Origin of the sequence: uncultured Thiodictyon sp. (assembly GCA_903837595.1) — a bacterium.
Lineage (GTDB): Bacteria > Pseudomonadota > Gammaproteobacteria > Chromatiales > Chromatiaceae > Thiodictyon.
Map to the genome: position 1 here is coordinate 1 of CAILVI010000556.1, position 56972 is coordinate 56972.

General features: G+C 66.0%; 54 protein-coding genes (1 of these 54 running past the window's edge). 34 read left to right on the forward strand and 20 right to left on the reverse strand.

The window, feature by feature from the left end; translation table 11 throughout:
* Positions 1-200 precede the first annotated feature (200 nt).
* The 13 genes from QZY44_RS33570 (at position 201) to QZY44_RS33630 (ending at position 11105) form a co-directional block, all read left to right on the forward strand.
* The gene (locus QZY44_RS33570) at positions 201-1307 is read left to right on the forward strand and encodes a DEAD/DEAH box helicase family protein (RefSeq protein WP_295458083.1); all 1107 of its coding nucleotides are present in this window, start codon (positions 201-203) and stop codon (positions 1305-1307) included.
* Entirely contained in the window at positions 1304-2278 is a 975-nt protein-coding gene (locus QZY44_RS33575) for a type I restriction-modification enzyme R subunit C-terminal domain-containing protein (RefSeq protein ID WP_295458085.1), read from the forward strand. The genes QZY44_RS33570 and QZY44_RS33575 overlap by 4 nt, the downstream gene beginning before the upstream one ends.
* Positions 2278-3066 carry a restriction endonuclease subunit S gene (locus QZY44_RS33580; RefSeq protein WP_295458088.1) on the forward strand — a complete coding sequence of 263 codons (789 nt, stop codon included), beginning with the start codon at positions 2278-2280 and terminating at the stop codon, positions 3064-3066. The genes QZY44_RS33575 and QZY44_RS33580 overlap by 1 nt, the downstream gene beginning before the upstream one ends.
* A gap of 66 nt (positions 3067-3132) precedes the next feature.
* A complete protein-coding gene (locus QZY44_RS33585) occupies positions 3133-3831 on the forward strand; it encodes a restriction endonuclease subunit S (protein WP_295458091.1) in 699 nt (232 codons plus the stop codon).
* Between the two features lie 865 nt (positions 3832-4696).
* On the forward strand, positions 4697-5266 hold the full coding sequence (locus QZY44_RS33590; protein ID WP_295458095.1) for an N-6 DNA methylase: 570 nt from the start codon (positions 4697-4699) through the stop codon (positions 5264-5266).
* Positions 5267-5460: 194 nt separating this feature from the next.
* Positions 5461-6066, forward strand: a complete 606-nt coding sequence (gene hisB, locus QZY44_RS33595) for an imidazoleglycerol-phosphate dehydratase HisB (protein ID WP_295458099.1) — start codon at positions 5461-5463, stop codon at positions 6064-6066.
* A 111-nt stretch (positions 6067-6177) separates the two neighbouring features.
* Complete coding sequence (gene hisA, locus QZY44_RS33600; RefSeq protein ID WP_295458102.1) at positions 6178-6930, forward strand: 1-(5-phosphoribosyl)-5-[(5-phosphoribosylamino)methylideneamino]imidazole-4-carboxamide isomerase; 753 nt, start codon at positions 6178-6180, stop codon at positions 6928-6930.
* Positions 6931-6949: 19 nt separating this feature from the next.
* Positions 6950-7357: a phosphoribosyl-AMP cyclohydrolase gene (hisI, locus tag QZY44_RS33605; RefSeq protein WP_295458105.1), complete on the forward strand. Its 408-nt coding sequence runs from the start codon at positions 6950-6952 to the stop codon at positions 7355-7357.
* 193 nt (positions 7358-7550) lie between these two features.
* Positions 7551-7877, forward strand: a complete 327-nt coding sequence (locus QZY44_RS33610) for a phosphoribosyl-ATP diphosphatase (RefSeq protein WP_295458107.1) — start codon at positions 7551-7553, stop codon at positions 7875-7877.
* Positions 7878-8037: 160 nt separating this feature from the next.
* Positions 8038-8337, forward strand: coding sequence for a twin-arginine translocase TatA/TatE family subunit (gene tatA / locus QZY44_RS33615; protein ID WP_295458110.1), 300 nt, complete (start codon positions 8038-8040; stop codon positions 8335-8337).
* 61 nt (positions 8338-8398) lie between these two features.
* The gene (gene tatB, locus QZY44_RS33620; protein ID WP_295458113.1) at positions 8399-8725 is read left to right on the forward strand and encodes a Sec-independent protein translocase protein TatB; all 327 of its coding nucleotides are present in this window, start codon (positions 8399-8401) and stop codon (positions 8723-8725) included.
* Between the two features lie 161 nt (positions 8726-8886).
* A complete protein-coding gene (tatC, locus tag QZY44_RS33625) occupies positions 8887-9984 on the forward strand; it encodes a twin-arginine translocase subunit TatC (protein ID WP_295458115.1) in 1098 nt (365 codons plus the stop codon).
* Positions 9985-10124: 140 nt separating this feature from the next.
* Positions 10125-11105: a LysR family transcriptional regulator gene (locus QZY44_RS33630; protein WP_295458119.1), complete on the forward strand. Its 981-nt coding sequence runs from the start codon at positions 10125-10127 to the stop codon at positions 11103-11105.
* 226 nt (positions 11106-11331) lie between these two features.
* Here the strand turns inward: QZY44_RS33630 and QZY44_RS33635 are convergent, their stop codons facing one another.
* The gene (locus QZY44_RS33635) at positions 11332-11787 is read right to left on the reverse strand and encodes a cache domain-containing protein (protein ID WP_295458122.1); all 456 of its coding nucleotides are present in this window, start codon (positions 11785-11787) and stop codon (positions 11332-11334) included.
* Between the two features lie 451 nt (positions 11788-12238).
* On the opposite strand from QZY44_RS33635, the gene QZY44_RS33640 reads away from it, so the two are divergent.
* The 3 genes from QZY44_RS33640 to QZY44_RS33650 all read left to right on the forward strand — a co-directional run bounded on the left by QZY44_RS33640 (position 12239) and on the right by QZY44_RS33650 (position 15156).
* Complete coding sequence (locus QZY44_RS33640; RefSeq protein WP_295458125.1) at positions 12239-13696, forward strand: hypothetical protein; 1458 nt, start codon at positions 12239-12241, stop codon at positions 13694-13696.
* A 62-nt stretch (positions 13697-13758) separates the two neighbouring features.
* On the forward strand, positions 13759-14508 hold the full coding sequence (locus QZY44_RS33645; protein WP_295458127.1) for a c-type cytochrome: 750 nt from the start codon (positions 13759-13761) through the stop codon (positions 14506-14508).
* 99 nt (positions 14509-14607) lie between these two features.
* Positions 14608-15156 (forward strand): YceI family protein, encoded by a 549-nt coding sequence (locus QZY44_RS33650; RefSeq protein ID WP_295458131.1) that lies wholly within the window; start codon positions 14608-14610, stop codon positions 15154-15156.
* A gap of 305 nt (positions 15157-15461) precedes the next feature.
* On the opposite strand, the gene QZY44_RS33655 is transcribed toward QZY44_RS33650, so the two are convergent.
* Both QZY44_RS33655 and QZY44_RS33660 read right to left on the reverse strand, forming a co-directional pair.
* A complete protein-coding gene (locus QZY44_RS33655; RefSeq protein ID WP_295458133.1) occupies positions 15462-16112 on the reverse strand; it encodes a c-type cytochrome in 651 nt (216 codons plus the stop codon).
* 236 nt (positions 16113-16348) lie between these two features.
* A complete protein-coding gene (locus QZY44_RS33660) occupies positions 16349-18553 on the reverse strand; it encodes a M1 family aminopeptidase (protein WP_295458136.1) in 2205 nt (734 codons plus the stop codon).
* Positions 18554-18658: 105 nt separating this feature from the next.
* On the opposite strand from QZY44_RS33660, the gene QZY44_RS33665 reads away from it, so the two are divergent.
* The 12 genes from QZY44_RS33665 (at position 18659) to QZY44_RS33720 (ending at position 33703) form a co-directional block, all read left to right on the forward strand.
* Positions 18659-19846: a ChaN family lipoprotein gene (locus QZY44_RS33665; RefSeq protein ID WP_295458140.1), complete on the forward strand. Its 1188-nt coding sequence runs from the start codon at positions 18659-18661 to the stop codon at positions 19844-19846.
* Between the two features lie 162 nt (positions 19847-20008).
* Positions 20009-20098: a K(+)-transporting ATPase subunit F gene (kdpF, locus tag QZY44_RS33670; RefSeq protein WP_295458143.1), complete on the forward strand. Its 90-nt coding sequence runs from the start codon at positions 20009-20011 to the stop codon at positions 20096-20098.
* Complete coding sequence (kdpA, locus tag QZY44_RS33675; RefSeq protein WP_295458146.1) at positions 20098-21849, forward strand: potassium-transporting ATPase subunit KdpA; 1752 nt, start codon at positions 20098-20100, stop codon at positions 21847-21849. Before kdpF ends, kdpA begins: the two co-directional genes overlap by 1 nt.
* A complete protein-coding gene (kdpB, locus tag QZY44_RS33680) occupies positions 21846-23948 on the forward strand; it encodes a potassium-transporting ATPase subunit KdpB (protein WP_295458149.1) in 2103 nt (700 codons plus the stop codon). The genes kdpA and kdpB overlap by 4 nt, the downstream gene beginning before the upstream one ends.
* A 12-nt stretch (positions 23949-23960) precedes the next feature.
* Entirely contained in the window at positions 23961-24557 is a 597-nt protein-coding gene (gene kdpC / locus QZY44_RS33685; protein ID WP_295458152.1) for a potassium-transporting ATPase subunit KdpC, read from the forward strand.
* A 35-nt stretch (positions 24558-24592) separates the two neighbouring features.
* Positions 24593-25474 (forward strand): transglutaminase family protein, encoded by an 882-nt coding sequence (locus QZY44_RS33690; RefSeq protein ID WP_295458155.1) that lies wholly within the window; start codon positions 24593-24595, stop codon positions 25472-25474.
* Positions 25465-26808 (forward strand): SWIM zinc finger family protein, encoded by a 1344-nt coding sequence (locus QZY44_RS33695; RefSeq protein ID WP_295458158.1) that lies wholly within the window; start codon positions 25465-25467, stop codon positions 26806-26808. The genes QZY44_RS33690 and QZY44_RS33695 overlap by 10 nt, the downstream gene beginning before the upstream one ends.
* Positions 26808-28355, forward strand: a complete 1548-nt coding sequence (locus QZY44_RS33700; RefSeq protein WP_295458161.1) for a DUF5691 domain-containing protein — start codon at positions 26808-26810, stop codon at positions 28353-28355. The genes QZY44_RS33695 and QZY44_RS33700 overlap by 1 nt, the downstream gene beginning before the upstream one ends.
* Positions 28352-29431, forward strand: coding sequence for an AAA family ATPase (locus tag QZY44_RS33705; protein ID WP_295458164.1), 1080 nt, complete (start codon positions 28352-28354; stop codon positions 29429-29431). The genes QZY44_RS33700 and QZY44_RS33705 overlap by 4 nt, the downstream gene beginning before the upstream one ends.
* Positions 29432-29457: 26 nt before the next feature.
* A complete protein-coding gene (locus tag QZY44_RS33710; RefSeq protein ID WP_295458165.1) occupies positions 29458-31776 on the forward strand; it encodes a DUF5682 family protein in 2319 nt (772 codons plus the stop codon).
* Positions 31773-32963 carry a VWA domain-containing protein gene (locus QZY44_RS33715; RefSeq protein ID WP_295458167.1) on the forward strand — a complete coding sequence of 397 codons (1191 nt, stop codon included), beginning with the start codon at positions 31773-31775 and terminating at the stop codon, positions 32961-32963. The genes QZY44_RS33710 and QZY44_RS33715 overlap by 4 nt, the downstream gene beginning before the upstream one ends.
* Positions 32964-33502: 539 nt before the next feature.
* Positions 33503-33703 carry a hypothetical protein gene (locus QZY44_RS33720; RefSeq protein ID WP_295458170.1) on the forward strand — a complete coding sequence of 67 codons (201 nt, stop codon included), beginning with the start codon at positions 33503-33505 and terminating at the stop codon, positions 33701-33703.
* Between the two features lie 151 nt (positions 33704-33854).
* On the opposite strand, the gene QZY44_RS33725 is transcribed toward QZY44_RS33720, so the two are convergent.
* From QZY44_RS33725 to QZY44_RS33755, 7 genes are all read right to left on the reverse strand, one after another.
* A complete protein-coding gene (locus QZY44_RS33725; RefSeq protein ID WP_295458174.1) occupies positions 33855-34202 on the reverse strand; it encodes a DNA-binding protein in 348 nt (115 codons plus the stop codon).
* Between the two features lie 159 nt (positions 34203-34361).
* Positions 34362-35354, reverse strand: a complete 993-nt coding sequence (locus QZY44_RS33730) for a phospholipase D family protein (RefSeq protein WP_295458176.1) — start codon at positions 35352-35354, stop codon at positions 34362-34364.
* Between the two features lie 128 nt (positions 35355-35482).
* Entirely contained in the window at positions 35483-35905 is a 423-nt protein-coding gene (locus QZY44_RS33735; protein WP_295458178.1) for an HNH endonuclease, read from the reverse strand.
* Positions 35905-36309 (reverse strand): hypothetical protein, encoded by a 405-nt coding sequence (locus QZY44_RS33740; protein ID WP_295458180.1) that lies wholly within the window; start codon positions 36307-36309, stop codon positions 35905-35907. The genes QZY44_RS33735 and QZY44_RS33740 overlap by 1 nt, the downstream gene beginning before the upstream one ends.
* Positions 36310-36400: 91 nt before the next feature.
* Positions 36401-36814 carry a type II toxin-antitoxin system HicB family antitoxin gene (locus tag QZY44_RS33745; protein ID WP_295458183.1) on the reverse strand — a complete coding sequence of 138 codons (414 nt, stop codon included), beginning with the start codon at positions 36812-36814 and terminating at the stop codon, positions 36401-36403.
* A gap of 681 nt (positions 36815-37495) precedes the next feature.
* Complete coding sequence (locus tag QZY44_RS33750) at positions 37496-37822, reverse strand: type II toxin-antitoxin system PemK/MazF family toxin (protein WP_295458186.1); 327 nt, start codon at positions 37820-37822, stop codon at positions 37496-37498.
* Positions 37809-38039 (reverse strand): addiction module antitoxin, encoded by a 231-nt coding sequence (locus QZY44_RS33755; protein WP_295458187.1) that lies wholly within the window; start codon positions 38037-38039, stop codon positions 37809-37811. The genes QZY44_RS33750 and QZY44_RS33755 overlap by 14 nt, the downstream gene beginning before the upstream one ends.
* Before the next feature lie 342 nt (positions 38040-38381).
* Between QZY44_RS33755 and kdpD the strand changes: the two genes are divergently transcribed.
* Together kdpD and QZY44_RS33765 are read left to right on the forward strand one after the other, a co-directional pair.
* Entirely contained in the window at positions 38382-41123 is a 2742-nt protein-coding gene (gene kdpD, locus QZY44_RS33760) for a two-component system sensor histidine kinase KdpD (protein WP_295458191.1), read from the forward strand.
* Complete coding sequence (locus QZY44_RS33765; RefSeq protein ID WP_295458194.1) at positions 41116-41814, forward strand: response regulator; 699 nt, start codon at positions 41116-41118, stop codon at positions 41812-41814. Before kdpD ends, QZY44_RS33765 begins: the two co-directional genes overlap by 8 nt.
* 7 nt (positions 41815-41821) lie before the next feature.
* Here QZY44_RS33765 and QZY44_RS33770 read toward each other — a convergent pair whose 3' ends face one another.
* From QZY44_RS33770 to QZY44_RS33795, 6 genes are all read right to left on the reverse strand, one after another.
* Positions 41822-42262 (reverse strand): YcgN family cysteine cluster protein, encoded by a 441-nt coding sequence (locus QZY44_RS33770; RefSeq protein WP_295458197.1) that lies wholly within the window; start codon positions 42260-42262, stop codon positions 41822-41824.
* A gap of 91 nt (positions 42263-42353) precedes the next feature.
* Positions 42354-43316 carry a hypothetical protein gene (locus QZY44_RS33775; RefSeq protein ID WP_295458199.1) on the reverse strand — a complete coding sequence of 321 codons (963 nt, stop codon included), beginning with the start codon at positions 43314-43316 and terminating at the stop codon, positions 42354-42356.
* 146 nt (positions 43317-43462) lie between these two features.
* Entirely contained in the window at positions 43463-44083 is a 621-nt protein-coding gene (locus tag QZY44_RS33780; protein WP_295458202.1) for a hypothetical protein, read from the reverse strand.
* A gap of 810 nt (positions 44084-44893) precedes the next feature.
* Positions 44894-45181: a putative quinol monooxygenase gene (locus QZY44_RS33785; protein WP_295458204.1), complete on the reverse strand. Its 288-nt coding sequence runs from the start codon at positions 45179-45181 to the stop codon at positions 44894-44896.
* 18 nt (positions 45182-45199) lie between these two features.
* The gene (locus QZY44_RS33790) at positions 45200-45493 is read right to left on the reverse strand and encodes an N-6 DNA methylase (protein ID WP_295458319.1); all 294 of its coding nucleotides are present in this window, start codon (positions 45491-45493) and stop codon (positions 45200-45202) included.
* Entirely contained in the window at positions 45494-46066 is a 573-nt protein-coding gene (locus QZY44_RS33795; protein ID WP_295458207.1) for a type I restriction-modification system subunit M N-terminal domain-containing protein, read from the reverse strand.
* Positions 46067-46343: 277 nt separating this feature from the next.
* Here QZY44_RS33795 and QZY44_RS33800 point away from each other — a divergent pair, with 277 nt between their 5' ends.
* A complete protein-coding gene (locus tag QZY44_RS33800) occupies positions 46344-47462 on the forward strand; it encodes a diguanylate cyclase (RefSeq protein ID WP_295458209.1) in 1119 nt (372 codons plus the stop codon).
* 26 nt (positions 47463-47488) lie between these two features.
* Here the strand turns inward: QZY44_RS33800 and QZY44_RS33805 are convergent, their stop codons facing one another.
* Positions 47489-48595 (reverse strand): PAS domain S-box protein, encoded by a 1107-nt coding sequence (locus QZY44_RS33805; RefSeq protein ID WP_295458211.1) that lies wholly within the window; start codon positions 48593-48595, stop codon positions 47489-47491.
* Positions 48596-48801: 206 nt separating this feature from the next.
* Here QZY44_RS33805 and QZY44_RS33810 point away from each other — a divergent pair, with 206 nt between their 5' ends.
* The 3 genes from QZY44_RS33810 (at position 48802) to QZY44_RS33820 (ending at position 55347) form a co-directional block, all read left to right on the forward strand.
* Complete coding sequence (locus QZY44_RS33810; protein WP_295458213.1) at positions 48802-50574, forward strand: ATP-binding protein; 1773 nt, start codon at positions 48802-48804, stop codon at positions 50572-50574.
* A 72-nt stretch (positions 50575-50646) separates the two neighbouring features.
* Positions 50647-51786: a two-component system response regulator gene (locus tag QZY44_RS33815; RefSeq protein ID WP_295458216.1), complete on the forward strand. Its 1140-nt coding sequence runs from the start codon at positions 50647-50649 to the stop codon at positions 51784-51786.
* Between the two features lie 33 nt (positions 51787-51819).
* Complete coding sequence (locus QZY44_RS33820; RefSeq protein ID WP_295458218.1) at positions 51820-55347, forward strand: PAS domain-containing protein; 3528 nt, start codon at positions 51820-51822, stop codon at positions 55345-55347.
* 22 nt (positions 55348-55369) lie between these two features.
* Here QZY44_RS33820 and QZY44_RS33825 read toward each other — a convergent pair whose 3' ends face one another.
* From QZY44_RS33825 to QZY44_RS33835, 3 genes are all read right to left on the reverse strand, one after another.
* On the reverse strand, positions 55370-55807 hold the full coding sequence (locus QZY44_RS33825) for an HD domain-containing phosphohydrolase (protein ID WP_295458222.1): 438 nt from the start codon (positions 55805-55807) through the stop codon (positions 55370-55372).
* Between the two features lie 27 nt (positions 55808-55834).
* Complete coding sequence (locus QZY44_RS33830) at positions 55835-55996, reverse strand: hypothetical protein (RefSeq protein ID WP_295458224.1); 162 nt, start codon at positions 55994-55996, stop codon at positions 55835-55837.
* A gap of 388 nt (positions 55997-56384) precedes the next feature.
* Positions 56385-56972, reverse strand: the 3' portion of a protein-coding gene (locus QZY44_RS33835; protein ID WP_295458227.1) for a diguanylate cyclase. 891 nt of this gene lie beyond the right edge of the window; only the last 588 of its 1479 coding nucleotides appear in the window; the start codon falls outside the window, past its right edge; the stop codon is at positions 56385-56387.

A 56972-nucleotide genomic window follows, 5' to 3' on the forward strand; every position in this document is an offset into this window, starting at 1 on the left:
CCGGTAGGAGCGGCCCCCCGGCCGCGACGAAGTCACCCTCCGGGTGGGCAGTGACCAAAGCATGACCAGCTCCATCGGTCTGTCCCTGTCACCCCGAGATAGTACGATCACCCTGTCAGGAGCAGCGGCGCTGCGACTGCCCGCCGCGTCTGTTAGACTGGATTGCTCCTTCATGGGCGATGTGGCGAAAGGAGCAAGTGATGTCCCCTGAAGAGAAGGCGCGGCAGATCATCGAACAGCGCCTGGGCGAGGCCGGGTGGGTGATCCAGGATCTGAAGGCCATCAACCTGGGGGCGGCCCGCGGCTTGGCCGTGCGCGAGTATCCGACCGCGACCGGACCCGCGGACTATGTGCTGTTCATCGACCGCGAACCGGTCGGAATCCTCGAGGCCAAGCGTGCCGAGGCCGACGAACACCTGACGAGTGTCGAGGAACAGACGCTGCGCTATGCCGTGGCGGCGCTGAAGTGGCGCGGCGAGTCCCGCCCACTGCCGTTCCTGTTCGAGAGCACCGGGGCGATCACCCGCTTTACCGTGAAAGTCGCGCCGGGAGCGCGCTCCAATTCTCCCTCCCCTATTGGGGGAGGGCCGGGGAGGGGAACGGCCAAGGCGCCCGCCACTTTCATCGTTCGGGGTGGCGCGGGCGCCATGGCCGTTACCGACGCCCGCGACCCGGCCCTGCGTTCACGCGAGGTCTTTCACTTCTTCCGCCCCGAGCACCTGGCGCACTGGCTGACCGAACCCGATACGCTGCGCCGTCGCCTGGCGCACGCCTTGCCGCCCCTGCCCACGACTAACCTGCGTGAGTGCCAGATCGGTGCAGTCACCGGGCTTGAGTGCTCGCTGGCCCACAACCGTCCTCGCGCCTTGGCCCATATGGCGACCGGTTCCGGCAAGACCTTTGCCGCCATCACCGCCGTCTATCGCCTGCTCAAGTTCGCCGGTGCCGTGCGTCTGCTGTTCCTGGTGGATACGCGCAACCTGGGGAAGCAGGCCCATCAGGAGTTCATGGCCTATACCCCGCCGGACGATGCCCGCAAGTTCACCGAGCTCTACAACGTCCAGCGCCTCACCATCGAGACCTTCGATTTTATCATCATCAATGAATGTCACCGCTCCATCTATAACCTCTGGAAGCAGGTGCTCGACTATTTCGACGCCTTTCTCATCGGGCTCACTGCCACCCCGGACCAGCGCACCTTCGGCTTTTTCAACGAGAACATCGTCGCGGAGTACACCTATGAACCGTCGGTCGCCGACGGGGTGAATGTGGGCTACGGAGACCATGAAGAGCGCGGTGGAGTGTGAAACCGCTGGAGGTCCTGCTCTTCATGCGCGACGTGCGCTCGCGCGGCTATTATGAGCAAATGAAGGGGCGCGGGGTGCGCAGCCTGGATTGCAATGGACTCAAACGCGTCAGCAACAGCACCGACAGTGCCAAGACCCGCTTCGTCTTGATCCACGCGGTGGGCGTGGAGCGCTCCTGCAAGACCGACAGCCGGCCGCTGGAGCGCAAGCCCGGCATTGCGCTCAAAGACCTGTTGCAAGGGGTCGCGATCGGTCATCGCGATGATGATACCGTGCTCAGTCTGGCCAACCGCTTGGTCCGCCTGGCCAAGCAGTTGGACGACAAGGCCAAGGCGCGCGTCGAGAAGGTGTCCGGCGGCATTCGCCTGGCTGATCTTGGGAAGGGGTTGATCACGGCGCTGAATCCAGATCAGATTATCGAAGACGCACTGGCAACGGCTGAAGCACAGGGCATCACGCGCTCTGAAGAGACACTCACCGCCCCAGAGATCGCCGCTGCCCGTGCCGCCCGTGCCGCCCGTGCCGCGCGGGTCGCCGCGGCCTGTGCCCCTTTTGACAGTCCTGAGTTGCGCGAGGCCATCGACTCCGCCCGCCGTGAGCATGAGCAGTTGATCGATCACATCAATCTCGATCAGGTCACCTTCGCGGGCTACGGTGCTCAGGCCGAGAGCCAGGCGCAGAAGACCATCCAGCATTTCGGCGACTATATCGCCCAACACAAGGACGAGATCGCCGCCCTCTCCTTCTTCTATCAGCAACCCTATCAGCGCCGCCGGCTCACCTTTGACATGATCGAGGAACTGCATGAACACCTTGGCCGGCGGCCGCTGATGCTGACCACCGAACGGCTGTGGAGCGCCTATGCCCGGAATTATAGTCAAGGCATCCCGACGCGTAGGGCCGGGTTTGAAACCCGCCCCTACGGAGCGGCTGGACTGCATTCCGGGGAACGAGAAGCGGAGTCGGGCTAGTGAGTGAAGAGGGTGCATCGTGCGACGGTTGGGCCGTGTCGAGTCTCCAGATAATCGCCGCATCAGTCGGAGGGGGTACGCCGTCAAAGGCCAACGACGCCTACTGGGAGGACGGAACCATTCCATGGGTGTCGCCCAAGGACATGAAACAGTTTGTCGTGGTCGGCACCGAGGACCGGTTGACCGACGACGCGCTAGAATTGTTGTCGCTGGTGCCGACGCACAGCATTCTAGTCGTCGTGTGCTCCGGAATCTTATCAAGGACGCTGCCGGTGCCTCTGAACGCGATGCCCGTGACCATTAATCAAGACATGCGTGCCTTCGTCCCTGCACCCGGCATCAACGCGAAATTTTTCGCTTGGCAACTGGTGGCAAGGGAGCGCGAGATCCTGGGTAGGTGTTCAAAGCACGGAACGACTGTGGCGAGCATTGAGAGGCCTGCCCTTGCACGCTTTTCGCTGCAAGTTGCCCCGACCTTCGAGCAGGTGCGTATCGTCGAAAAGCTCGAAGAATTGTTCTCTGATCTGAACGCTGGTATAGCCGAGCTCAAGGCCGCGCAGAAAGAACTGGTGCGATACCGCCAGTCACTGCTCAAGGCGGCGGTTGACGGCACCCTGACTGCCGCATGGCGCGCGGTCCAGAGTCAACAGCCGGGCGAGCTGAAAGAGAGCGGTGCCCAGTTGCTCGAACGCATCCTCACCGAACGTCGTGCCCGCCGGGAGGTTAAGCAACTCGCGAAATTCACTGAACAAGGCAAGGCGTCGCCGAAGGGCTGGAACCAAAAGTAACGGGAGCCGAAGAAGCCGGAGGATGCCTATTTGCGGAACCTCCCGCAGTCCTGGGTTTGGGCCGCCGTGGAACAGCTCGGTGAGGTTCAAGTCGGCCGGCAGCGTTCGCCGAGTAAAATGAAGGGGGAATGTCCGGCGAAATATATACGTGCCGCGAACATTATTGAGGCGGGAATCGATTTTTCTGATGTTCTGGAAATGGATTTCACTGAAACCGAACGTGAGACCTTCCATTTGCGGTGCGGTGATGTCCTGCTCACTGAGGCGTCTGGGAGTGCGCAGCACGTCGGACGGCCGGTCATCTGGCCGAGCGTTGGTGGTTTATTTTGCTTTCAGAACACCGTCATTCGCTTTAGTCCGCGTGGCGTAACCTCGGAATTCGCGTTCTACGTTTTCTTGGCTGCTCAGAAATTGGGCCTTTTTCAACAACTCTCAGGGGGTGTCGGCGTCAATCATCTGAGTGCCGGAAAATTTTCGGGGTTCGCCGTTCCGCTGCCGCCAGTGGCAGAGCAGAAGGCTATCGTTGAGGCGTTGGAGTCCGGATTTGCTTTCTTGGACGGGCAATCTGCGGCCATTGCGCATTCGCTTAAACAATCCGCCGCCCAACGCCAAAACATCCTCGAGGCCGCCGTCTCCGGTCAACTGGTCCCGCAAGACCCCAATGATGAACCGGCGAGCGTGCTGCTGGAGCGCATTCGCGCCGAACGGGCCGCGGCGGGTGCCGGCAAAGCGAAGCGTGCGCGCAAGACGCAGCGGTTTCCATGAGGCGACAGGAGGTCGGGTGCAGCGGCTGGAGTGATGACCTAGTACCCGATTCCACCCTATTTCGCCTGTCGACCCCAACGGGGTCGAACATACCAGCCCAGGGCAACGCCCTGGGTGTGAGGTATATGAGGGGCCTAGCCCTGAAAGGGCGTGACAGACGGCTCTGCGTCGTTATGTCACGCCCTTTCAGGGCTAAGCTGAACACGATGCTATCCCAGGGCGTTGCCCTGGACTGATATGTCGCGCCCCTTCGGGGCTTGGGCTGGTCGCAAGACAAGGTGGAACGGCCTACCGGGCCACCGCCGAGATTGTCGCCACGCGGTGGCGACAATTGGGGCCTGAGTCTGGACGAGGGTTCTGGGCACAGAACCTCCGCTGCATGTTGCAGTTTGCTAAGGCCTTTCCGAACCAGGCGATTGGCGTATCGCTGGTGCGACATTTGAGCTGGAGGGGCTTGCGGGCTTGATCGTAACTCCCGGCGACGGGCTCGGGGCGCGCAGCGCCCAACACAGGCGTGACACCGCGCGAGCGGTGTCACGAGAGGCTGGATCGGCGCAGTTATGATCGACGCCGCGCGTCGTGGCACTGATCCGCCGCTCAGGGAATTGTCTCGACGCTGTCGAGACAATTGGCCAGAGGCTCGGTGTTCGGTCTGTCGCCGGGGGTGACGAAGAAAGTGCCACAGCCGGTAGCACAAAAGTGAGACGGACTTGCTGGCCCAGTGCTTCGGAGGCCTTACCTGGTCGCGCTGGGGTGAGTCAAGACCAATGAAAACGCACTGCCGACCAGTCTGAGGTCGAGGACCGGCAAGCCGCTGGAGGCCCAATAGCTGCGCCTGCTGCACCGGCTGGGCCAGGGGGAGGGGATGCTCGGCGCGATTTTCTTCAAGGCGCAGAACAAGATCCAGGACCCGGCTAAGCTCTCGCGGCTGGTGCAGCTGATCGACGCGGAGGACTGGATCAGCCTGGACGCCGACACCAAGGGTGATCTCTATGAGGGTCTGCTGCGGAGGAACGCGGAGGGTACCATGAGCGGTGCCGGCCGGTATTTCACGCTGCGGCCGCTGATCCAGGCGATGGTGGCGTGCTTGCGCCCGGAGCCGCTGCGGACCATTGCCGACCCGGCCTGTGGTACCGGCGGTTTCTTTCTGGGTGCCTATGCCCGGCTCACCCGTGGGGGGCAGACGCTGGACCGGCGGCAAAAGGAGTTCCTGCGGCGCGATGCTGCTGTTCGAGGGCAGCGCCGGCGAGCGTATCCGCCGCAAGCTGTTGGAGACTCAAGGACGGCGCGCTCGACAACCTGGACGACCTGCCGCCGCCGCAGGTCTTGCAGCAGGAGATCATCGAGCATCTGGAGGCCGCCTTGCTGGCGTTTCGCGACGTGGCCGCCGGGCTGGCCAAGTGATCACGAACGCTGGTGGATGCGGCGCGCATGAGCCATGTGCCCGGTCCCTGAGGCCGTGCGGCGCGCCTTATCCACCCTACGGCGGCGCCGGTTTCGTAGGGTGGATAAGCGTAGCGCATCCACCATCAGACTGCTGCTCGCCGGTAGGGCCGCGCCCGCGACCTGTGGTTAAATAGCCGGTCTGCGCGCCCGCCGCGATCGCCTCAGGCCGAGCCCAAGAAATCCATGACAGCCGACACCAACCGCCGCACCGCCCGGGTGGAGCGCAACACCCTGGAGACCCGCATCCGGGTCAGCCTGGACCTGGACGGGACCGGCCGGTCCAGCTTCCAGACGGGGCTGCCCTTCTTGGACCACATGCTGGACCAGGTGGCGCGTCACGGGCTGATCGACCTGGAGGTGGTGGCGGAGGGTGACCTGCACATCGACGCCCACCACACGGCGGAGGACCTGGGAATTACCCTGGGGCAGGCGCTGAGTCAGGCCCTGGGCGACAAGAAGGGCATCCGCCGTTACGGGCACGCCTATGTGCCGCTCGACGAGGCCCTGTCACGGGTGGTGATCGATCTGTCCGGGCGCCCGGGGCTGGAGTTCCACTGTGCCTTCACCCGCCCCCTGATCGGTGCCTTCGACGTCGACCTGTTCCGCGAGTTTTTCCAGGGCCTGGTCAACCATGCCGGGCTCACGCTGCACATCGACAACCTGCGCGGGGCCAACGCCCACCACCAGGCCGAGACCATCTTCAAGGCGTTCGGCCGGGCGCTTCGGATGGCGGTGGAGCCGGACGCGCGTATGGGCGGCATCCTGCCGTCCACCAAGGGCTCGCTGTAGGTTGGATATGGCGCGCGGCACGGTGCGGCGGCTTGCTCTGGTGCCCGCCCGCGCCTTATCCACCATCCCCATAGTCCCCTCCAATCACCTGTTTTACGAGGTACGCCTTCAGTGCTGCTGATTCCAGCCATCGATCTCAAGGACGGCCGCTGTGTGCGCCTGCGCCAGGGCCGCATGGAGGACGAGACCGTCTTCTCCGACGACCCGGTGGAGATGGCAGGGCGCTGGGTGGGGCAGGGCGCCCGCCGGCTGCACCTGGTGGATCTCAACGGCGCCTTCGCCGGTGAGCCGGTCAACGGCGCGGCCATCCGCGCCATCGCCGCCCGCTACCCGGACCTGCCGATCCAGGTCGGTGGCGGTATCCGCGACGAGGCGACCATCGCCGCTTACCTGGCGGCCGGGGTGAGCTTCTGCATCATCGGCACCCAGGCCGTGACCGAGCCCGCCTTCGTCGCGCGGGCCTGTCGCGCCTTCCCGGGTCACATCATCGTCGGGCTGGACGCCAAGGACGGTCAGGTCGCCATCAAAGGGTGGGCCGAGATCACCGAGCACCGTGTGGATGAACTGTCCAAGCGCTTCGAGGGCGACGGGGTCTCGGCCATCGTCTACACCGACATCGGGCGCGACGGCATGATGACCGGCCCCAATATCCCCGCCACCCGCGCGCTCGCCGCCGCGGTGGCGATCCCCATCATCGCCTCGGGCGGTATCACCAATCTGGACGACATCCGCGCCCTGGCCCAGGCCGCCCGGGTCGAGCACGCACCGGGCATCACCGGCGCCATCACCGGGCGTGCCATCTACGAGGGCACACTCGACTTCGCCGCCGGGCAGCGCCTGGCCGATCAACTGGCCGCCAACTAATCCATCAGGACCGACAACCATGACCGACACCACGAGCGACAACTGGCTCGACAGCATCAAGTGGGACGCGGACGGCCTGGTGCCGGCCATCGCGCAGGAGACCGGCACCGGTACCATCCTGATGATGGCCTGGATGAACCGCGAATCCCTCGCCCTGACGCGCGCCACCGGCCATGCCGTCTACTGGTCGCGTTCGCGCCGCAAGCTCTGGCACAAGGGCGAGGAGTCCGGCCACCAGCAGGTGGTGCGCGCGTTGCGCATCGACTGCGACGCGGACGTGGTCCTGATGGAGGTGGAGCAGAAGGGCGGCATCGCCTGCCACACCGGCCGCCACAATTGCTTCTTTCGGGAACTGGACGCGGCCGGCCACTGGGTTGAGGTTGCCCCGGTGCTCAAGGACCCGGACGCCATTTACCACAAGGTGTAGGGTCGGCCTCGATCGTTATTCAGGACACTCCGCGACGCGTTGCCGCAAGGACAGGTCTAGCCGGAGCGATGAGCAAGGCCGGCTCCATCATCGCGTTTGGCTAATCCTGGCCAGGACGGATTCGGGAGGCCAGCACGAGGCCGGACAGGTTAAACTGCCAAATCACGCCACTTGCCATTTGCCGCTGAATCACATGACCGATATCCTCGAACGCCTGGCCGACGTACTGGAGGCCCGCAAGCAGTCGGACCCTAGCTCTTCTTATGTCGCCGGGCTCTATGCCAAGGGGCTGGACTCAATCCTGAAGAAGATCGGGGAGGAGGCCACCGAGACGGTCATGGCGGGCAAGGACGGTGAGGCGGACAAGATCGTCTATGAGGTGGCTGACCTGTGGTTCCACAGCCTGGTGCTGCTGGCCCACCAGGGGCTGCGGCCGGCGCGGGTGCTTGCCGAACTGGACCGGCGCTTCGGTCTCTCCGGTCTGACCGAGAAGGCCGCGCGGGGCGGTGAGGATGAGTGATCCGGTGAGCGACACGCCGCCGGCGGCCGCGTCGGGCAATACCGGCAGGCAGCCAATTTAGAGTATCATCGCGGACCTTCGGCGGGACGGGCGCGACGCCCGGGACCGTTGGCCAATCAACCTCACTTCAGACCGCCCGCGAGCGGCAGCGGAGAAACCCATGGGCCTTGGTGGTTTGCACGTCTGGCACCTGTTGATCCTTCTGGTCGTCGTCGTGTTGGTGTTCGGCACCAAGAAATTGAAGAACGTCGGCCAAGACTTGGGCGATGCAGTCAAGAATTTTCGCAGCGCCATGGCGTCCGGTGACAAGGACAAGGGCGATGAGCCAGCCGAGCCCCGGCAGGTGACGCCGCAGCCGGCGCGGCCGGTGGTCGATTCACGCGGCGCACCGGCCAGGCCCACGGCGGGTGCGGCGACCGGTGCCGCGCGTGACCGGCAGGCCGATTGGCCGAACTCCTGATCCGGTGCGGCCTGCGGACCTCATCGTCGACGTTCTGATCCGGCTGACCTAGGGGCACGCCATGTTTGATATCGGCTTCTGGGAAATGGTGATGTGCGCGGTCGTGGCCTTGGTCGTGATCGGACCCAAGGACTTGCCGCGGGTGGCACGGATTGCCGGACTCTGGGTTGGGCGGGCGCGGCGCAGCCTGGCGGTCGTTAAGGATGAGATCGACCGGGAGCTCAGGGCCCAGGAACTGAAGGACATCCTGGCCAAGCAGACGCTGAACAACCCGGTCGAGCGCATACTTGAAGAGCCCCTCCTGGAGTCGCCCCCGGAGTTTGTGCATCCCGCCTCGGGGGTGGACCTGAGCCCTTCCCGGCCCGATGCGGGCGGCGGTAAGGGGTGAGCGCCGTCGCCTGCGGGTCGCTGCGCCACGCTCCCTTAACCTTGTCCCCGAAGACGCCAGACCCGCGAATGCGTCGGTGCTGATGTTGCGCATTGTTCGCGGACGAACCCGGGCACCCCGCCACCCCGCGGGCGGCCCCCAGACCAGCCCCGAGACCCGTCATGGCCCTGCCTACTGAGCCCGATGACCCGGGCGCCGAACAGCCCTTCATGTCCCATATCATCGAGCTGCGCGATCGGCTGATCTGGATGCTGATGGGCGTGGGCGTCGCCTTGGTGGTGACCTTCCCGTTTGCCAACGGCATCTATACCTATGTCGCCACGCCGCTGATTGCCAAGTTGCCGCAAGGCAGCCACATGATCGCCACCCAGGTGATCTCGCCCTTCATGGCGCCCTTCAAGCTGGCGCTGGTCGCGGCGGTGTTCCTGGCCATGCCGTGGTTGCTCTATCAACTCTGGGCCTTCGTCGCCCCCGGGCTCTATCGCCACGAGAAGCGCCTGGCGGTGCCGCTGCTGGCCTCCAGTGTCGTGCTCTTCTATGTGGGCATGGTCTTCGCTTACTACCTGGTGTTCCCGCTCATCTTCGGCTTCATGGCCGCGACCACCCCGGCTGGGGTCTCGATGATGACTGACATCACGGCCTACCTGGACTTCGTGCTGGCCCTGTTCTTCGCCTTCGGGGTGGCCTTCGAGGTTCCGGTCGCGACCATCCTGCTGGTTGCCATCGGCGTGACCACCCCCGAGGCCCTGGCAGCCAAGCGTCCGTACATCATTGTCGGGGCCTTCGTGGTCGGTATGGTGCTGACGCCGCCCGATGTCTTCTCCCAGACCATGCTGGCGATCCCGATGTGGTTGCTGTTTGAGCTCGGGCTCTTTTTCTCCCGCATCCTGGTGCGCGACCGGGCGGCCCGTGAGGCGGCAGAGACAACACCACCGCCTCCCGCGGGGGGGGGCGGTGGCGTACCACCGAGCGGCACCGGCGCGGGGCGTGCGCTGGCGCCTGGCGCTCCTGCCGGCGCTGGGGCCGCGCATTCCCTGCACGACGATGAGCACGAGTCCCATCTGGACCGTGTCGATGCCGAGCACTTGGCGCGCCGCGCGACGCCGGACCCGGTCGAGGACAAGATCCGCCGGGCGAACCAGTTGCTTGAATTGGAGAACCCATTCGCCGCCCGGCAGTTGCTCTACCAGGTCCTGGAGGAGGGCGACGCGCAGCAGCGCGTCGTGGCGCGCAACATACTCAACCAGATCGACAGTTAGCGCGGGGCGCCCGGGGCCACGAGTGGTCCCGATAGCTCATCGTAGCGTGTGCGATGTTACAGAGACCTCACGGATTGCTTTTCTCAATGGATGCTATCAGCTAGTATCAGTCAACCACTTCGGACTGAGCGCAACGTACTATGGCCTCCGGATCCCAGATCCATTACAAGCAGAATCGATTAAAGCAATTGCGGGCCTTCTGTCATGCCGCCCGCACCGGTAGCGTCAGCGCTGCCGCGGACAAGATCTTCCTCAGCCAGCCGACCGTCTCACTCCAGATCCAGGCCTTGGAGCGGGAGTTCGACACGGTGCTCTTTGAGCGGCGCGGACCCAAAATCCGCCTGACGCCCGAGGGCCAGCTCCTGTTCGAGATGGCCGCCCCACTGGTGGAGGGCATGGACCGGCTCCACGACGCCTTTGCCGTCCAGTGCGGGCGGGTCGATCAGGGGGCGCTCAACGTCGCCGCCGGTGAGTCGACCATCCTCTATATCCTGCCGGAGCCGATACGCAGCTTTGTCCAGCAGTACCCGGGGATCGAGTTGAAGCTGCACAATGCGACCGGGCGCGACGGGCTCGCCATGTTGCGCTCCGATGAGGTCGACATGGCCGTGGGCTCCATGCTGGAGGTCCCGGACGACATCAACTACCGGCCCTTCGTGACCTACAACCCGACCCTGATCACCCCGCTCGGCCACCCCCTGGCGGGGCGGGAGTCGGTCACCCTGGATGAGGTCGCGCCCTTCGAGATGATCCTGCCGCCGCGCCATCTGAGCACCTGGCGCATGGTGGACATGGTGTTCAAGCAGCACAACCTGGCCTACCGGGTCACCCTGGAGGCAGGTGGTTGGGAGGTCATCAAGAAGTATGTCGAGTTGGGCCTCGGTATCTCGATCGTCACCGACGTGTGTCTGACCGGGGACGAGAAGCTGGCCCGGGTGCCACTCAATCAGTATTTTCCCAAACGCAGCTACGGCATCGTGCAGCGGCGCGGCAAGTTCCTCTCCCCCCAGACCAAGGTCTTCATGAAGATCCTGGACAAGGCCTTTGCGGACCGGGTGGTGGAGCCCATGCCGCAACAGCCGGGCGAAAACGTGCAGTGGGATGATGCGATGCTTGGCTGATCTAATCCCGGCGCAGGGCGTCGGTGACAGGATGCCCAGCCAGATATAGGCCACCAGCAGCGATTGGCGGGCGGCCAGCGCGGCGGTGGCGAGGATCGCTCAATAGACTGTTGTCTAGGCGATCTTGGCGCCTTGGCGTGAGACTCGTGAGATATCCGGGCGAACGCGCCCGACACGCCAGGCTCTCGCGGTGAGTCCATTCACCGCAAGTGCCGCCGCGCGTAGGCTACTTGTAGGCGCCAACCCCGCAGAAGAAGCCTTCCTTGTTGGACATCACATAGCTGGTCTTGTCCTTGATCTCATCCGTGCCCGGGTACGGCCACTGGTAGTCCACCCAGCCCTCGCCGTCGGCCTTGACCTTCGCGATCATGTTCTTGAACAGGGTGTCGCCGTATTTGTTGAATTCGAGCAGGTTCTTGCCGACCAGCTCGGGCTTGACCGCGTGTGAGAGCATCACGCCGTTGAGATCCATACAGAAGACATAGAGGTCTTTCGGTTTGAAGTCGGCGGTGGCGAAGGCAGCGAAGGCCTTTTCCTTGCCCTGTGTGTTGACCGTCGCCTGGGCCTTTTGGGAAAGTGCCTTGGCCTCGTTGGGGGTGGCCGTATCCGCCGCCAAGGCGGGCACGGCGGCCAGCGCGCCGGCACCGGCGGCGATGGCGAGCGCGATCAGGGTCTTTTTCATTCGTGTCTCCTCGTTTTGATGGTGGTGATGAGGTGCCCTGACGATAGCCTAAGCCGGGCCGCCGCGCCAGACCTGAGGGTTTCACGGCCGGCCGGCGCTCGCTCATGCGCGAGCCCTGTGAGGGGCTTGACGCCAGGGTGGATTTGTGTAACTTCGCCGCCGAAATAGGACGCGGGCAGGCGTCGATTGTCTCTTCTGGGGTCGGCGAGTGATTTACTCAACTATTAAAGAAATTAATATTTACTGTCCGGTTCGGCCATGTTAAATTTCATCCATCTGTCTGCGTCAATCTTGACTATAACAGATGGTCATCGCAGCCGCGGCGGTTGGCTTGCGTTTGCTGTGTGGCGGAGTCCTCAGCCAGCAAACGTCCAGCCTCGGCTTGGTGGGCGACGTCAGTCGGCCCCGCAATTACGGCAACAACGAATCTAAGCACTCTGGAGGACCTTCAATGGGCTTATCCCTTTCCTATCTTGAGCGAGCGTGTTTCAGGCCGCGGTCGGTACTCAAGGCCGCGGCCGCACTCGCGCTCTTTTTGCCGACCGTCAGCCAGGCGCTCCCGATCTTTGCCAGACAGACCGGCTTCAATTGCGTGGCCTGTCATGCCGGCGGCCAGTTTCCGGAATTGACTGCCACGGGTCGCATGTTCAAGCTGACCGGCTATACGACGGGCAAACGCGTCGCCATCCCATTGGCGATCTCGGGGCAAGCCAACTATACCAAGACCCAGAGTGCCACCAATGCGAATAGTCTGAACCGCGGGGTCGACTTCCCTAAGGACGGGGCGGTGATCTTTCAGATGGCCAGCATCTTCGCCGGCGGCAAGATACTCGACAATCTGGGACTGTTCGCTCAAGGCACCTACAACTTCTACGATCATGTGAATAAGAAAGGGACCTGGGTCGGGCGCTTCACCATCGACAATGTCGACCTGCGCTTGGCCGATCGCATCGTCAGTCCGAACCAGGATTTTATCTACGGTCTGAGCTTAAACAATAATCCGACCGTCGAGGACCCCTGGAATAGCACCTCGGCCTGGGGCTATCCCGCGATTTCCAGTACCATGGCCGTCGTGGCGCCCGTCAGCCCTTTGCTCAACGGTGCGCTCACGCAGCAGGTGGCGGGGCTGGCAGGCTACGGCTATTGGAAGCAGACCGTCTATGCCGCAGTCGGTGCCTATACCGCCGCCACCAACGGCCCACTCTCGGTCCTGACTCAGGGTGTCTCTAAGCTCAACCGTGCCAAAATTGCCGGGACCGCCCCCTACTGGCGGCTTGCGTTGACCCATGCCTCCGGGCCGCACGATTTCATGCTCGGTACCTTCGGGATGCTGGCCAATGTTTATCCCGACCCGATGAACCAACATGGGCCAACCGCTGCCTATCGTGACATCGGTATCGACGGTCAGTATCAATATATCCTCGACCCGCATACCATCACCGTGCAGTTCAATTATACCACCGAGAGCCGGCGCTGGGATTCCAATACGTGGAACGCTTGGGTCGCCGCGCCGGACCCCACCGTGGTGTCGCATCGCTCCGCTCGCTTCAATCAGCTCAACCTGAAGGGTACCTATGCCTTTGATGCCGGCAAATTGGGCACCTACGGCGTGAACCTTGCCTATTTTCAGGGTGATGGACAGCGTGACGTCAACTGGGGTCTGGGCGGCTTCTTCGATCCCGTCACCAACACCAATTCGGCCACGCCGATCACCGGCTCGCGGACCAACGATCCGGGTAATCGGGGTTGGATTGCCGAGGTGTTCTGGAAGCCGGTCCAGTATATACGTCTGGGCGTTCAATATTGGAACTACAACCGCTTTAACGGTGCCTCCAATAATTATGACGGCAATGGGCGCCGGGCATCAGACAATAACACGATATTTGCCTACCTGTGGGGTATCTATTGATGGCCGGGCGGATATTGAGGCCGAATCGTTCATGCCTGGGCTCGATACTACCGGAGATGTCTATGAAGCCCGTCCTCTTGGTTATCTCGGCGGTTGCCGTGGCGGCATCCGTGGGTTGTGTGAATCTCAAACGCTCGCGTGACTTGGGTAATCCTAACATTCCAGTCAATGTTACGGTCGCCCAGGTCTGCTCGAATTGCCACGGGATGGACGGTAACTCCAAGTCGCCGAATTTCCCCCGCCTCGCCGGGCAAAAGAAGGACTATCTAGTCACGCAGATGCTGAATTTCCAGAACCATGCCCGTATGGATCAGGCGGCCCGTGACTATATGTGGGGGGTGGTCGGTTACTCGGACCGTAAATTGGACCGCCTTTGGGGTGTGACCGACAAGACCTGGTGGGGTAAGGCGTTAGGGGTCAACAACAGCGGTCTCACCAAGGACCAGATCGATGGCCTGGCTGAGTACTTCAGTGCGCAGGAGGTCAAGAAGTCGTCGCAACTCCCGGACTTCCAGGAGCTGTTCATGAGCCAGGCCAAGCGGACTCAACGGCTCGCTGCGGGCAAAGAGATTTTTGAAAAGGGGATTCCAGGGAAAGCAGTTCCGCCCTGTAGTGTGTGTCACGCCCCGGATGGTCATGGCCTCGCCGCGTTTCCGCGTACGGCCAGCCAGCACAGTGCGTATATAGAAAAGCAGCTCGCCGTGTTCAAGGAAAATGTCGGCCGGCCGCATACGCCGATGGAGCAAGTCGCCCGCGACCTCTCGACCGCTGAGATGCGCGACGTTGCGCTTTATCTGGAAAGCCTGCCGTAGCCGGCTGGACACCAGAGCAGGGTTCACTGGTCGCGGTCTGCGTGTGGCAGCCGCGGCCTTTTTTCACAATGCGACGCAACTTCACCCGAGGACGCATCGATGAATAACTATTTGGCCGCCGCGGCCATGGCCAGCGCTTTGACCGTTCCGGCAGTATCTGCCGAGACCTATACCATTGACCCCGGGTATACCGTCCCATCCTTTGAAATCCAGCATATGGCGACGACCACCTTGCATGGTCAATTCAAAAAAACCGAGGGTAAGATCTTCCTCGATTCGGCGCATCACAAGGGCTCGGTTGACGCGACCATCTACACCGACTCGCTGGATATGAGCTCGGAGGCCTGGACCGCCCATATGAAGGAGGAGGAGTTGTTCAACGTGGCGAAGTATCCGGTCGCGACCTTCCACTCCGACAATTTGGTGTTCAGCGGTGGTACGCCGGTCGCGGCCAAGGGGGATCTAACGATCGTCGGCATGACGGTGCCGACCACCGTAAAGATCACGGGTTTTCGCTGCGACAAGCAGCGGTGTCTCGCTAACGTGACGACCACGCTGCAGCGCTCCAGTTTCGGCATGACCAAATATACCGAGGAAGTCAGCGACGAAATCAACGTGCAAATACCGGTCGCGGCAGTCAGGAACTGACGCCCTGACGGTGGCGGCGGTGAGGCGCGTTAGACCCTTGCGCGCAGCGCCCCGGTTCTTGTGCGACCGCTGCTGAGATTGGGCAAGTATTCCCTGTAGGTTGGGCTGAGGAACGAAGCCCAACGTGCGACCGAATGAAAGGCGCTGAAATGTTGGGGTTCGTTCCTCACCCCAACCTACAGGATTGCTGCTTTTCCTGGGTCGGAGCGAATACTTGCCCAGTCTCTGCTGCGGTGGCACGGCGGTGTCAGGCGCTTTGCGCCCCGGGGGACGGCGGCGTCCGGCTGGGCCTGCCGGCCCGCCGCCTAATTGGTGCCGGGTAGTAGCCTGATGTAGGCGACTACATCAACCGTTTGACGCTCGTCGAGGATTCCGCTCCAGGCGGGCATCTTGGCCTTGCCGGTTTGCACGCTATTGAACAGCTCCTGGTTGGTGCGGCGCTTGATGTTGGCACTGCCGTGGTCAGCCGGTGCGATGCCCAGCAGCGCGCCCAGGAAGCCATCGCCACGTCCGCTCGCGCCGTGACACGACACGCAATACTGCGTATAGAGACGTTCGCCCTCCGTGGGATTGCCCACGATCGGTTCAGGCGAGCGGACCAAGAAGCGGATATAGCCGACGACGTCGCTGATCTGCTGGTCCGAGTAATGGTCTTTCCACTTGGGCATGCCCTTTAGATGACCGGCGTCGCCCTTGATCTCTTGTGCCAGCTCCAGGTCCGATTTCTCATTGAGCTGTGAGCGGCGTTCCACGAAATCGGCCGGACGCATTCCCAGCTTTTGGCCGAGCGAGCCGTCGCCCCGGCCCGCTTTGCCGTGGCAGAGTACACAGCTGCTCTGATAGACCTCCCATCCCTCCAGCCCCTTGTCCCCATTGGCTGCGGACGCCGTACCGTACGCGAGTATGCCCAGGCCCAGGACGATGTGGCTAAGCCTGGTTATTTTCGTAATATTCACTCTCAAAAAACACCTGCCGGTTGCTTCGCCGTCATTCAATTATAGCATACGCTCATGTTTAGCATAGACAGGCGCCGGCCTTGATCATCGTTCCGGTCAGCGGCGGTTCGGCCGCAACCGGAGGTCGAGGCTTTAGCCGGTGGCGGTCTCCGATAGATCCAAGAGACATCAGCGTCGTTTGCGCGCCGAACCGGCTAAAGCCTCGACCTCCTGTGTGCTTGTGGCCGCAACGACGATCACGGCCGGTGGGTTTCTACCAAGCTCGGCCGCGGCACCGGTGCCAACACCGGCCGCGCGTCACCGAACCACTGGATCAGTGGGGAGTCACCGGGCGGCCACTGGCCCTTGAGCCGGTTATCCGGGGCCGCACCGGCAAATACCAGATAGCCATATTTGCCGTAATGGGGCAGCTTGCGGGCGAGTCCGGGCAGGGCGGTCGGGTCGTCGGTGGCCAGCAGGCCCAGCGGCGAGCCGTCCCGCACGCGGGTGAGGGCCAGGCTCGCATCGGCACCAAGGGCGACCGGCGTCCCGGCGATGGCCAGTGTGCGCGCGGCCGGGTCCAGGCTGAAGCCCGCGGCACCGGCCGCGAAGTCATGGATGAAGCGGTTCTCCCAGCCCAGCACCCACACCGCCCGGTCCGCCGGCAGGGCTGGCTGGTCTTGATCCAGCGCGACCCGCCACTGCGGGTGACCGCCCTGCCAGGCCGTGGCCAAGGCGCGATAGGCGCTGAGCAGCGCGGGTTGCGCCGCGCCCGGCAGCAGAATCAGGCCCTGTTCGGCACCGAAGAGTCCGCCGAGCGCGACCGGTGATTCACCCGGCTCCAGGGTGCGAAAGCAATCGAATTCGGGGTCCACTGCCAGGCGCACCGGCGCCGTCGGCACGTCGATGGCGAAGCGTCCCTCGCGCCCTGTCAGTTCCACCAGGGTGCGCTGCGGCGGCCCCTCCACCTGGTGGACCACCACCGGCACCGTGAGCGGGAAGGGCGCCTCGCGCTGGGTCTGCAGGACCCGCCCGCTGACCTGATACGCGCCGGTTTGGGTCCGGTCGGACCGTACCGCGGTCAGGGCGAGCCGCGCCGCCCCGGTGCGCGTGGTCCAGGTCGTGAAATAGTCCTTGAGGTCGCGCCCGCTGGTCGCCTCGAAGGCGCGGCGCAGGTCCGCGTAGCCGGCGGCGCGCAAGCGGTTGTCGGCATAGAAGCGTTTGAGTCCCTGGACAAAGGCCGCGTCGCCCAGTTGCACGCGCAGGCCGTGGAACAGCATGGCCGACTTACCGTAGCCGATCGCCTGGCTGGCCTCGCCATGGCGGGCGCGAAACGCCGTGAGTGGGAAGTCCGCCTCGCTGTGCACAAAGTCCGCGTAGGTCTGCAGGGCGTCGCGGCGGTAGGCGGCCCCCTGACCCTCGCGCTCCTTCATCAGATGGTCCGCCAGATAGGTGGTCAGGCCCTCGCTCCAGTTGCCGGTGCGCTCTTCGACGAAGACGCCATTGCCCCACCAATTGTGTAGGACCTCATGGGGGTAGGAGGTGTCGATGATGAAGGGCAGGCGGATCACCGCCGGGCCCAGCAGGGTGAAGGAGGGCATGCCGTAGCCGCTCTCCCAGAAGTTCTCGACCAAGGCGAACTTGGCGTAGGCGTAAGGGCCGATCAACCGGCTGTAGAGGTCCAGGTACTCGCGGGTCGCCGCGAGATAACGGGCGGCCAAGGGTTCATTGGGTGCGCGCAGCCACACCTGGGCCCGTTCATCCTGGTCGCGATAGAGCGTGAAGGGGGCGGCGACCAGATAGATGTCGTCCTGGGGCTGGGTCTCGGTCCAGGCGGAACCAGCGAACCCCTGGCGGTCCGGTCCGGCCCCCTGCGAGATGGCATTCCACCCCGGGGGAGCCGTGATCCGCAGGTCAAAGCGTTGCAGGGTGCCGGGGACCCGCGGGTACCAGCCGCTGGCGCCGTCCAGGAAGACCCCGTCCGGACCGATGGTGCCGACGCTCTCCTGGCGTTCCCGACCCATACCCTCGCGTACTGCCACCAAGCCATGGCGGATCGTCCCGCCATAGGCCAGGGTGACCGTGCCTTTCGCGGCGGGTGCCAGGCGTAGCCGCAGGGTCGTCAGGTGCTCGTCCTGCGCCTGGGGCTCCACCGGCTCCAGGGTGGCATCCGCGGAGAGGACCCGCGGTGCCAGGCCGTCATGCAGCACCAGATCGACCGCGTCCAGCCCCGGGGGCAGGGTCAGGCGATCGGTCACGGTCAGGGTCCCGGCCGCGGGGTCGAGCGTGATCTCCATGGCGTGGTCCACGACCGGCGTCTCGGCGGGGAGCGCACGCGGCTGGAACAGGGCCAGGGGGAGCGCGGCAAACAGGGCCAGAACGGGGGCGGGCGGCAGAAATGCGTGCATGGTGGTGGGTCCGAGGGTGATGCGTGCGGTGGCGTTGGCGATGGTCCGCGACATTGGGCCATAATCGGGCACCTGTGACTATGACCGCCTTGTCATCGAAATAATGAGGCCCGGCGCGGGCCAATACTAGCGAGGATTGCCGTGGCCTCTGACCGATGCATGCTCCCTACCGCCCTGGCCGTCTGTCTGGGGCTGCTGTCCGCGACGCTGCCTGGGGCCGGCGCGTGCGCCGACACGCCTGCCGACACGCCTGCCGGGCCGCCCCCAGTGCCGCCCGAGGCGCCGCCCGTCGATACCTCGACCCGTGTTTTGGACACCCGCGCACTCACCGACCTGGAGCACCTGCTGGACACCATTGCGGAGCGCCGGGTAGTGTTCGTCGGCGAGCATCATGACCGGTACCAGGACCACTTGAACCAGCTGCGGGTGATCGAGGGTCTGCACCGGCGGGGCAAGCAGCTCGCCATCGGCATGGAGTTTTTCCAACAGCCCTATCAGGCGGCGCTCAACGCCTATATCGCCGGTGAGATCGACGAGGCGCAGATGTTACGCCAGACCCACTATTTCGACCGCTGGCGCTTCGACTACCGTCTCTACCGGCCCATCCTGCGCTTCGCCCGGGAGCACCGGATCCCGGTGATCGCCCTGAACCTGGAGTCCGAACTGACGCGGCGCGTGGCGGAGCTCGGCGCCGCGGGCCTGACCCCGGCGGAGCGCGCGCGTCTGCCGGCTGCCATCGACCGCAGCGACCCGGCCTACGCGGCGCGGATCAAGGCGGTCTTCGACCAGCACCCCATGCCGGACCAACGCTCGTTCGAGCGCTTCGTGGAGGTCCAGTTGCTCTGGGACGAGGGCATGGCCGAGCGCGCCGCCCGCTATCTCACCGCGAACCCCCAAACGACCCTGGTGGTCCTGGCCGGTGCCGGTCATATCGAGTACGGCCAAGGCATCCCCAAGCGCCTGGTGCGCCGGGTGCCGGTGTCCGCCGTCACCCTGCTCAATGCGGGTGATGGTGAGCTGGACCCGGCGGTGGCGGACTATCTGCTCTTCACGCGGCCGGTCGAGTTGCCGGCGGCCGGCCTGCTCGGTGTCCAACTGGGGGAGCCGGGCGGCCAAGCCGGTGCGCCGGTCGAGGGCTTCGGGCCGGGCAGCGGGGCCGAGGCCGCGGGGCTTGTCGTGGGCGACCGGATCGTGCGTGTCGGTGATCAGCAGGTCTCGGGTTATGCCGACATCCGCATCGCGCTGCTGGACCGCGGGCCGGGTCAGCGCGTCCCAGTCGAGGTGCGGCGCAAGCGCCTCGATGGCAGCGGGGATGCGTCCGTGACCTTCGAGGTTGAGCTTCACTAGCGAGCGTTCTTTACGACATTTTTCTCCGCCATGGTCTAGCCTTTCCGGCAATCCAACATGCCGGTGACCATCCATGGACCTGGCCTTCCTTGCCCTGATAGTTCTCTGTTTTGCGCTGACCGTCGGTCTGGCCTTGGGCTGCGAACGCCTGGGGGCGCGCCGATGAACGCCCTCTATCTGGCGAGCGGTCTGCTGGCGGTTGCGCTTCTGGTCTATTTGCTGATCGCGCTGCTATGGGCGGAGGATCTGTGATGACTAACCATGCCTGGTCGCTTCTCGGACTCTATCTGGTCCTGCTGCTGCTGAGCGTGTGGCCACTGGGGCGCTATATCGCCGCGGTGATGGAGGGGCGGGTGCGGTGGCTCCGAGCACTGGAGCGGGCGATCTACCGTCTGTGCGCCGTCGACCCCGGGCAGGAGCAAGGCTGGCTCCAGTACGCACTGTCGGTCCTGGTGTTCAGTTGCTTGGGTACACTTGCGCTCTACGCCGTGCAGCGCCTCCAGGTCCGGCTGCCGCTCAATCCGGAGCACTTGGCGAATGTCAGTCCGGATTCGGCCTTGAACACGGCCATCTCCTTCGTGACCAACACCAACTGGCAAGGGTATGCGGGGGAGTCGACCATGGGCTATCTCACGCAGATGCTGGGTCTGACAGTGCAGAATTTCCTGTCTGCCGCCGTTGGCATCGCGGTCGCCATGGCGCTGATCCGGGGCTTCACCCGCCATGGTGCTTTGAGCATCGGCAACGCCTGGGTCGACCTGACCCGGGTTACCCTCTATGTGCTCTTGCCCCTGTCTCTGGCTTTCGCCTTGGTGTTGGCTGGGCAGGGCGTCATCCAGAACCTCGCGCCCTATCAGGCGGTGCAAGCCCTGGAGGCGGGTGCCCAGCCGGTGCCCTCGACCCAAACCCTGGCGATGGGACCAGTCGCCTCCCAAGAGGCGATCAAGATGGTGGGGACCAACGGCGGCGGGTTCTTCAATGCCAATTCGGCTCATCCTTTCGAGAACCCGACGCCGCTCACCAATCTGTTGCAGATGCTTGCCATCTTCCTGATACCCGCGGCCCTGACCGCGACTTTGGGACACTTGACCGGGGACGCTCGCCAGGGCTGGGCCCTGCTGGCGGCCATGGCGATCCCCTTCGTGGCGGCGGCGGTGCTCGCCATCAGCGCCGAGCAACAGGGCAATCCGATCCTGACCGGTGCCGGCGCGGATCTCAACATCGGCGTCGCGCATGACAGCCAGCCCGGGGGCAACATGGAGGGTAAGGAGGCCCGCTTCGGCATCGCCGATTCGGCCCTGTTCGCGACCATCACCACGGCCGCTTCCTGCGGGGCGGTGAATGCTATGCATGACTCATTCACCCCGCTCGGCGGCCTAGTGCCGCTGGTGCTGATCCAGTTGGGCGAGGTGGTCTTCGGGGGTGTGGGCTCCGGGCTCTATGGGCTGTTGCTGTTTGCCATCCTGGCGGTCTTCGTGGCCGGGCTCATGATCGGGCGCACCCCGGAGTATCTGGGCAAGAAGATCGGCCCCTTCGAGATGAAGATGACCGCCATCGCGGTGTTGGTCACGCCCTTACTGGCCTTGGTCGGCACCGCTATCGCCCTGATGACGGATGCCGGGCGGGCGGGGATCAGCAACCCCGGACCCCAAGGGTTCACCGAGGTGCTCTATGCCTTCTCCTCCGCCGCGAACAACAACGGCAGCGCCTTCGCCGGGCTCTCGGCCAATACTCCCTTCTATAACGTGCTGTTGGGCGTCATCATGTGGTTCGGCCGTTTTGGGGTGATCGTCCCCGTGCTGGCTATCGCCGGGGCACTGGCCGCCAAGCAACGCATTCCCGTCACGGCCGGCACCCTGCCTACGCATGGACCGCTGTTCGTGGGGCTGCTGATCGGCACCGTCTTGCTGGTGGGGCTCCTGAACTATGTCCCGGGTCTGGCCCTGGGACCGGTGGTGGAACACCTGTTGCTTTGGACCGGCTCCTTCGGAGGTGCCCAATGACCCGCGCGACCCGCGCCCTGTTTGATCGCCACCTGTTGGGCCCGGCCCTGATCGGCGCGCTGGCGAAACTCGACCCCCGCGCCCAGTGGCGCAACCCGGTGATGTTCGTCGTCTATGTCGGCAGCCTGCTGACCACGGCGTTATGGGTGCGCGCGCTGTGGGGCGGGGGCGGTGGGTCCGCCATGGAGGCCCCCGGCTTCATCCTCGCCATCGCTGCCTGGCTGTGGTTTACGGTGCTGTTCGCCAACCTCGCCGAGGCCCTGGCCGAGGGGCGCAGCCGCGCCCAGGCGGCGACCCTGCGCGCCGGCAAGCGGACCCTGGTGGCCAAGCGCCTGCGCGCGCCCAGCTACGGCGCGCCGATCGAAACCGTACCCGGCAGCGAGTTGCGCAAGGGCGACTGCGTGCTGGTGGAGGCGGGCGATACGATCCCGGCCGACGGTGAGGTGATCGAGGGGGTCGCCGCGGTCAACGAGTCCGCCATCACCGGCGAGTCCGCCCCCGTCATCCGTGAGTCCGGCGGGGATTTTTCGGCTGTCACCGGTGGGACCACGGTCCTCTCTGACTGGCTGGTGATCCGGGTGTCGGTGAATCCGGGCGAGGCGTTCTTAGACCGCATGATCGCCATGGTGGAGGGCGCCCGGCGGCAGAAGACCCCTAACGAGATCGCGCTGACCATCCTGCTGGTGGCCCTCACCATCGTCTTTCTGTGCGTCACCGTCACCCTGCTGCCCTTCTCGTTGTTCGGCGTGGACCTGATGCCGGCCGGGACCGGGGCGCAACCGGTGTCCGTCACCGTCCTGGTCGCCTTGCTGGTGTGCCTGATCCCAACCACCATCGCCGGCCTGCTCTCCGCCATCGGGGTGGCGGGCATGAGCCGCCTGTTACAGGCCAATGTGATCGCCACCTCCGGGCGCGCGGTGGAGGCCGCTGGGGACGTGGACGTGCTGCTGCTGGACAAGACCGGGACCATCACCCTGGGCAACCGTCAGGCCGCCGCCTTCTGCCCGGCCCCGGGCGTGACGGAGGCCCAGTTGGCGGACGCCGCCCAACTCGCGTCGCTCGCGGACGAGACGCCGGAAGGCCGCAGTATCACCGTCCTGGCCAAGGAGCGTTTCAACCTGCGCGGACGGTCGCTCCAACCACTGGATGCTCATTTCATCGCGTTCTCCGCCCAGACGCGCATGAGCGGGGTGGATCTCAGCGGCCCCGGCGGGGAGCGGCGGGTGATCCGCAAGGGTGCGGCGGATGCCATCGCGCAGCATGTGCAGTCCCTGGGCGGGACCTTCCCCGCAGAGGTCCGCAGCCAGATCGACGAGGTGGCGCGCCGCGGCAGTACCCCGCTGGTGGTGTCTGATGGCGCGCTGGTGCTGGGGGCGGTCGAGCTCAAGGACATCGTCAAGGGCGGGATCAAGGAGCGGTTCGCCGAGCTGCGGCGGATGGGGATCAAGACCATCATGATCACCGGCGACAACCGCCTCACCGCCGCCGCCATCGCGGCCGAGGCGGGGGTCGACGACTTTCTGGCGGAGGCCACCCCGGAGCACAAGCTGCGCCTGATCCGCAAACACCAGGCCGAGGGCCGGCTGGTGGCCATGACCGGCGACGGCACCAACGACGCCCCGGCCCTGGCCCAGGCCGACGTGGCGGTGGCCATGAACAGCGGCACCCAGGCGGCCAAGGAGGCCGGCAACATGGTGGATCTGGACTCCAACCCGACCAAGCTGATCGAGATCGTGGAGATCGGCAAACAACTGCTGATGACCCGCGGCGCGCTGACCACTTTCAGTCTGGCCAATGACATTGCCAAGTATTTCGCGATCATCCCGGCGGCCTTCGTTTCCACCTATCCGGTCTTGGGGGCGCTGAATGTCATGGGGCTTGCAAGTCCGAGTTCGGCCATCCTCTCGGCCGTGATCTTCAACGCCATTATCATCTGCTTCCTCATTCCGCTGGCGCTCAAGGGTGTGCGCTATCGGCCGCAGGGGGCCGCGTCGCTGCTGCGCCGCAATTTGGGCGTCTATGGGCTCGGGGGGCTGGTCGTGCCCTTTGTGGGGATCAAGGTGATCGATCTGGGGCTGGGGCTAACCGGGCTCTTATAGAAGGTGACATAGATGAACGCACTTGAGCCCATAACGCTATCGCGCCTGCTGCGTCCAGCGGCGACCCTGTTGCTGATTCTGACTGTGCTGACCGGGATCGCCTATCCCTTCCTGGTCACCGGCCTCGCCCAATTGGCCTTTCCCGATCAGGCCAACGGCAGCCTGATTCGGCGTGACGGGCGGCCGGTGGGGTCCGCGCTGATCGGTCAGGCGTTCACCGGCCCCGGCTATTTCTGGGGCCGACCCTCGGCCACCGCACCCACGCCCTACAACGCGGCCGCGTCCGGTGGGTCCAACCTGGGTCCCCGCAATCCGGCCCTGCGCGCGGCGGTCGCGGCGCGCGTGGCGGCCCTGCGCGCGGCCGATCCCGGTAATACCGCACCGGTGCCGGTGGACCTGGTGACCGCCTCCGGGAGCGGGCTCGATCCCCACATCAGCCCCGCCGCCGCCGAGTATCAGGTGGCACGGGTCGCGCGGGTGCGGGGGCTTGAGCCGGCGCGCCTGCGCGCACTGGTGGTGCAACACACCCAGAGGCGCCAGTTTGGTATGCTCGGTGAGCCGCGGGTGTCCGTGCTGCAATTGAACCTCGGACTCGATGCCCTGCGCTGAAGAGGTCCCGAACCCATGAGTGCAGGAGGGTTGCGTTGCGTATCGAGATCGAGCACGAAACGACCTACGAGTACAGCGAGCCGGTCCGGCTTGGCCCTCAGACGGTGCGCCTGCGGCCCCGCCCCGGCGGGGCCCTGCGGGAGTTGGGCTTCGTACTCGATGTAGACCCTGCGCCATCGGTTCGGCTGGAGTGTCTGGACGTGATGGGCAATCGTGTCGTGCGGCTGCGGTTCACGGACGAGACCAGGCACCTGCGTCTGGCCGCGCGGCTCACGGTGGAGACCGGCGTGCCCGCGGACTATGTTCCTTTCCTGGCACCCGGTCAGGTGCGGCTGCCCCCTGACTATCCGGCGGCGGAGTCCGATCCGCTCGCCCCGTATCTGGCTGGACCGCCCGCCGAGCCCGCCGTGGCGCAGTTGGCCGGGCGGCTCCAGGGTGAGGCGGGCGCTGATCCGCTGGTCTTCCTGGAGCGGTCGAACCGCTGGATCTACGAGCAGATTGCCCGCGAGATCCGTCCCACCGGCGCCCCCCAGATCCCGGCTGAGACTCTGGCCCGGGGCCGCGGCGCCTGCCGCGATCAGACCGTGCTGTTCGTGGCCCTGTGCCGTGCCGCGGGGCTCGCCGCCCGCTTTGTGAGCGGTTACCAAGACCGCTCGGCCATGGAGACCAACCGGCGCTATCTGCATGCCTGGCCGGAGGTCTATCTTCCGGGGGCGGGCTGGTACGGCTACGATCCGACCCGCGGGATGGCGGTGTCGAACGGGCATGTCGCGCTCGCCGCCGCGCTCGATCCGGCCGGGACCCTGCCGGTGGAAGGGAGCTATTTCGGGAGCGCGTCCTCGCGGATGGAATTCGCGCTGACGATTCGCGCCCACGAGCCCAGTACCATACCGGATGACTGCCCCGCATGCCGCTGAACCTCAGTGTCGATGAACTCCTGGCGCTGGCCCCGGACGCCGCGTCCGTCAAGGCCGCCAAGGGGCTCGTGATCCCGGCCAAGTGGCCCAGGCTCGAATGCGACGCCTCGGCGATCTGGGGTGAATGCCAGGGCAGCGGGTCCACACCCTACCAGGCCCAGATCGACCTCGCCGGCCCCGCCTTCCGTTGTACCTGCCCCAGTCGCAAGTTCCCCTGCAAGCACGGCCTGGCACTGGGGTTGCTGCATCTGCAGCACGCCGATCGCTTCACTACGGCCGCACCGCCCGGCTGGGTCAGCGAGTGGCTGGCCTCGCGCGCCCAACGCGCGCAGCGGCAGGAACACAAGCAGACGGTCGAACGTCCCGCGGCGCCGGCCGATCCCCAGGCCGCCGCCCGCCGCGAGGCCAAACGGCTCCAGCGCATGGCCGACGGGTTGGCGGAGCTGGAGGCCTGGATGGCGGACCGGCTGCGCCAGGGTCTGGCCCAGCTTCCGGGTCAACCGGAGATCTGGGGTGCCATGGCCGCGCGGATGGTCGATGCCCAACTCCCGGGGCTCGCCGAGCGGCTGCGCCGGCTGGGTGAGCTGCTCGTGCGCGGGGGGCAGTGGCAGGGCCCGCTGTTGGCCGAATTGGGCCGGCTGCAACTCCTGATCGACGGCGCCCGACGTCTCGACGCGCTGCCGGCCGCGGAGCAGGCCGACCTGCGCGCGGCCTTGGGTCTGCCGCAGGACAAAGACGACCTGCTCGGCGCGGGGGAGCGGCTCACCGACGACTGGCTGGTGCTGGGGTGTCACATCGCCGAGGAGGATCGTCTGTGGATGCGCCGTGCCTGGCTCCGGGGTCAGACCAGCGGCCGTCTGGCCATGTTGCTCGACTTCAGTCACGGCAGCGCACGCTTCGAGCCGGGACTGGTGACCGGCGAGGTCCTGGCCGCGACACTCGCCTTCTACCCCAGCGCCGCCCCGCTTCGTGCCCTCTTCACGGATCCGCCGCAACGACTCCCGGACGGCCTGCCGGCGCCGCCCGCACCGATCGCTGACGAACTGGCGCGACTCACCGACCAGATCGCCGCCAATCCCTGGCCGGTCCGGCGCGGGCTCTACCTCTCCGGCGTCCCGCAACCCGCCGCCGGGGCTGACTGGGTCCTGCGGCTCGGGGATGACCGGGCGCTGCGCCTGGAACTGGGCGAGGACAGTGCCTGGCCGCTCGTCGCCGTCGCCGGCGGTGCGCCGGTCGCCGTCTTCGGCGAATGGGACGGCGAGCGGCTGCGACCGCTCAGCGCCTGGGGGCCGGGGCTGATCTGGACCGCCGGCAACGGCTGGAGCAACGCGTGATGCAGCCGCTCGACCAACTAGCGACCCAGCTCCTCGTCGGCACCGACCGGCGACCACCCGACTGGCCGAGCGCGGACGGCGAGCTCGGTGCTCTACTGGGCGAGATCCAGGCCGGCGCAACGGCCCCCGAGCCGACCGCACTGCGCCTTGCCGGCGTACTCGCCGTCTGCGCCGATGCCGGCTTCCTACCCGGGACGACCGACCGACCGCCGATCGGTCCGTGCCCCCACGAGCGCCTGGCGCCGGCCGCAACGCCGGAGCTCCTCTCGACGCTGCAACCCATCCTGGACGACGGCCCGGACCCGCTGCGCGCATTGGCACTGCGGCAACTGGCCGCCGCACAACGCCTCCTGCCGCCCCGACTACTACCGCGCGCACTGGTGCTTGCCCTCCAGCAGACCTGGCTGCGCCCCCTGCTGCCGGCGGTGGTTGGCGAGCGCGGACGCTGGCTTGCCCGGGTCAACCCGGAGTGGCAGCCAGCCCTGGCGGCGGATGACGCGTCGCCCGATCCCACCTGGTGGGACGAGGGCACACTGGAGCAGCGCTGCCGCTTCCTCACTGCCCGGCGTCGTCTGGACCCGAGCAGCGCCCGCGAGCAACTGGCGGGGACCTTCGGTGAGACGGATGCGCGCGGCCGGGCTCGACTGCTGGCGGAGCTTACGACCGGCCTCAGCCTGGCGGACGAGGACTTTCTGGAGGGCTGTCTGAAGGACCGCGGCAAGGAGGTCAGGCAGCAGGCCGCGGCGCTGCTCGCCTGCCTGCCGGACAGCCGCTACGTGGCGCGCATGGGCGAGCGCGTCGGTGCCTGTCTCGGGCGCGCGCGCAAGCTGTTGCGCCAGGTACTCACGATCGAACCGCCTGAGACCTTCGACCCGGATTGGAAAAAGGACGCCATCGACGAGACGACCACCCAGGGTGAACGATTGGGCCAGCGGGCCTGGTGGCTCTACCAGTTGGCCCGCGCCCTGCCGCTGCACTGGTGGCACGGCCGGACCGGCCTGGCGGCGGCCGACTGCGTCCGCTGGGCCAAGGGTACGGACTGGGAACTCGCCCTGCTGCGTGCCTGGATCGAGGCGCTGGCGCGCGCACCCGAGCTTGCCTGGACCGAGGCACTCCTGATGCGGCTGCCGATCGAGGGGCGCCCGCTCGACCCCCTCGACCTCATCGAGCGCCTGCCGCCGGCCGCGCGCGAGACGCACTGGTTCGGTGTGATGGAGGACCCGCCTCGCGGTACGCTGCTGGGCGTCATGCTGGGGCGTATAGCCCAGACACTCATGCGCGACGGCGCCCTGCTCTCGCCGCCGATCGCGCGGCGCATGCTGGATCAGGTCCGCCGTCAGTGGGTCAATGGGCACGCGTTACAGGACTACAGCCTGCGCCGTACCCTGCCCGACTTCATCTGCTGCCTGCCGGCCGACGTATTGGCCGAGGCCGCCAACGGCTGGCCGGCCCTGCCGGCCTTGGCCGAGACCCTGGCCCAGGTCCTGGCCGTCATCCGGCAGCGCCAGACCCTCATCCACCACCTTCAGGAAGGTCGAACCGCATGAATCAGATCCTGCGCCAGCATGCCGAACAGGCATTCGCCGAAGAGCTCGACGAGCTGAAGCGCTCCGACCAACGCCAGCGTCCGCCGAACTGGGCGCTGTCACCCTGGGCGGTCGCGACCTATCTGCTGGGCGGGCGGCTCGACAACGGCTTTGAGGTCAGCCCCAAGTACATTGGCAGCCGCCGACTCATCGAGATCGCCATCGCCACCCTCACGACCGACCGCGCACTGCTGCTGTTCGGCGTGCCGGGCACCGCCAAGTCCTGGGTCTCCGAGCACCTGGCGGCGGCGCTGTGTGGCGACTCCACGCTCCTGATCCAGGGCTCCGCCGGCACCAGCGAGGAGCAGCTGCGCTACGGCTGGAACTATGCCGAGCTGCTGTCCAAGGGACCCTCGCCGCAAGCCCTGGTACAGAGCCCGCTGATGCGCGCCATGGAGCAGGGCAAGATCGCCCGCATCGAGGAGCTGACCCGCATCCCGGCCGATGTCCAGGACACCCTCATCAGCGTGCTCTCGGAGAAGTCGCTGCCGGTGCCCGAGCTGGGCATCGAGGTCCAAGCGGTGCGCGGATTCAACGCCATCGCCACCGCCAACAACCGCGACAAGGGCATCAATGAGCTCTCCAGCGCGCTCAAGCGCCGCTTCAACACCGTGGTGCTGCCGGTCCCGGCCAGCGCGGACGAAGAGGTCGCCATCGTCAGCAAGCGGGTCGCCGAACTTGGGCGCGCGCTCGACCTGCCGGCCGAGCCGCCCGCGCTCAAGGAGGTGCAGCGGGTGGTGCGCATCTTCCGCGAGCTGCGCAACGGCCAGACCGAAGACGGCAAGACCAAGCTCAAGAGCTCCAGCGCCACCCTGAGCACGGCGGAGGCCATCTCGGTGATCAACAATGGCGTGGCGCTCGCCGCGCACTTCGGCGACGGCGTACTGCACGCGGGCGACATCGCCTCCAGCCTGGTCGGCGCCATCGTCAAGGACCCGGTGCAGGACGCCCTGGTCTGGCGTGAATACCAGGAGACGGTCATGAAGGAGCGCAGTGACTGGAAGGACCTGTACCGGGCGTGCCGGGACCAGGAGTGAGTTCGACGCGGACCGCGGGGAGCCCTATGGCCGATTCGCCCTTCCACCTCTTCGGCATCCGCCACCACGGTCCCGGTTGCGCCCGCAGTCTGCGCCAGGCGCTGGAGGCGCTTGAGCCCGACTGTCTGCTGGTGGAGGGGCCGCCCGACGGGCAGGATCTGCTGGCGCTGATGAAGGACACGGGACTGGTCCCGCCGGTCGCCCTGCTCATCTACGACCCCGAGGCGGCGCGCGACGCCGTCTTCTATCCCTTCGCCGAGTTCTCGCCCGAGTGGCAGGCCCTGCGCTTCGGCCTTACGCGCAACCTCCCGACCCGGTTTTTCGACCTGCCGATCTGTCACCAACTCGGCGACGATGCAGCGCCGCACGCGCCGCCGGCAGCGGCCGAGGGTCCGGAGGCCGCACCGGCCACCGCGCCGGAGGCCTCCGCGGACGCAGAGCCCGATCAGCAGACCGGCGCGGGCGCCGAGATCGCCGATCTGGTTGAGCGGGACCCCTTCGACTGGCTGGGTCGCGCCGCCGGCTACAGTGATGGCGAATCCTGGTGGAACCACCTGGTGGAGGAGCGCGGCGACGGCCTGCACCTCTTCGCCGCCATCCGTGAGGCGATGACCCTGGTGCGCGAGGAGTCTGCTACCGGGCACTGGACGGCGCCGCGGCGCGAGCGCGAGGCCCGGCGCGAGGCGCACATGCGCAAGCTCATGCGTCAGGCACAGAAGGAGGGCTTCGCGCGCATCGCCGTGGTCTGCGGCGCCTGGCACGTCCCGGCGCTCGTCGAGCTGCCGAGCGCCCAGTCCGACAATGCACTGCTCAAGTCGCTGCCCAAGCGCAAGGTGGCCGCGACCTGGGTGCCCTGGTCCTATCCGCATCTGAGCACTGCCAGCGGTTACGGCGCCGGCATCGCCTCCCCCGGCTGGTACGAACACCTCTGGCACAGCGCCCCCGACCGGCGCGCCATCGGCTGGGTCGCCAGGGCCGCCCGGCTGTTCCGCGCCGAGGACCTCGATTGCTCCTCCGCGCACCTGATCGAGGCCGTCCGGTTGGCCGACGCCCTGGCCGCGATGCGCGGGCGTCCGCAGCCCGGTCTCGAGGAGCTGGACGAGGCGCTGCGCACGGTCGTTTGCCAGGGCGAGGATGGGCCGATGCGGCTCATCGCCCGCGCGCTCGTCATCGGCGAGCGGCTCGGCAGCACTCCGGAGCAGACCCCGGCGGTACCGCTGCAGCGCGACATCACCGAACACCAGCGCGCGCTGCGGCTCAAGCCGGAGGCCAGCCGCAAGCCGCTCGACCTGGACCTGCGCCAGCCCAATGACCTGGCCCGCAGCCACCTGCTCCACCGGCTGTCGCTGCTTGGCATCGACTGGGGCGCGTTGAGCCGCACCGGGCGCTCGGCCAAGGGCACCTTCCACGAGGTCTGGACCCTGCAGTGGGAGCCCCGGCACGCGCTCGCCATCATCGAGGCCAGCCGCTGGGGTAACCGGGTCGCGGAGGCCGCCACCCGCTTCGTGATCGACTCTGCCCAGCGCGCGGATTGCCTGCCGACACTCTGCGAGTTGGTGAACCGTATCCTGTTGGCCGACCTGCAGGCGGCCATCGCGCCGGTCACCCGCATCCTGGAGGATCACGCGGCGGTTGCCAGCGATGTACTGCAGATGCTCGCCGCCGTCCCGCCGCTCGCCGCCATCCTGCGCTATGGCAACGTGCGCCAGACCGACGGCGGCATGGTGGCGCATGTACTCGCCGGGCTGGTGCCGCGCGCCGCCATCGGCCTGCCCGGCGCCTGTTCCGCGCTGGACGACGACGCGGCCACCGCGATGCGCGCGGCGATCCAGGGCGCCGATCAGAACCTGCGCCTGCTCAAGGACCAGGGGTTCGAGGCCGACTGGTCGGCGGCGCTGGTCCGTCTGGCCGAACCCGGCAGTGGTCACGGTCTGGTCTGCGGTCTGGCCGCACGGCTCCTGTTCGACGCCCAAGAGGCGGACCCGGACGAGACCGCCCGGCGCCTGTCGCTGGCGCTCTCGGCCGCCAACGATCCGGCGCCCGCCGCGGCCTGGCTCGAAGGCTTCCTCAATCAGAGCGCCCTGGTCCTGCTGCACGACCCCGCGCTCTGGGACTTGGTGGACGGCTGGGTCGCGGGGCTGACCGAAGACCACTTCATGCGCGCACTGCCGCTGCTGCGCCGGGCCTTCTCCGCCTTCGGACCGGCCGAACGGCGCCAGCTCGGGGAGCGCGCCAGGCGACCCTCGGCCGCTGCGCCGGCCGCGCCGCTCATTGCGGCCGGCGATCAGGCCCGGGCCGAGCGCCCCATCCCCTTGCTGAGACGCCTCTTGGGAATCGCATCATGACCAGCCCGACCGACGCCGATCAGAGCCCAGACCAGAACCGGTTGCGCCGCTGGCGTCTCGTCCTGGGCGAGCCGGCCGAGGCCGATGGCGGCTGCGGACTCACGGGCCTGGACGCCCAGATCGACGCGGCGCTTGGCGCGCTCTACGACCCGGATGGCCCGGGCGGACTGCGCGGCGGCAGTGGCGCCTCCTCGCCGCGGGTCGCCCGCTGGCTCGGCGACATCCGCCGGTATTTCCCTGCCTCACTGATCCAGGTGATGCAGAAGGACGCCTTCGAGCGGCTCGATCTCAAGTCGATGCTGCTGCAACCCGAGTTGCTGGAGGCGGTGCAGCCGGACGTCCACCTGGTCGCCACCCTCATGTCGCTGCGCGGCATCATCCCGGCCAAGACCCGCGACACCGCGCGCGCCGTGGTCAATCGGGTGGTCGCCGCGCTCATGGCCCGGCTGGAGGAGCCGATGCGTGCCGCGGTCAGCGGGGCGCTCAACCGCGCCGAGCGCAACCGCCGCCCCCGCCACGCCGAGATCGACTGGAACCGCACCATCCGCGCCAACCTGCGCCACTGGCAGGCCGACTATCAGACCATCATCCCGGAGCAGCGCATCGGCTACGGACGCAAGGCCCGGCGCACCCAGCGCGAGGTCATCCTGTGCATCGACCAGAGCGGCTCCATGGCCAACTCCGTCGTCTACTCCAGTATCTTCGGTGCAGTCATGGCCTCACTGCCCGCCGTCAAGACGCACCTGGTGGTGTTCGACACCGCGGTGGTCGATTTGACCGAGCAGTTGAGCGACCCGGTCGAGGTGCTGTTCGGTGTGCAGCTCGGCGGCGGCACCGACATCAACCGCGCGGTCGGCTATTGTCGGGAGATCATCCGCGAACCGCGCAACTCGATCCTGGTCCTCATCTCCGACCTCTATGAAGGTGGTGTGGAGCGCAACCTGCTCCAGCGTGCCGCCGAACTCATCCAATCCGGCGTCCAATTCATCTGCCTGCTCGCGCTCAGCGACGAGGGCGCACCCTCCTACGACCACCAGCTTGCCGCCAAGCTCGCTGCGCTTGGCGCACCCGCATTCGCCTGTACACCCGACCAATTCCCCAATCTCATGGCCGCCGCCATTCGACGTGAGGATCTGGGGATCTGGGCCGCGAAACAAGGGATCGTCACGGCGCGGGCGCCTGGGTGAGCACGTGGCGCGAGTCGCGAGCCTTGATCATCGTCGCATCCAACGGTGGCCCCCCCCGCAACTGGAGGTCGAGGCTTTAGCCGGTGGCGGCCCCCGAGATTTTCAAGATACATCGGCGTTTGACGCACGCATGACCGGCCAACGGCTATGGCCGCAAGACGAGCCACCCCGGACGATGCCAGCCCCCCGTGGGAGCGGCTTTAGCCGCGACGAGCTTATGGTCGCTTTGAGGTCGCCTCGCGGCTAAAGCCGCTCCCACCGGGTCTCAGCCTGACTGTCACGACAAAGCCCCGACCTCCAGTAGCCGGAGCGACGATCAAGGCCAGCGGATCGAGAGGAACTACGGTTCTCATCTGTTAAACTTAGCACGACGACCGATCCGGATTTTTCACTTCACACCTTCTATCAGACGCAGCCGCTATGCCATCCAACCTGACCATCGACCTTGCACTGGTCCGCAAGGCACGCCAGTTGACCGGAACCGGTTGCGCCGAGACCGTAGCAACCAATCTCTCCCACGATGACGGAGGTACGGCTCGATGAACATTCCCGAACTCGTCTATGAATCTGTCAAGAAGCTTCCCGTGCCCGCGGCACGCGAAGTCTTGGATTTCGCGCTGTTTCTGGCGCAACGGGAAGCCCGGCAGGAAGATCAAGACTTTATGCTTGCCCAGCAGTCCGCGCTGGGCGACTGGGACAACGCCGCAGACGAGGTCTGGAATGATGTTCCAGCCGCGTGACATTATTCTGTTGCACTTTCCCTTTACCGACCTGTCGGGGACAAAGCTAAGGCCCGTTCTGGTGCTCACTGCACCCAATGCCCAGGGCGATCTGCCATTGTGCGGGCATCCAAGCGGTGGAAGCGCCTGCGGCACTCCGCTTGATGTGGTCTTATGCCGCCTGCAATAGGAACTCGACTTTCACCGCGTCGAACGGAAACTCGACGCGGTCATTCGGTGCATGGCTCAGTACCCCGGCTTTGAGTAACGCGGCCACGTCGCGCTGAACCGCCTTGCTGTCGCGGCCAACACGCTGCGCGGCCTCGCCAATGGACACGGGGCCGGCGCCGCACAGCGCCTTGAGTAACTCCCAGCGCTTTGCGGTCAACACCTCCCATAGCAGCTCCGGCGTCGCGAAACCGATACGCGCATCGGGTTGCGCGCACCCCGTGTCCATGGCGCGTGCAGCTTCGGCCAAGGTTTCTTTGAGAGAACGCACTTCAAGAATGACGGTTTTCATGATTCCACCTCGGCACGTCGGCTTCTCCTTCCCAGGGTTCCATCTGCTCACCGATGCCCGTCGGTGGGCTGGCGGAGGGAATGCCACCGCGTCCATTCCCATACCTCGGACGCTACACATCGGCTATCCGTCCGCCGCATCGCATGCGCGGCCTGGGTATTATTGCGCATTGCCTGCTGGAATCAGCTGCCGAATCAACTTAAGCAGTTCCTCGGGCGGCACCAGTGACTCCCTGTCCTGCTGCCAAAGTTTCTTCGCACCGTATCCCTTAACCGCCTGTGTAAACGCCCTCCTGAAGCCCTGCGTAATCTCGAATGGGGGCCGACCGCACTGCTCCAGGGGGTGCACCTGCACGGCCTGAAAAGGGGAGTCCCCGTCGTATACGTTTTCATCGTCGGGAGATACCGGAACGACGAAGTCGACGAACAACCAACCGAACTCCGTGAGCCGACCACCGTTCACCTTGAAACATAAGAGCCAGTCGAACCGCTCCACGGTCCCGTCAGCACAGCCGAAGTAATCGGTCGGCTCAGCTACACGGTATTCATGCCTGGCCTGGTCCCGAGCGGCCCGAGAAAAATCCGCCACCGCAATCCAGGGACCGATCTTCCATGGATCGGAGTTACGGTAGGGGCTGTCGAACCAGGCAGCGAAGTCGCGGCGCGACTTGGTTCCGGCCCCTCCCCGTAGGCCCGCGGGCAGCGCCCTGGTCTCCCTCTCCAACTTGGAGAGTGCCTCTTCGGTCACGTCCTCGGGCTCTACCTCGGCGATCAGTCGGTCGATATCGAACAGCCCAGGCGGTAGGAAGACCGCGGCCTCCTTGAGGCGGCCCCTTCCCAGCGCGTTGTCAGAGGCGTTGGCGGACCCGACGATACAACCTCGCTGCTCCGACCAGAAGACCTTTGCGTGTAGCTTCGGGGAGAGTTGGACCCTGGCCCCGGCCTTGATCAGGTCCTGAAGGGCGCGCGCGCTGGTACCCCCCGCGGACGGGTTGCAGATCAGGTGCAGGCCATCCGGAGCGGGCAGGTAGGCGGGCGCCCCGTCACCGACATAGGCAACTACCGCAACCCGCCGATCGTCCGGGTCGGGGTCCTGAAACAGGCGCTTGAGGTGTTTTAGGATACTGCCGCTCGTGTAAAGGACCTCGACCATCTCTTCACCTCCATTTCTGGTCTTGAATTATGACTATTCGCAATAGGTAGCAATAGGGGCCAGCCTCAATTGAGTCATTATCTCTTGCGGCTGCGAGATCATCCCATTGGAGTTTGCCGAGAACATGATCACTTTGGCGGGTGCCAGCCGGCGAGTGCCCAGAGGCGACGCGCCGGGACTATGTATGGATTGTTGAGATTCAGCGCGACAACGGTCGCCCGTCCGGTAGCCGTCACGCCACGGATGTAGGTGCCATCCTGACTCCAGAGGAAATGCTCAATCCAACGCTGTCGACGCGGATTGAATAGCGTAACGCTCGCGCCGGTTTCTGGGTCCTGCGCCTCGACCTGGATTCCCTTGTAGCTGTTGCACCAGGCGCAGGCGAGCCAGAGGTTGGATTCCTGTGAGCTCCCGCCTCGGGCACGCGGAACGATGTGTTCTACATGCATCTGCGCACCGCTGACACGCTGGTCGGTCAGGCAGTAACCGCAGCGCTGCTGTGCAGCGTCAGCAATCCGCTCTCGCAGTGCCTTTGGGATGCCATCGGCCATCAAGCCGCCGCCGGTTGTCCGAGTAATCCCTTGCCGCTGCGAATGCTGAGCAGCGCATAGGCACGGGCCTTGCTCAGGGTTAGCTCGCCGTAACGTTCGCGCAGCAGCGCAAGTTCGGCCTGCTCCCCGGCGGTCAGGTTGGCGCAGCGTTGACCGAGATCGGAGAGACGCCGTTGCTCAGTTTCCGATAGGGTGCTTTGAGCGATGTTAAGCAGCGGTCCGTCGCCCAGCCAAGTCATTTCCAGAAGGCGGGTCTGAAGCTCGGGCGGTATGTCATCCAATGCCGGCAAGGCGGCCTCCAGGACCGCGGCGATGACCTGTTCCAGGGGGCGCTGCATGAGTCGCGCGGCTTGGTCGGCCTGCCGTACCAGGGAATCCGGCAAATCCAGTGTAATGGCTGTCATCGGGGGACCCTTTGCGTGGTGGAGTCAAACTTCGCGGTCGCGATCATCGGCGTTGTCTCTCCCAAGGAATTGAGGCTAGCCCCTTATGCCGCTATTCAAAGGCGACTACCAGCCGCTTACCCAGCGCAGCGGCGACGCGCTCAAGTTGTTTCAGCGTGAGGTAGTCATGCGGATTCTCCAGATGCTTGGCCGCGGGCCAGGCGATGTCCGGGGTGCGGGTCGGTTCGGCGAAGGCGCACTCTGCGCGTGCCCGGCGCACCAGCAGGGCGGCTTGAATGTTGGCGCTGGGCGCAATCAACGTCGCATCGGGGGCGAACGACGGCGCGGGGATGGGGTGCCCTTCCTCCATCCGTGCCTCCAGGATCAAGGTCAGCACTTCGGCGGCGTTGAATAAGGCCTCCTCCAGGGTATCCCCCTCGGTGAAGGCCTCGGCGAAGTCGATGAACTGGACCACAAAGCCGCCGTCGGGCTCCGGGGTCAGGGTGGCGGGGTAGCGGCTATCCATGGGAGTTACCTGAGTTTGATACGGGGAGGCTAGATCAGAAAAGGTAGCGGGTCAAGCGGTCCCCAACAAGGCGCAGCGGTTGGGCGAGGCGGCGCATGGCCAGCGCGGATGCATCCTATGTGACAGTCACCCGGCGGTGAAGTCCAGGTCGAGCGCCTTGCGCCCGGCGATTGGCCTTGATCGTCGTTCCGGCTACTGGAGGTCGAGGTTTTTCGTGATAGTCAGGGAGGGACCCGGTGGGAGCGGCTTCAGCCGCGACGATGCGACGGACGCTTGCGGGGTCCCGTCGCGGCTGAAGCCGCTCCCACCGGGACTTTCATCGTCCGGGGTGGCGGGTCTTGCGGCCATTGCTGTTAGCCGGTCCGGCGTGCAGACGGCACTGATTTCTCGTGGAATGTCGGGAGCCGCCACCGGCTGAAGCCTCGACCTCCGGTTGTGGAGGGACCACCGCTGGTCGCAACCATGATCAAGGCCCGGCGATTGACCAAACGCCGCTGTTGCGTAAAGTAACGGTGCCCGGCCTTGAGCATTGTTTTTGTCGCGGGCGTCGGGGCGCACAGCGCCCAACACGGGCGTGACACCGCTCGAGCGGTGTCACGAGAGAGGATTCCCCCGGTAGGTGCGGCGCTAGCCTCCGCGTCGCTGCCAGGGCCACTGACGGCGCCCGCTCAATCGCATTATCTATTTTGGCAGTCCCAAGTGAACCAGAATTGCCTCTTCTACCGCCAGCATATCGGTTCTTGCCAATGTCGAAATTTGATTCTTAAGGCGAGTTTTGTCCGCTGCCATGATCTGATCGGCCATCGCCTTGCTGCTTTTGCCATCGACCGTGACCACGGCTTCACCCGGGTAAAGACGTCCGGTGTTGCTGGTCAGCGGCACCACGACAACCCGCCCCAGATGCCGGTTCGCGGCATCGTTGCTCACGATCACCGCCGGGCGCGTCTTGCGGATTTCGGTCCCGACGGAAGGGTCGAATTCGACCCACCACACTTCACCGCGCTTCATCGGCCATGTCTCCGGCCAGCGCGTTGCACCACTCCAGCGCCTCGGCCTCACGCGCGGTGTCGGCCGCCATCGCCCGGTATCCGTCGTCGAGCACTGTATCCAGCACATGCGGCCTCACCAAGTCTTCGATGAATTGGCTGATGCGCCGCTTGCCGATGGTCCGGTAAAGCCCTTCGTATACCGCTTCATCGAGCGTGATCGTCATCCGCTTATGCATCGCAACCTCCACAGTGTGTTATGCGCATCACTCATCATATACCGCGCCCGCCATCGATGCACCCCCGCCTGACCGTCGGGGGGTAGTCGGCCGAGTCCTTGGGGGCCTGTCCCAGCCGCCGGGCGGCGGCGTTCGGTTTCGCCACTCTCACGCAAGTCCGCCCTCTACTGCTCGGGGATTGACCAAACACCGCAGTGGCGTACAGTAACGGTGCCGGGCCTTGATCATCGTTCCGGTCGCAGGCCGCGGGGCGCACAGCGCCCAACACAGGCGTGACACCGCTGGAGCGGTGTCACGAGAGATCGCCAATGACCGGACCCTGACTCCAAGCGGTTCCAACCGATGAACGACGCCCGCCCCAACCCCGATGCCCTGCTGGAACGTGTCCAACGCGAGGAGGACCGCGCGCGGCGCGGGCGCCTCAAGGTCTTTTTCGGCGGCTGCGCCGGGGTCGGTAAGACCTATGCGATGCTCGCCGCCGCCCAGGAGCAGCGCGCCAAGGGGGTGGATCTGGTCGTCGGCGTGGCTGAGACCCATGGTCGCGCGGAGACGGCCCAGCTGTTGGAGGGCCTGACGGTCCTGCCCCCGCGGCCGGTCGCCTACCGCGGCCGCCAGCTAGGGGAATTCGACCTGGACGGGGCACTCGCGCGCCGCCCGGCGCTGATCCTGATCGACGAATTGGCGCACTCCAATCTGGCCGGCTCCCGCCACCCCAAGCGCTGGCAGGACGTGGAGGAACTGCTGGCCGCCGGGATCGACTGCTACACCACGCTCAATGTCCAGCACCTGGAGAGCCTGAACGACGTAGTGGGCCAGATCACCGGGGTGCGGGTGCGCGAGACGGTGCCGGATCGCGTCTTCGACCTGGCGGACGAGGTGACCCTGGTCGACCTGCCGCCGGACGAGCTGTTGCAGCGCCTCCAGGAGGGAAAGGTCTATCTCCCCGATCAGGCGGCGCGGGCGGCCGACCACTTCTTTCGTAAGGGGAACCTGCTGGCGCTGCGCGAACTGGCACTGCGCCGGACCGCCGACCGGGTCGATGTGCAGATGCGCGACTATCGCGCCGATCAGTCCATCAGTCAGGTCTGGCAGGCCAAGGAGCGGCTGATGGTCTGTGTCGGCCCCGATCCCGGTGCGGAACGCCTGGTGCGCAGCGCCGCCCGGCTCGCCGCCGGCCTGCACGCGGACTGGCTGGCGGTCTATGTGGAGACCCCGCGGCTCCAGCGCCTGCCCGCGGCCCAGCGTGAGGGGATACTCAAGACCCTGAAACTGGCCCAGGACCTGGGCGCGGAGGGCGTCTCACTCTCCGGGGTCGACCTGGTCCAGACGCTGCTTGCCTATGCGCGCGGGCGCAACGTCTCCAAACTGGTGGTCGGCCGCTCGGGCCAGCCGCTGCTGCGTCGGCTGCTGCGGCCGAGCCCGGCGGACCGGCTCGTAAGCCAAAAAGATATGGACGTCTATATCGTGGGGGACGAGGACGCGCCGGGTGATCAGGAGCCCCCGCTGGCGGTCCTGGGTTTGGGGCCGTCTGGTCACCGGTTCGAGCCCCGGCGCTACCTGTGGGCCGTCGCCATCTGCGTTGTGACCACCGGGGCCGCGGCGGCGCTGACGCAGGTCTTCGACCTGGCCAACGTGATCATGCTCTATCTGCTGGGGGTGGTGCTGGTCGCGATCCGCTGGGGCCGCGGGCCGGGCGTCCTCGCCTCGGTGCTCAGCGTGGTCGCCTTCGATTTCTTCTTCGTCTCCCCACACTTTTCACTGACGGTGGCGGACACCCAGTACCTGTTCACCTTCGCGCTCATGTTGGTGGTGGCGCTGACCATCAGCCACCTCACCGCCAGCTTGCGCTTCCAGGCGCGCGTGTCGGGGCACCGGGAGCGGCGTGCCCAGGCACTGTTCGAGGCGGGACGCGCACTCTCATCGGCGCTGACCGCGGGTCAGATCGTGCAGGATGGGAGCCAGCGTCTGGCCAGCGTCTTTCAGTCGCGGGTGCTGATCCTGCTGCCGGACAGTCAGGACCGCATCCACCCGCCGCTGGTGGCCGGGGGCAGCGACCCGCTGGAGGAGGCATTCGCGCGCGAGATCGATCTCGGTATTGCCCAATGGGTCTATGACCACGAAGGGCCCGCCGGACTGGGTACCGACACCCTGCCCGCCAACCCCCACCTGTATCTGCCCCTGCGGGCGCCGATGCGCACCCGCGGCGTCCTGGCGGTCGCGCCCGCCGATGCCGACGCCATTTTTCAGCCCGAGCAGCGCCGGCTGCTGGAGACCTTCGCCGCCCAAATCGCCCTGGCCCTGGAGCGTGTCCACTATGTCGAAGTGGCCCAGGACGCGGTGGTCAGCATGGAGGCGGAGCGTCTGCGCAACTCACTGCTGGCCGCCATCTCGCATGACCTGCGCACGCCCCTGACCGGCCTGATGGGGCTCGCGGACACCCTGGCCGCCGCGCCGGACCCGGGCACGCGCGACCTGGCCCGGGCCATCCATGAGGAGGCGCTGCGCCTGACCGCCCTGGTCACGAACCTGCTGGACATGGCGCGGCTGCAATCCGGCGGGGTGACCTTGAAGCGGGAGTGGCTGCCGATCGAGGAGGTGGTGGGCAGTGCCCTGCGCGCCAACGCCGCCTTGCTGGCCGGTATCGAGGTGGCAACCCAGATCCCGGCGGACCTGCCCTTGGTCTCCTGCGATGCGGTGCTGATGGAGCGGGTCTTGAGCAACCTGCTGGACAATGCGGCCAAGTACAGCCCGCCGGGTGGTGTGATCCGCGTCGCCGCGACGGTTGCGGGTCCGTGGCTCCGCGTGCAGGTTACGGACGCCGGCCCGGGGTTACCGCCAGGTCAGCAGGAGCGCGTCTTCGACAAGTTCACCCGCGGCGAACGCGAGAGTGTGCGGCCCGGCGTCGGGCTCGGGCTCGCGATTTGTCGGGCGATTGTTGAGGTCCATGGCGGGACCATCCGCGCGGCCAACGGCCCGCACGGGGGCGCCGAGTTCAGCTTCAGCTTGCCGCTGGGCGTTGCGCCGCAGATTGCGGGGGCCGACCTGGAGTCTGAGTACGCGCTGACAGGCCGGTCTGATGGATGACAGAGCGCGCGTCTGCGTCGTGGTGATCGAGGACGACCCGCAAATCCGGCGTTTTCTGCGCACCGCACTGGGCGCCGAGGGGATGACGGTGTGCGAGTGCGCCACCGGCCACGCGGGTTTGCTGGAGGTTAGCGCGCGCCAGCCGGACCTGGTGATCCTCGACCTGGGCCTGCCGGACCTGGAGGGGATCGAGGTGATTCGGGGGGTGCGGGGGTGGAGTGGGGTACCCATCCTGGTGCTGTCCGCGCGCACCCAGGAGACCGAGAAGGTGGCCGCCCTGGACGCGGGTGCGGACGACTATCTGACCAAGCCCTTTGGTGTCGCCGAACTCCTGGCCCGGCTGCGTGCCCATCTGCGGCGCCGCGACCTCCCGCGGGAGGGGGCTGATCCGCAGTGTCGGTTCGGTCAGGTCTGTATCGATTTTGCCGCGCGCATCGTCACCCGCGGCGGCGAGCCGGTCCACCTCACCCCCATCGAATACCGACTGCTGACGGTCCTGGCGCGCAACCCCGGCAAGGTGCTGACCCAGCGTGCACTGTTACGCGAGGTCTGGGGGCCGGGTCATAGCCAGGACGGCCACTACTTGCGGATCTATATGGCCAATCTGCGCCGCAAGTTGGAGCTGGACCCGGCGCGGCCGGCGCACCTGATCACGGAGACCGGGGTCGGTTATCGGCTGGTGACTGGCTAGGCAGCGATCATTTGATCCAATCGATCAGATTCATCAGCGGGTCTTCGCCGCTCTCCGGCCCGATGACGCGGCCGCGCACGCTCTCGCCCGCCTTCACCACCGACTCCGGGTTGCCGGTGATCAGCGGGTGCCACCGCGGCAGCGGCCGGCCCTCGGTCAAGCGGCGGTAGGCGCAGGTGGTGGGCAGCCACTTCGGGGGATCGAGCTCCGCCGTGGTCAGGGTGATACAGTCCAGCACCTGTCGCGCGCGGTTGGGGTAGTCCCGGCAGCGGCAGGTGTCGATGTCCAGCAGGGTACAGGCCACCCGCGAGTAGATGATCGCCCCGGTGTCCTCCTCCTCGAACTTCTCCAGACAGCACTTGCCGCAGCCGTCGCACAGCGACTCCCACTGCTCAGTGGTCATCTGCGTCAGCGGGGTGGTTTCCCAGAAGGGGGCGTCTTGGCTCATCGGTGGCGGTCTCGGTGCGGGCTGGCCGCCCATCTTGCCCGAGTCGCGGCAGGAATTGAACCGCTTGCGGCCCGGTGCGGGCGGCCGGCGCTCAATAATATTGCCTGATGTACCCGTAGGCCTTGTCGAACAATTCCTTGTCGCTGTGGAGCTTGTACTTGAACAGAGCCCCCCGCAGCGCCTTCTTCACCTCGCGCTCGCCGGCGCTGGTCTGTTGCCAGCCGGGGAAGCGCACGACGCGCACGATCTGGTCGATGTCGTCCACCACGCGCTCCACGACCACCGGGCCACCCAGGCCGCGGTCCACACCGGGGAAATAGGCCAGGCACCGTTGCATGGCCCCGGGCAACTGCGCCTTGAGCGCCGCGATATTGCTGACGACGCGCTGGAAGCCGGCCTCGTCGAACATCAGCGCCTTGGCCACGTCGTCGAACACGCCCAGATAGTCGACGATCAGCCCGTGCGTCTTGGTGCCGCCATACGGGCGGTTGGTGCGGCAGATCGCCTGCAGCAGGGTGTGATCGCGCAGCGGCTTATCCAGATACTGCGCCTGCAGGATCGGCGCATCGAAGCCGGTCAGCAGCTTGGCCGTGACGATCAGGATCTTGAGCGGGTCCTGCGGATCGCGGAAGCGCTCCAGCAGCGCCGCCTCCGTGTCGCGGTCACGCCGGTAGGGCTGATAGCGCGCATCCTCCTTGTCCTTGCCCGCCACCGAGATGACGACGGTGCTGGCATCCACGCCTAGGTGCTCATCCAGCGCCTCCTTGTAGAGCAGGCAGCACTCCTGGTCGAAGGTCACGACCATCCCCTTGAAGCCGTTGGGTTCCACCGTGCCGCGGTAATGCTTGGCGATGTCCGCGCAGATGGCCGCGATCCGCTTCGGTGCCTTGACCAGCACGGCCATCCGCGAGGCGGCCTTGCCCAGCGTGTCCCGGTCGAGATCGGACAGGGTATCGGTGAGTGTGGCGAAGGCCTGATCGAGCGCCTCCTTGGCGATATGCAGATCCAGGCGCCGCGGCTCAAAGTGCAGCGGCAGGGTGGCGCCGTCGCGCATCGAGGTCTTTCTGGCTCCCACGCTCCTGCGTGGGAGCAAGAGCGGGCGCTCTGCGTCCAGCAGTCAGACCGGACGCAGAGCGTCCGCACGGCATTCCCACGTTGGAGCGTGGGAATGAGAAACGAGAAAATCCCCGTCTTATGCCATCAGGGCGCGCAGTTCACGATCAGCTCATCGCTGAACTGCCCCACCTCGTCATCGCCGATCACATGAATGGCCGTATAGCGGCGCAATTCCGGCTTGCCGGGTTCCTTCAGCGGGCGCTTGTCGATATAGGGGGAGTGACTGCGCCGGGCCAGGAAGACATACTTCTTGGTGGCTTCGTCGAACTCGTAAATGTTGACGCCATCGGTGTGTTGCTTGGGGAACTCGATGATCACCTCCCCGTCGGTCTGGTCGGTGCCGGTCAGGCTCGGCTTGAGGGCGGTCGGATCGATCACCTTATCGGCGCCGATGATCCCGAGCAGGCCGCCCAGTGCCTCGGTATAGCCGGGGCTGGCCTTGGCCTGCCGGCTCACGCCGCGGCTGATGTCGATGACCTCGTGGGCGCTGGCCTTTTTCGCCTCGCTCGCGTGGCGCGCCGCCGCCTGGGCCTGGACGTGGGCTAAGGTGTTGGCGCGCAGCTTGTCGATGCCCGCCTTGAGTGTGGCCAAGGTGGCCTCAGCGATGCCGAGTTCGGCGCAGTGCGCCAGCGCCTGGTTATAGAGGTTTTCCAGCCAGGGTAGAAGGTCGTTATCGGCGATGGGAACATAATCGGACCTGGGCATGGTGGTGCTCCTGTCATGTGGATCAGTCACTGCAACCTAAGCCTGCCGACCGGGGTGGCCCCCGTCGGCCGATCGGGGCGCCGGGCTTGGCCGGTTCAACCCCTATCAGTGGCTTAGCATAGATCCCCTGACGGGATTTTGGAAGACTTGCGCATGCCACTGTCCGGTCCGGGCGGCATCTTCAGCGGCCAGGGCGCGCCGCCTGCCGGCGATTGCTCCGCGACTTGCCGATACCGGCCCCCGGGCTTCCAACTTGAAGCCCTGGTTTGCCCAGTTGGCGCCTCGGTTTCCCCACTTTGAGCCCTGGTTACCCGACTTAGGCCGATCCTTGGACGGGTTCGGTCCAAGGTCAGGATGCTTGGGCCCAAGATTGGAAGACGTGAGCCCAAGGTCGGGAGAGTCGGGCCAAAGGTTCCGCGACGCGGGTCAAAGGTGGTATGGCTCGGGCCGAATACCGGGAGGCGTGGGCCCCAGGCGGCATCGCATATTCCCCCGGCCGATAAAGATCACTCCGCGGTCGTGGCACCGCTCCAGAGACTGGGCAAGTATCCCCGTAGGATGGGTTGAGCGCAGCGAAACCCATCGTTTGCGCTTAGGTCAAGCGTCGATTGCTGGGTTTCGCTGCGCTCTACCCAGCCTACAGAGAGTGTGCGGATGTCCACTGGAGGTCGAGGCTTCAGCCGGTCCGGCGTGCAGGCGTCACTGATTGCTCTTAAGCGTGTCGGAAACCGCCACCGGCTGAAGCCTCGACCTCCAGTTGCAGCGAGACCATCGCTGGCTGGAATGATGCTCGCGGTCAAAAAGCATTTTTCAACAAGCCGCGTAGCGCCGCACATCCAAGTCCGCCGCCAGCAAGGGCTGAGACTGGACTACCGTGCCCTTCAGATGCGCCGTTTCCAGATGGGCATCGATCGCCGCATCGTCGGCCCATTCCTCGACAAAGGTGAAATCGGTCGGGTCGGCCGTGTTGGTGAGCAATTCATAGCGCAGGCAGCCCGCCTCCCGGCGGGTGGGCGCCAGCAGGCCCAGCAAAAGGGTACGCAGTTCGCCCACGCACTCCGGGCGGGCGACGAAACGGGCAACGATGTGAACGGTCATGAATGGAACTCCGGAAGGTCATTGTTGGAAAGGGCGAAAGAGAAATCCCGCCTCGCGACACCGTTCCAATGCGGCCTTGAAGTCGGCAACGGCCTGCGCCAGCGGCGGGATGTCGCGCCCGATCGGCGGCAGCACATAGCGCGAGATGTTGACGCCGGCGAAGGCACGCCCCCAGGGGTCGTCCTCCCAGACCTCACGGCCCCACTTTTCCAGCGAAAAGGGCGGATTGGCCAGCACGATATCGAAAGTGGCGAGCCCGCCGGTGCTGGGGTCGGTGAACACCGGGCTGCGGAGCGTATCGCCGCGTTCGATCTAGGGGACCTCGATCATCAGGCGCACGACACTGCGCGGGGTGTAGAACTCGCCGGCCTTCTTCTTGGTGGCGTCGGCAAAGGTCTTGATCAGATATTCGTAGGCGTCGCCGATGATGTCGTTACGCACCCGCTGGTTGCCGAGCGGCAGGGCTGAGAAATGCTCGATCAGGTCCTTGAGCAGGGCGTCCGGCAGCCGGTCCTTGTTGGTCCACTGGCCGTCGTCAAAGACGCCGTAGAGGTGCGCCTGATTGACGCGCTCGATGCCGCGCATGGCGTTGGCGATGGCGGCGCCGACATTGGCCGGCGCCTCGCGCACCGCGTCCCAGTGGCAGCCCTCCGGCACCTGGAAGCGGTGTTCATCGCCGAAGTCCTCGCCGTAGGTCTGCACCATCTGGGCGTGCTCTTCGTCCCAGCAGTCGCAGATGCGCTTGAAAAACAACAGCGGCAGGATGTAGCTCTTCCAGTCGGTGCGATCCAGCGGGCTGCCGCGCAGGGTGTTGGCGGCGCCCCACAGATGCGACTCGAGCTGCTGGAGGCTGACCTGCGGGGGTAGGGCGGTGTTCTGCTGCATCCGGGGTTAGGGTCTGCCGTGTGGGCGGGTGGTGCCGAGGTTCGGTCACTTTGTCACATCGAGTCGACCACTGCCAGTACTGAACGCGCACGCTATGTTGCCTTCTGGTGAGCCGATCGGCGATGAGATCCGGCTCACCGACACATCCATCGAGCTGACCGTTAGCTGACAATCCCGCTCAGGTCTTGTCCAACTATCTGCTCTTAGGCTGTCTTCCCAAAGATCGCGATCAAGCGCGGCATGCTCACCCCGAACAGAGCGTCAGGAGGATCAGTCAATGTATGTCGATTCAATGCGTTACCGTGACGTGCCCAGTGTCTTGAACGGGCGCGCCGCGTGGGCGGGCAGCCCGGTCAGTCCGACGGGCACCAAGGGCGTGCGTGCCAATCGCGTACCTCAGCCGTTGGCGGCGACCGAAGTCGATTGCTGTTCTTGCCAATACCGCGCCTTCTTCCAGTCACTGGTCGATGCCATCCCAGACCCCACCTTGGTCTGCGACCATGAAGGCATCGTGCGCTGGATCAATCAGGACGCCAGGCGGTTCCCGCTGCTGGCGGAGATTGCGGTGGACGCCCCCCTGCGGCTCATCCCGGGCGTGACCGCGCCCGACTTGGGTGAGTCGGACCCGCTGGTCCTGGTTGCGCATCTGCGGACCCAAGTAGCCGCCGATGATATCCCAGTGCTGCTGCTGCTGCATCGCCTGGACCCCGCCGGCGGCGATCTCTATGCAGAGCTGCATGCCAAGGCGCTGCGCGGGTTGGCAGACAGCAATTTCGGCATGATTTTGCGCCTGCAGGATGTGACGACCCGGGAGCTGGAGCGGCGCCATTTGCGTCGCCAGGTGACTCATTATGGTGAATTGGCCCACCGCGACAGCCTCACCGGCATCGCCAATCGGCGCCTGTTTGAAAGGGGCCTGCGTCGTGCCATCAGCGATGCGAGCCGATCCGGTGAACGTCTGGCGGTCCTCTTCCTGGACCTGGACGGATTCAAGGCAATCAATGACACGCGAGGTCACGCGGCGGGCGATCAGGTGCTGTGCCAGGTGGCTGCGCGCCTGCAGGGACTGGTGCGTCGCCCGGACCTCGTCGCGCGGCTTGGCGGGGATGAGTTCGCGGTCCTGGTACGCGATGCGTCCGGGCATGCCGGAGGTCTCGAACTGGGCGAGCGCCTGCTGGCGGCGCTCTGTGCGCCCATGGAGCTGGCCGACGGTATGGCCGCCATCGCGGCCAGTATCGGCGTCAGCCTGTTCCCGGAGCATGGGCCGGATGGCGCGAACCTAATGTACCGGGCGGACGGGGCGATGTATGAGGTGAAACGTCGCGGCAAGCGTGGCGTGATGATGGCGCCGATGAGCGCCGCCCCGGGACTGAGCGCCGGCAAGCCCGATTGCTGATCAATCACTCCCCGGCTTTTCTCTGATCAGCGCCTGGAGCTGCGCAAGCAAGGCCGCCCGCAATGCGTGGCGTCGCGGTGATAACCGGTGATGCGGCTGAAGGCCTCATTGACATCAATGATCGCACCGTCGGCGGCAGTGATCATGATACCTTCCCAGGCATGGGTGAAGACGCTGGCGGCGAGGCGCAATTGCTGTTCAATCCGCTTGCGTTCGGCGATGTCATGCACACGGGCCATTACGGCGACCTTGCCGTCAATCTCGACCGCATCGAGCAGCACTTCGGCGATGAAGGTCTGGCGGTTGTCCGCCCGTTGGTGCATCCACTCGAAGCGGCAGTGACCGTATTGCATCGCAAAGGCGATGCGTTGTCGGGCCAGGGTCATCGACGCCGTGCCGCATGGCTGCTGCGGCGGTGATACATCGGCGGGGTGATAGGCGCAGAACGCATCGCGGCTGGCGCAGCCGAAGAGCGCCAGGGTCGCCTGGTTGCAGTCGAAGAAACCCTGCTCGTCCGTCAGCATCAGCGCGTCGGTGGTCGCCTCGAAGAGCGTGCGGAACTTCGCCTCGGAGCGGCGCAACGCGGCCTGCGCCTGCTTGATCGCGGTGATATCCAGGAGCACCACCCGGCAGGCGGTCGGAGGCTCGCCGGTCGCTGGCGGGTGCTCGGGGCGGATCACCAGGCGCAGGTCGCGCCTGGTCTGCGGCGTATGTTCCAGGCCCACATAAATGGACTCCTCCGCGCCGTGATCCAGTACACGCGCGAGCCCCGCCAACAGGGCGCTCCAATCCCCGGGGGCGAGCCAGGTGCTCAGAACCAGGTCCGGCACCAGTGCGCGGTCCACCCCCAGCAATTGGGCGGCGGTCAGGTTCATCCGGCTGATCCGGCCCGCTCGGGTGAGGGTGGCATAGGCCGCCGGGGCAAAGTCATAGAGGTCGGCGTAGGTGTCGCGCGACTTCTCCAGCGCTTGCCGGGCGGCGCGCAGTTCGCGGTTCTGGAGTTCCAGTTCGATTTGGTGGACCTGTAGCTCTTGCACCACCTGGCGGGGGTCGGCGGCGTCCAGGGTCTCACGGCGTAGGGCGGCGAGCAGGTCGCTCAATGAGCCGTCGGGGATCTGGCTGAGGCGCGTCATGGGGGGCTCCGTGATCGGCTGGGGCCGGGGTTGGTCTGTCCTGTCCCAGACGCTTAGCATAGAATGGATCGACAGGTCCTTCCAGGCGGGCGGTTCTGCATCTCGCCTATGTATCGCAAGGGTGTCGGCACATGCCCGACATAGAACCGCGATCGACAGGTTTATCCGATCATGAAGCGACTCCCATCCAGCCTCTGGAACTCACGATGTCTACCCTGAGCGGCGCCCCCGATGGCGTGCTGACCGACCTGCTCGCGCAGCTGCGTCGTGAGGGCGCCGACCCGGCCGATGCGGTGCACGAGCTTCAGGTCCGCCAGATCGAACTGGAACTCCAGAACCGGGAGCTGCGCGCGGCCCAGCAGGCGCTGGAGGAGTCGCGCGACCGCTATGTGGACCTCTATGATTTCGCACCGGTGGCCTATGCCACGCTCACCCGCGAGAGCCGGATCACCCAGATGAACCTGACCGCCGCCGCGTTGTTGGGCGTGGAACGGGGGGCGAAGCTGGACCTGTTCCTGGGCGCGCGGCTAGCCGACGGGGACTCCCGGCTCCTGCTCAGCAGCCTGGGGCGGGTGCTCGCGAGCGGCGTGGAGGAGTCCATCGAGGTCCGTCTGGGGCGCCCGCCGGCTCCCCGGCGCGACCTGCAACTGATGCTCCGTCGCGAGGCTGCGGGCGCGGCCGGGGACCCTCCCACCGCGCGCGTGATCCTGTTGGACATCACCGCGCGGCGCCAGGCCGAGGCCGAGCTCGCCCAGTATCGGCAACACCTGGAGGCCCTGGTGGAGGCGCGTACCGCGGCGCTGGTCGCCGCCAGGGACGCCGCCGAGGCGGCCAACCGGGCCAAGAGCGCCTTCCTCGCCAACATGAGCCACGAACTGCGCACGCCCATGAACGCGATCATGGGCATGACGACCCTGGCCCAGCTGCGCGCCACCGACCCCAAACAGATCGATCAGCTGCACAAGGCCAACCGGGCCGCCCAGCATCTGCTCACCGTGATCAACGACATCCTTGACATCTCCCAGATCGAGGCCGACCGCCTCACCTTGGGGGCAGCGACCTTCAATCTGGACGCGGTGTTGGCGGACCTGACCGATCTGATCGGCCATGACGTGGCCGACAAGGGGCTGAAACTGGCGATCGACATCCGCCCCGACCTGGGGCAGCAGTCGCTGCAAGGCGACGCCGGGCGTCTGGGGCAGATCCTGCTCAATCTCGCCGGCAATGCGGTCAAGTTCACCGCCCGCGGGTCCATCATGCTGCGCGTGCAGCGGATCGAGGACACCGCCACGGACCTGGTCCTGCGCTTCGAGGTGCAGGATACCGGCATCGGCATTGCCGACGCGGACCAGCCGCGGCTCTTCACCGCCTTCGAGCAAGCCGATAACTCGACGACGCGCCAATATGGCGGCACTGGTCTGGGACTGGCGATCAGCCGGCGGCTGGCCGAGCTCATGGGCGGCACCCTGGGGGTCGTGAGCCAGCTCGGGACCGGGAGTACCTTCTGGTTTACCGTGCGTCTGGCCAAGGCCACAGGGGCGGAGGCGCCGCCGTCGCAACCGGCTGAGCGTGGCGCCTATGACCAACTGCGGACCCGCCGCACCCGTGCCCGCCTCCTGCTGGTGGAGGATGAACCGGTCAATCAGGAGGTGATGCAGGAACTGGTGGCCGATCTGGGGCTGACGGTCGACGTGGCCGCCGACGGGGCGCAGGCCCTGGCGATGGCGGCGCGCACCGATTACGACCTGATCCTGATGGACCTGCAGTTGCCCGTGATGGATGGGATCGAGGCGTCGCAACGGATCCGCCAATTGCCCACGGGCGCGCGGGTGCCGATCATCGCCACCACCGCCAGTGTATTCACCGAGGACCGGATGCGCTGCCTGGCGGCCGGCATGACCGACTTCATCACCAAACCGGTGGACCCGGATGTACTCTATACGACCTTGCTCAACTACCTGCCCGCGGGCGATGATTGAAGAGCATCGAAGAGGCCGTGGTCACGCCAAGGCAGCCGCGCGACGAGCCAATCAACCAGGGGCGCCAGATCAGTGAGCGAGCAGTCCGATCCGTCCTTCCCATCATACCCGAGCAGTAACGGCGACCCCAGCGCCCCGGCCACCATCCTGATCGTGGACGACCTGCCGGACAACCTGGCGGTGCTGGGCGACATCCTCTTGCCCCAGTATCGGGTGCTGGCCGCATCGACCGGCGAGCGCGCCCTGCGGCTCGCCGCGGCGCAGCCGCCACCGGACCTCATCCTGCTGGACGTGATGATGCCCGGCATGGACGGTTACCAGGTACTGGCCAGGCTCCAGGCGGATGAGCACACGCGCGACATTCCCGTGATCTTTGTCACCGCCATGAATGGGGTGGAGGATGAGGAACGCGGCCTTGAACAGGGCGCCGCGGACTATATTGCGAAGCCGCTGCGCCCGCGCATCGTGCTGGCGCGCGTCCATACCCAGCTCGCACTCAAACGCGCGGGCGACCTGCTGCGCGAGCGCAACGCCAGCCTGGAGGCGGAGGTGCAGCGGCGCCTCGGGGAGAATCAGGTCATCCAGGATGTGAGTATCCACGCCCTGGCCCGGCTGGCGGAGGTCCGCGACAACGAGACCGGCAACCACCTGCGCCGGACCCAGGGCTATGTGTCCACGCTGGCGCGGCGGTTGCGGGAGCAACCGCGCTTTGCCGGTGAACTCACCGAGCGCACGCTCGACCTGCTGGCCAAATCGGCGCTACTGCACGACATCGGCAAGGTCGGCATCCCCGATCATATCCTGCGTAAACCGGGACCGCTCACGGCAGCGGAGCGGGAGGTCATGAAGACCCACGCGAAACTCGGTAGCGACGCGATCGAGCAGGCCGAGCGCGACGCGTTGCGGCCGGTTGCCTTCCTGACCCTGGCCAAGGACATTGCCCATTATCATCATGAACAGTGGGACGGCAGCGGCTACCCGGAGGGTCTGGTGGGCGAGGCGATCCCGCTGGCCGCCCGCCTCATGGCCCTGGCCGATGTGTTTGATGCACTGATCAGCCGCCGGGTTTATAAGGAGCCCTTCCCTCTTGAGACGGCCCGCGACCTGATCCGCGAAGCAAGCGGCCGGCAGTTCGACCCGACCCTGGTCGAGGTCTTTCTGGACGGGTTCGACGAGATCGCCGCAATCGCCAACCGCTACCGTGACGGTTAGGCCCCCCAGGATACCCAGGACGAGGTGATTTCCATGCAGAACGTGCCAGCCGCAGAGCGCTCACGCCACCACCGTGATCGCTGGCCCACCTGGGTCGCCTACGGCTTCGCCGTGTTGGTCACCCTGGGTGTCCTGCTGGAGCACCGGTTGATCGAGCTCTCCTTGGGCAACCATTTGGTGGCGATCCTGTTGATGTTCCCCATTACGTTGAGCGCCTTGATGGGCGGGCTGGGTCCCGGTCTGCTCGCCACCCTGATCGCCACCCTGGGCCTGACCTGGCAGGCCATCCCCCCGACCGGAGACTGGTACGCGCTCACCCCCGAGAACCTCTTTAAATTGGGCGCCTTGGTCGCTAATGGCGTCTTGGCGAGCGCCATGAGCGAATGGCTGCACCGCTCGCGCCGTCGCGCCCGGGTGAGCCAACAGGCCCTTGCGGACCAGCTCGGGACGCTGCAGCTCTTGGCCGCCGTCGCGGACGGGACCAGCGACGCCATCTTCGCCAAGGACCGCGCCGGCCGTTATACCCTGGTCAACCCGCAGGCCGCGCGCTTCCTGGGGCGGCCCGCCCAGCAGGTGCTGGGACGCGACGACCGGGCGCTCTTCACCCTGGAGCAGGCGCAGCAGATCGAGGACCAGGATCGGTTGGTGATGCAGAGCAACCGCAGCCAGAATTTCCAGATCGACTTGACCATGGCGGATGGCGCGGTCAGCTTCCTGTGCATCAAGGGACCACTGCACGCCGCGGACGGCCAGGTGATCGGGACCTTCGGTATCGCGCGGGACATCGGCGAGATCAAGCGGGCCGAGTACGCCCTGGATCAGGAGCGTCGCCTGCTCAAGACCCTGCTCCGGACCCTGCCTGACCTGGTCTGGCTCAAAGACTCAGACGGCGTTTTTCTCGCATGCAATCGGCGCTTTGAGTCGCTGTTTGGGGCCACTGAGGACGCTATCCTGGGACGGACAGACCGCGATTTCGTGGATGCGCAGACCGCGCGGTTCTGCCTGGCGAGCGACCGCGCGGCCATCACCGCCGGCGGCCCTGTGGTCAACGAGGAGGAGATGACCTTCCGCAGCGACGGCCACCGGGAACGGTTGGAGATCATCAAGACGCCCATGCTCGACGTGCAGGGGAATCTGATCGGGGTGCTGGGCATCGGGCGCGACATCACGGCCGCGCATCGGGGCGAGACGGCGTTACGTGAAAGCGAGCGGCTCACGCGCGCGGTCCTCGACTCTGTATCGTCCCATATCGCTGTACTCGACCACACCGGAGCCATCGTCGCGGTCAACCGGCCCTGGGAACGGTTTGCCATTGAGAACAGCCCTGCACCGGGCCAGCCGGCCACGCGCACGAGCGTGGGCACGGATTATCTGGCCGTCCTGTGCGATAGCCGCGGGGAGGCGTCCGCCGGCGCCATGACCGCCTATGACGGCATCCTGGCCGTATTGCAGGGCTGGCAGCCGAGCTTCTTCCTGGAGTACCCCTGCCACGCACCGGATCGTCAGCGCTGGTTCACCATGAGTGTCACGCCCTTGGCGGGCGCCGGGCGAGGCGTCGTTATCGCCCACGCTGACATTACCGGGCGGCGGCATGCCGAAGACGCGTTGCGCAAGCTGTCGTTGGCGGTCGAGCAGAGCCCCAGCAGCATCGTCATCACCGACCTTGCGGCCCGCGTTGAATACGTTAATGACGCCTTTGTGCGCACCAGCGGGTACGCGCGTGCCGAGGTCTTGGGCCAGAACCCGCGCATCCTGCGCTCGGGTCACACACCGCCGGCGATCTACCAGGCGCTATGGGGGGCATTGATCGCGGGCCGAACCTGGCGCGGTGAGCTGATCAACCGCCGCAAGGACGGCAGCGAGTATGTGGAACTCGTCACGATCGCGCCGATCCGCCAGCCGGACGGGTCCATCACCCACTACCTGGCCATCAAGGAAGACGTGACTGAGACGCGCCGCCTGGAGCAGGACCTGGCCGGCCACCGGGAGCACTTGGAGGAACTGGTGGAGCGCCGCACCGCCGAACTGGCGGCGGCCAAGCACGAGGCCGAGTCCGCCAATCGGGCCAAAAGCGCCTTCCTGGCCAATATGAGCCACGAGATCCGCACCCCCATGAACGCTATCCTGGGGCTCACCCATCTGCTCGGGCGCGACGTTGCGGACCCGGTGCAGCAGGCGCGCCTGGTCAAGATCGACTCCGCTGCCAATCACCTGCTGGTGATCATTAACGACATCCTGGACATTTCCAAGATCGAGGCCGGCAAACTCACCTTGGAGTCGGTGAGGTTTTCCCCGGCGGCACTCCTCGATCAGGTCCGTTCACTGATCAATGACGCGCTCCAGGCCAAGGGACTCACCTATTGCGCCGAGGTCGACTCACTGCCGGCGGTCCTGCGGGGCGACGCGACCCGGCTGCGCCAGGTGCTGCTCAACTATCTGACCAATGCCATCAAGTTCACGCAGCGGGGGGAGATCACGCTGAAGGCTGCGGTCATTGAGGAGTCGGAACACAGTCTGCTGGCCCGCTTCGATGTGCGCGATACGGGCGTCGGCATCGCTCCGGAGCAGTTGGACAAGCTGTTCGCCGCTTTCGAGCAGGCGGACAGTTCGACCACCCGGCGCTATGGCGGCACCGGTCTGGGGCTCGCGATCACGCGCCGCTTGGTTGAGCTGATGGGCGGTCAGACCGGGGTGATCAGCACCCCCGGCGTGGGCAGTACCTTTTGGTTAACCGTGCGTTTGCGCAAGACCACCGAGGCCCCCCTGCCGAGCAGCGCGGGCGATGGCGGTCCGCCCGTCCGTGCGGTCCTGGCGCGTCGGCATGCGGGCACCCGTCTACTGCTGGCGGAAGACAGTCCGACCAACCGGGAGGTCGCCCGGGAACTGTTGCGGCAGGTTGGGATCGAGGTCGACGTGGCGGAGGATGGACGTGCGGCCCTGACCCTCGCCCAGGGTTTCCGCTACCCCCTCATCCTGATGGATATCCAGATGCCGGTCATGGACGGGTTGGATGCGACCCGGGCCATCCGTGGCCTACCCGGATATGGTGAGACGCCGATCCTGGCGATGACCGCCCATGCCTTCGAGGAGGATCGGCAAGTCTGTCTGGCGGCCGGGATGAGCGATCATATCGCCAAACCGGTGAACCCAGACCGGCTTTACGGCCTGCTGCTGCAATGGCTGCCGCCCGGCGCCGCGCAAGCAGCCGATACCGGGGCAGGTGAGCCGGCCAGCGATGAGGGTCAGGGAGCGGACCTTGTCACGGATGGCGTCGCGCCCGCGGGTGCGACAGCGGTCTCGCGGCTCCTCACCCTCACCGAGCAGGAAGCCGCCAGCCCTCTTCTGGACCGTATCGAGCGACTCCTGATCCAGGGCGACCTTGCGGTCCAGCAGACGCTGCGCCAGGAACAGGCCTGCCTCAGGGCGTCCCTGGGGGACCGCGCGCACATCCTGACGCAGCAGGTCGGCGCCTTCGACTTCGAGGCCGCGCTGCAGACCTTGCGGGCGGCCCGCGCCGCAGCGCAGTTTGGCGGCCCATCAGGATCGCGAGCGCAGTCTTGATCGTCGTTCTGGCCGACAGTCATCATTGGTCCTGCCACTTCTGCATCACGGCGCGTACCTGCGGCAAGAGTTCGAGGAATAAATCGATCAGGGTAGGATCAAAATGCTTGCCGGCCGGCTCCTTCAGATACCCGAGCGTTTGCTCCACCGGCCGGGGCTCCTTATAGGGACGGCGGCAGCTCAATGCGTCGAAGACGTCGGCGATGGCGACGATCCGCCCCGCAATTGGAATAGCCTCGCCGCACAGGCGCGCCGGATAGCCTGAGCCATCCCACTTCTCATGATGGGTCAGTTGTTCTCCCGTGAAGGCATCACGTGCATGTCCGAGCAGGTCTTGGGGGTCACCACCAACCCGTTGCGCTGGGCGAGTCCCGATGGTCGAGACCCAGTAGTAAACGACGCTACCCAGATGTGTAGCCAGCAATTCCAGGGAAGGGTTGAACCAATCGGCGGTTGGCAAAGGATTCACCTTGGTCGGCCGCAATGGCTAGAGCCAGGTCACGAGCTGTTCGCGCAATCGATTGGCCGCAAACAGGCTATCCTCTTCCCAGGCCCGTGAATAGCCGTGGCGCACCTGAACCCATTTCTCGAATGAATGGCGCGGGGACAGGCGTGGGCCGTCGGGGGTCGACTCCAGTGGTTCGGTCATAGCCCGTCACCGCACTGACCACCTCCACCAGGCTGTGTTGCAGCTGCCGAAGTTTCGCGGCGTCAATCGGCGGTTCGACGGATAAGAGCCGGTGCGCGCGTGGGTCGCCCTCATCCGCAATCGTGGGCTCAAACTCCAGGATCCAACCGGCGCTGTTCGGGGAGATCAGGACATCGAGTTCGCCACAGCCCAGGTCCAGTGCCCCGATCAGGTGCAACCGCTTGCCCGCGCTGCTCGGCAAATCCGTGAGGTCGGGCAAATGTTGCTCTAACCAATCCCGGCCACCCTGCCCCAGCAAGGTTTGCGGGTCTTCACCGAGTAGCGACGCGGCGTTGGCGCTGACATAGCGCAACGCACCGCAATGCTTTCGGTCATGAGTGAAGTCTCCTCAGTCTTCCGCCGGGCTCTGCGGTGGGGGCCTCACATGGCCATGATGGCCCGGAACCGGGGTGACGCGGCCCGGCAGCGCGTGGGGGTGCGCATGGGTGCGCTTGACCGCGTACATGGCCAGATCCGCCCGATGCAGCAGGTCGGCGGCGGTCTCGCCGGCCGCGGGGCCGATGGCGATGCCGATGCTGGCGCCCACGCTGAGGCTCAACCCGTTGAGCCACAACGGTCTGTCTAGGTTCGCCACGATCTTGCGGGCCACCTGGTCCGCGTGCTCCGGGGCCTGGACGTCACGCAGCACCACCACAAACTCATCCCCGCCGAGCCGCGCCACGCTGTCGGTATCGCGCACGCTGCGCTTGATGCGGCGGGCGACGGTCTGTAGCACGGTATCGCCGGCCGCATGCCCATGGGTGTCGTTGATGGGCTTGAAGCGGTCGAGGTCGATGAACAGCACCGCCACCCGGGTGTCGCGGTGATGGGCGTCGCGCAGGGCCTCCGACAGCCGGTCGAACAGCAGGACACGATTGGGCAGGCCGGTGAGCGCGTCGTGCTCGGCCTGGAATTGCGCCCGTTCCAAGGCCTGGAT

Excerpts from the sequence above, each read along its gene's own strand:
- QZY44_RS33570 (WP_295458083.1), top strand. The coding sequence starts at position 201 with ATGTCCCCTGAAGAGAAGGCGCGGCAGATCATCGAACAGCGCCTGGGC.
- QZY44_RS33590 (WP_295458095.1), top strand. The coding sequence starts at position 4,697 with ATGCTCGGCGCGATTTTCTTCAAGGCGCAGAACAAGATCCAGGACCCG.
- hisB (WP_295458099.1), top strand. The coding sequence starts at position 5,461 with ATGACAGCCGACACCAACCGCCGCACCGCCCGGGTGGAGCGCAACACC.
- hisI (WP_295458105.1), top strand. The coding sequence starts at position 6,950 with ATGACCGACACCACGAGCGACAACTGGCTCGACAGCATCAAGTGGGAC.
- QZY44_RS33610 (WP_295458107.1), top strand. The coding sequence starts at position 7,551 with ATGACCGATATCCTCGAACGCCTGGCCGACGTACTGGAGGCCCGCAAG.
- tatA (WP_295458110.1), top strand. The coding sequence starts at position 8,038 with ATGGGCCTTGGTGGTTTGCACGTCTGGCACCTGTTGATCCTTCTGGTC.
- tatB (WP_295458113.1), top strand. The coding sequence starts at position 8,399 with ATGTTTGATATCGGCTTCTGGGAAATGGTGATGTGCGCGGTCGTGGCC.
- tatC (WP_295458115.1), top strand. The coding sequence starts at position 8,887 with ATGGCCCTGCCTACTGAGCCCGATGACCCGGGCGCCGAACAGCCCTTC.
- QZY44_RS33630 (WP_295458119.1), top strand. The coding sequence starts at position 10,125 with ATGGCCTCCGGATCCCAGATCCATTACAAGCAGAATCGATTAAAGCAA.
- QZY44_RS33635 (WP_295458122.1), bottom strand. The coding sequence starts at position 11,787 with ATGAAAAAGACCCTGATCGCGCTCGCCATCGCCGCCGGTGCCGGCGCG.
- QZY44_RS33640 (WP_295458125.1), top strand. The coding sequence starts at position 12,239 with ATGGGCTTATCCCTTTCCTATCTTGAGCGAGCGTGTTTCAGGCCGCGG.
- QZY44_RS33645 (WP_295458127.1), top strand. The coding sequence starts at position 13,759 with ATGAAGCCCGTCCTCTTGGTTATCTCGGCGGTTGCCGTGGCGGCATCC.
- QZY44_RS33650 (WP_295458131.1), top strand. The coding sequence starts at position 14,608 with ATGAATAACTATTTGGCCGCCGCGGCCATGGCCAGCGCTTTGACCGTT.
- QZY44_RS33660 (WP_295458136.1), bottom strand. The coding sequence starts at position 18,553 with ATGTCGCGGACCATCGCCAACGCCACCGCACGCATCACCCTCGGACCC.
- QZY44_RS33665 (WP_295458140.1), top strand. The coding sequence starts at position 18,659 with ATGCTCCCTACCGCCCTGGCCGTCTGTCTGGGGCTGCTGTCCGCGACG.
- kdpF (WP_295458143.1), top strand. The coding sequence starts at position 20,009 with ATGAACGCCCTCTATCTGGCGAGCGGTCTGCTGGCGGTTGCGCTTCTG.
- kdpA (WP_295458146.1), top strand. The coding sequence starts at position 20,098 with ATGACTAACCATGCCTGGTCGCTTCTCGGACTCTATCTGGTCCTGCTG.
- kdpB (WP_295458149.1), top strand. The coding sequence starts at position 21,846 with ATGACCCGCGCGACCCGCGCCCTGTTTGATCGCCACCTGTTGGGCCCG.
- kdpC (WP_295458152.1), top strand. The coding sequence starts at position 23,961 with ATGAACGCACTTGAGCCCATAACGCTATCGCGCCTGCTGCGTCCAGCG.
- QZY44_RS33695 (WP_295458158.1), top strand. The coding sequence starts at position 25,465 with ATGCCGCTGAACCTCAGTGTCGATGAACTCCTGGCGCTGGCCCCGGAC.
- QZY44_RS33700 (WP_295458161.1), top strand. The coding sequence starts at position 26,808 with ATGCAGCCGCTCGACCAACTAGCGACCCAGCTCCTCGTCGGCACCGAC.
- QZY44_RS33705 (WP_295458164.1), top strand. The coding sequence starts at position 28,352 with ATGAATCAGATCCTGCGCCAGCATGCCGAACAGGCATTCGCCGAAGAG.
- QZY44_RS33710 (WP_295458165.1), top strand. The coding sequence starts at position 29,458 with ATGGCCGATTCGCCCTTCCACCTCTTCGGCATCCGCCACCACGGTCCC.
- QZY44_RS33715 (WP_295458167.1), top strand. The coding sequence starts at position 31,773 with ATGACCAGCCCGACCGACGCCGATCAGAGCCCAGACCAGAACCGGTTG.
- QZY44_RS33720 (WP_295458170.1), top strand. The coding sequence starts at position 33,503 with ATGAACATTCCCGAACTCGTCTATGAATCTGTCAAGAAGCTTCCCGTG.
- QZY44_RS33725 (WP_295458174.1), bottom strand. The coding sequence starts at position 34,202 with ATGAAAACCGTCATTCTTGAAGTGCGTTCTCTCAAAGAAACCTTGGCC.
- QZY44_RS33730 (WP_295458176.1), bottom strand. The coding sequence starts at position 35,354 with ATGGTCGAGGTCCTTTACACGAGCGGCAGTATCCTAAAACACCTCAAG.
- QZY44_RS33735 (WP_295458178.1), bottom strand. The coding sequence starts at position 35,905 with ATGGCCGATGGCATCCCAAAGGCACTGCGAGAGCGGATTGCTGACGCT.
- QZY44_RS33740 (WP_295458180.1), bottom strand. The coding sequence starts at position 36,309 with ATGACAGCCATTACACTGGATTTGCCGGATTCCCTGGTACGGCAGGCC.
- QZY44_RS33745 (WP_295458183.1), bottom strand. The coding sequence starts at position 36,814 with ATGGATAGCCGCTACCCCGCCACCCTGACCCCGGAGCCCGACGGCGGC.
- QZY44_RS33750 (WP_295458186.1), bottom strand. The coding sequence starts at position 37,822 with ATGAAGCGCGGTGAAGTGTGGTGGGTCGAATTCGACCCTTCCGTCGGG.
- QZY44_RS33755 (WP_295458187.1), bottom strand. The coding sequence starts at position 38,039 with ATGCATAAGCGGATGACGATCACGCTCGATGAAGCGGTATACGAAGGG.
- kdpD (WP_295458191.1), top strand. The coding sequence starts at position 38,382 with ATGAACGACGCCCGCCCCAACCCCGATGCCCTGCTGGAACGTGTCCAA.
- QZY44_RS33765 (WP_295458194.1), top strand. The coding sequence starts at position 41,116 with ATGGATGACAGAGCGCGCGTCTGCGTCGTGGTGATCGAGGACGACCCG.
- QZY44_RS33770 (WP_295458197.1), bottom strand. The coding sequence starts at position 42,262 with ATGAGCCAAGACGCCCCCTTCTGGGAAACCACCCCGCTGACGCAGATG.
- QZY44_RS33775 (WP_295458199.1), bottom strand. The coding sequence starts at position 43,316 with ATGCGCGACGGCGCCACCCTGCCGCTGCACTTTGAGCCGCGGCGCCTG.
- QZY44_RS33780 (WP_295458202.1), bottom strand. The coding sequence starts at position 44,083 with ATGCCCAGGTCCGATTATGTTCCCATCGCCGATAACGACCTTCTACCC.
- QZY44_RS33785 (WP_295458204.1), bottom strand. The coding sequence starts at position 45,181 with ATGACCGTTCACATCGTTGCCCGTTTCGTCGCCCGCCCGGAGTGCGTG.
- QZY44_RS33795 (WP_295458207.1), bottom strand. The coding sequence starts at position 46,066 with ATGCAGCAGAACACCGCCCTACCCCCGCAGGTCAGCCTCCAGCAGCTC.
- QZY44_RS33800 (WP_295458209.1), top strand. The coding sequence starts at position 46,344 with ATGTATGTCGATTCAATGCGTTACCGTGACGTGCCCAGTGTCTTGAAC.
- QZY44_RS33805 (WP_295458211.1), bottom strand. The coding sequence starts at position 48,595 with ATGACGCGCCTCAGCCAGATCCCCGACGGCTCATTGAGCGACCTGCTC.
- QZY44_RS33810 (WP_295458213.1), top strand. The coding sequence starts at position 48,802 with ATGTCTACCCTGAGCGGCGCCCCCGATGGCGTGCTGACCGACCTGCTC.
- QZY44_RS33820 (WP_295458218.1), top strand. The coding sequence starts at position 51,820 with ATGCAGAACGTGCCAGCCGCAGAGCGCTCACGCCACCACCGTGATCGC.
- QZY44_RS33830 (WP_295458224.1), bottom strand. The coding sequence starts at position 55,996 with ATGACCGAACCACTGGAGTCGACCCCCGACGGCCCACGCCTGTCCCCG.